53 protein-coding genes (2 of these 53 running past the window's edge) are annotated in these 55,451 nt (G+C 71.6%); 22 read left to right on the top strand and 31 right to left on the bottom strand.

Annotated elements, in window-relative coordinates:
• On the top strand, positions 1 to 374 hold the 3' portion of the coding sequence (locus tag AC07FK_RS03745; RefSeq protein ID WP_479102189.1) for a GNAT family N-acetyltransferase. Its footprint begins 184 nt before the window's first position; only the last 374 of its 558 coding nucleotides appear in the window; its start codon lies beyond the left edge, outside the window; the stop codon is at positions 372 to 374.
• On the opposite strand, the gene AC07FK_RS03740 is transcribed toward AC07FK_RS03745, so the two are convergent.
• From AC07FK_RS03740 to zapE, 4 genes are all read right to left on the bottom strand, one after another.
• Complete coding sequence (locus AC07FK_RS03740; RefSeq protein WP_479102188.1) at positions 335 to 1,198, bottom strand: polysaccharide deacetylase family protein; 864 nt, start codon at positions 1,196 to 1,198, stop codon at positions 335 to 337. The genes AC07FK_RS03745 and AC07FK_RS03740 overlap by 40 nt on opposite strands.
• Before the next feature lie 116 nt (positions 1,199 to 1,314).
• The gene (locus AC07FK_RS03735; protein WP_479102186.1) at positions 1,315 to 2,700 is read right to left on the bottom strand and encodes an alkaline phosphatase PhoX; all 1,386 of its coding nucleotides are present in this window, start codon (positions 2,698 to 2,700) and stop codon (positions 1,315 to 1,317) included.
• A gap of 128 nt (positions 2,701 to 2,828) precedes the next feature.
• Entirely contained in the window at positions 2,829 to 3,254 is a 426-nt protein-coding gene (locus AC07FK_RS03730; RefSeq protein WP_479102185.1) for an OsmC family protein, read from the bottom strand.
• Positions 3,255 to 3,293: 39 nt separating this feature from the next.
• Positions 3,294 to 4,391 carry a cell division protein ZapE gene (gene zapE / locus AC07FK_RS03725; RefSeq protein ID WP_479102183.1) on the bottom strand — a complete coding sequence of 366 codons (1,098 nt, stop codon included), beginning with the start codon at positions 4,389 to 4,391 and terminating at the stop codon, positions 3,294 to 3,296.
• Positions 4,392 to 4,428: 37 nt separating this feature from the next.
• Here zapE and AC07FK_RS03720 point away from each other — a divergent pair, with 37 nt between their 5' ends.
• The 4 genes from AC07FK_RS03720 (at position 4,429) to msrB (ending at position 7,676) form a co-directional block, all read left to right on the top strand.
• The gene (locus AC07FK_RS03720; RefSeq protein WP_479102182.1) at positions 4,429 to 5,202 is read left to right on the top strand and encodes a pyrimidine reductase family protein; all 774 of its coding nucleotides are present in this window, start codon (positions 4,429 to 4,431) and stop codon (positions 5,200 to 5,202) included.
• A 152-nt stretch (positions 5,203 to 5,354) separates the two neighbouring features.
• Complete coding sequence (locus tag AC07FK_RS03715) at positions 5,355 to 5,825, top strand: indole-3-glycerol phosphate synthase (RefSeq protein ID WP_479102577.1); 471 nt, start codon at positions 5,355 to 5,357, stop codon at positions 5,823 to 5,825.
• Between the two features lie 41 nt (positions 5,826 to 5,866).
• On the top strand, positions 5,867 to 7,261 hold the full coding sequence (gene murC / locus AC07FK_RS03710) for a UDP-N-acetylmuramate--L-alanine ligase (RefSeq protein WP_479102180.1): 1,395 nt from the start codon (positions 5,867 to 5,869) through the stop codon (positions 7,259 to 7,261).
• A 10-nt stretch (positions 7,262 to 7,271) separates the two neighbouring features.
• Complete coding sequence (gene msrB / locus AC07FK_RS03705; RefSeq protein ID WP_479102178.1) at positions 7,272 to 7,676, top strand: peptide-methionine (R)-S-oxide reductase MsrB; 405 nt, start codon at positions 7,272 to 7,274, stop codon at positions 7,674 to 7,676.
• A gap of 104 nt (positions 7,677 to 7,780) precedes the next feature.
• Here the strand turns inward: msrB and AC07FK_RS03700 are convergent, their stop codons facing one another.
• Entirely contained in the window at positions 7,781 to 8,191 is a 411-nt protein-coding gene (locus tag AC07FK_RS03700; protein ID WP_479102177.1) for an organic hydroperoxide resistance protein, read from the bottom strand.
• A gap of 89 nt (positions 8,192 to 8,280) precedes the next feature.
• Between AC07FK_RS03700 and AC07FK_RS03695 the strand changes: the two genes are divergently transcribed.
• Complete coding sequence (locus AC07FK_RS03695) at positions 8,281 to 8,763, top strand: MarR family winged helix-turn-helix transcriptional regulator (protein WP_479102176.1); 483 nt, start codon at positions 8,281 to 8,283, stop codon at positions 8,761 to 8,763.
• 104 nt (positions 8,764 to 8,867) lie between these two features.
• On the opposite strand, the gene AC07FK_RS03690 is transcribed toward AC07FK_RS03695, so the two are convergent.
• Positions 8,868 to 9,293 carry a VOC family protein gene (locus AC07FK_RS03690; protein WP_479102174.1) on the bottom strand — a complete coding sequence of 142 codons (426 nt, stop codon included), beginning with the start codon at positions 9,291 to 9,293 and terminating at the stop codon, positions 8,868 to 8,870.
• Positions 9,294 to 9,341: 48 nt separating this feature from the next.
• Between AC07FK_RS03690 and AC07FK_RS03685 the strand changes: the two genes are divergently transcribed.
• Together AC07FK_RS03685 and AC07FK_RS03680 are read left to right on the top strand one after the other, a co-directional pair.
• Positions 9,342 to 10,043 (top strand): nucleoside/nucleotide kinase family protein, encoded by a 702-nt coding sequence (locus AC07FK_RS03685; protein WP_479102172.1) that lies wholly within the window; start codon positions 9,342 to 9,344, stop codon positions 10,041 to 10,043.
• 118 nt (positions 10,044 to 10,161) lie between these two features.
• On the top strand, positions 10,162 to 11,238 hold the full coding sequence (locus AC07FK_RS03680) for a M24 family metallopeptidase (RefSeq protein WP_479102575.1): 1,077 nt from the start codon (positions 10,162 to 10,164) through the stop codon (positions 11,236 to 11,238).
• A 62-nt stretch (positions 11,239 to 11,300) separates the two neighbouring features.
• Here AC07FK_RS03680 and treZ read toward each other — a convergent pair whose 3' ends face one another.
• On the bottom strand, positions 11,301 to 13,055 hold the full coding sequence (gene treZ / locus AC07FK_RS03675) for a malto-oligosyltrehalose trehalohydrolase (RefSeq protein WP_479102171.1): 1,755 nt from the start codon (positions 13,053 to 13,055) through the stop codon (positions 11,301 to 11,303).
• 70 nt (positions 13,056 to 13,125) lie between these two features.
• Positions 13,126 to 14,088 carry a GNAT family N-acetyltransferase gene (locus AC07FK_RS03670; protein ID WP_479102169.1) on the bottom strand — a complete coding sequence of 321 codons (963 nt, stop codon included), beginning with the start codon at positions 14,086 to 14,088 and terminating at the stop codon, positions 13,126 to 13,128.
• A 143-nt stretch (positions 14,089 to 14,231) separates the two neighbouring features.
• On the opposite strand from AC07FK_RS03670, the gene AC07FK_RS03665 reads away from it, so the two are divergent.
• A complete protein-coding gene (locus AC07FK_RS03665; protein ID WP_479102167.1) occupies positions 14,232 to 14,780 on the top strand; it encodes an FHA domain-containing protein in 549 nt (182 codons plus the stop codon).
• A 200-nt stretch (positions 14,781 to 14,980) separates the two neighbouring features.
• Here the strand turns inward: AC07FK_RS03665 and AC07FK_RS03660 are convergent, their stop codons facing one another.
• The 5 genes from AC07FK_RS03660 to treY all read right to left on the bottom strand — a co-directional run bounded on the left by AC07FK_RS03660 (position 14,981) and on the right by treY (position 22,057).
• Positions 14,981 to 17,191 (bottom strand): tetratricopeptide repeat protein, encoded by a 2,211-nt coding sequence (locus AC07FK_RS03660; protein WP_479102165.1) that lies wholly within the window; start codon positions 17,189 to 17,191, stop codon positions 14,981 to 14,983.
• A gap of 9 nt (positions 17,192 to 17,200) precedes the next feature.
• The gene (locus tag AC07FK_RS03655; protein ID WP_479102163.1) at positions 17,201 to 17,878 is read right to left on the bottom strand and encodes a DapH/DapD/GlmU-related protein; all 678 of its coding nucleotides are present in this window, start codon (positions 17,876 to 17,878) and stop codon (positions 17,201 to 17,203) included.
• Entirely contained in the window at positions 17,875 to 18,663 is a 789-nt protein-coding gene (locus tag AC07FK_RS03650) for an alpha/beta hydrolase (RefSeq protein WP_479102162.1), read from the bottom strand. Before AC07FK_RS03650 ends, AC07FK_RS03655 begins: the two co-directional genes overlap by 4 nt.
• Positions 18,645 to 19,556, bottom strand: a complete 912-nt coding sequence (locus AC07FK_RS03645) for a glycosyltransferase (RefSeq protein ID WP_479102161.1) — start codon at positions 19,554 to 19,556, stop codon at positions 18,645 to 18,647. The genes AC07FK_RS03650 and AC07FK_RS03645 overlap by 19 nt, the downstream gene beginning before the upstream one ends.
• A gap of 137 nt (positions 19,557 to 19,693) precedes the next feature.
• Positions 19,694 to 22,057: a malto-oligosyltrehalose synthase gene (gene treY, locus AC07FK_RS03640; protein WP_479102159.1), complete on the bottom strand. Its 2,364-nt coding sequence runs from the start codon at positions 22,055 to 22,057 to the stop codon at positions 19,694 to 19,696.
• 81 nt (positions 22,058 to 22,138) lie between these two features.
• Between treY and AC07FK_RS03635 the strand changes: the two genes are divergently transcribed.
• Entirely contained in the window at positions 22,139 to 23,383 is a 1,245-nt protein-coding gene (locus AC07FK_RS03635; RefSeq protein ID WP_479102157.1) for an MFS transporter, read from the top strand.
• Here the strand turns inward: AC07FK_RS03635 and glgX are convergent.
• Positions 23,337 to 25,454 (bottom strand): glycogen debranching protein GlgX, encoded by a 2,118-nt coding sequence (glgX, locus tag AC07FK_RS03630; RefSeq protein WP_479102155.1) that lies wholly within the window; start codon positions 25,452 to 25,454, stop codon positions 23,337 to 23,339. The genes AC07FK_RS03635 and glgX overlap by 47 nt on opposite strands.
• Before the next feature lie 187 nt (positions 25,455 to 25,641).
• On the opposite strand from glgX, the gene AC07FK_RS03625 reads away from it, so the two are divergent.
• The 4 genes from AC07FK_RS03625 to AC07FK_RS03610 all read left to right on the top strand — a co-directional run bounded on the left by AC07FK_RS03625 (position 25,642) and on the right by AC07FK_RS03610 (position 30,075).
• Positions 25,642 to 26,499, top strand: coding sequence for a Tat pathway signal sequence domain protein (locus AC07FK_RS03625; RefSeq protein WP_479102154.1), 858 nt, complete (start codon positions 25,642 to 25,644; stop codon positions 26,497 to 26,499).
• A 73-nt stretch (positions 26,500 to 26,572) separates the two neighbouring features.
• Positions 26,573 to 27,886, top strand: a complete 1,314-nt coding sequence (locus tag AC07FK_RS03620) for a copper amine oxidase (protein WP_479102152.1) — start codon at positions 26,573 to 26,575, stop codon at positions 27,884 to 27,886.
• A 109-nt stretch (positions 27,887 to 27,995) separates the two neighbouring features.
• Positions 27,996 to 29,240: an SAV2148 family HEPN domain-containing protein gene (locus AC07FK_RS03615; protein ID WP_479102150.1), complete on the top strand. Its 1,245-nt coding sequence runs from the start codon at positions 27,996 to 27,998 to the stop codon at positions 29,238 to 29,240.
• Between the two features lie 112 nt (positions 29,241 to 29,352).
• Complete coding sequence (locus AC07FK_RS03610) at positions 29,353 to 30,075, top strand: exonuclease domain-containing protein (RefSeq protein ID WP_479102148.1); 723 nt, start codon at positions 29,353 to 29,355, stop codon at positions 30,073 to 30,075.
• A gap of 40 nt (positions 30,076 to 30,115) precedes the next feature.
• Here the strand turns inward: AC07FK_RS03610 and AC07FK_RS03605 are convergent, their stop codons facing one another.
• On the bottom strand, positions 30,116 to 30,979 hold the full coding sequence (locus AC07FK_RS03605; protein WP_479102146.1) for a phosphotransferase enzyme family protein: 864 nt from the start codon (positions 30,977 to 30,979) through the stop codon (positions 30,116 to 30,118).
• Positions 30,980 to 31,102: 123 nt separating this feature from the next.
• Here AC07FK_RS03605 and AC07FK_RS03600 point away from each other — a divergent pair, with 123 nt between their 5' ends.
• From AC07FK_RS03600 to mgt, 4 genes are all read left to right on the top strand, one after another.
• Complete coding sequence (locus tag AC07FK_RS03600; protein WP_479102144.1) at positions 31,103 to 32,020, top strand: carbohydrate ABC transporter permease; 918 nt, start codon at positions 31,103 to 31,105, stop codon at positions 32,018 to 32,020.
• A complete protein-coding gene (locus tag AC07FK_RS03595; RefSeq protein ID WP_479102143.1) occupies positions 32,017 to 32,856 on the top strand; it encodes a carbohydrate ABC transporter permease in 840 nt (279 codons plus the stop codon). Before AC07FK_RS03600 ends, AC07FK_RS03595 begins: the two co-directional genes overlap by 4 nt.
• Positions 32,856 to 34,247: an ABC transporter substrate-binding protein gene (locus AC07FK_RS03590; RefSeq protein ID WP_479102141.1), complete on the top strand. Its 1,392-nt coding sequence runs from the start codon at positions 32,856 to 32,858 to the stop codon at positions 34,245 to 34,247. Before AC07FK_RS03595 ends, AC07FK_RS03590 begins: the two co-directional genes overlap by 1 nt.
• Before the next feature lie 65 nt (positions 34,248 to 34,312).
• The gene (mgt, locus tag AC07FK_RS03585) at positions 34,313 to 35,515 is read left to right on the top strand and encodes a macrolide-inactivating glycosyltransferase (protein WP_479102139.1); all 1,203 of its coding nucleotides are present in this window, start codon (positions 34,313 to 34,315) and stop codon (positions 35,513 to 35,515) included.
• A 230-nt stretch (positions 35,516 to 35,745) separates the two neighbouring features.
• Here the strand turns inward: mgt and AC07FK_RS03580 are convergent, their stop codons facing one another.
• On the bottom strand, positions 35,746 to 38,016 hold the full coding sequence (locus AC07FK_RS03580) for an MMPL family transporter (protein ID WP_479102137.1): 2,271 nt from the start codon (positions 38,014 to 38,016) through the stop codon (positions 35,746 to 35,748).
• Between the two features lie 381 nt (positions 38,017 to 38,397).
• Here AC07FK_RS03580 and AC07FK_RS03575 point away from each other — a divergent pair, with 381 nt between their 5' ends.
• Positions 38,398 to 39,597, top strand: coding sequence for a S8 family peptidase (locus tag AC07FK_RS03575; protein ID WP_479102136.1), 1,200 nt, complete (start codon positions 38,398 to 38,400; stop codon positions 39,595 to 39,597).
• 76 nt (positions 39,598 to 39,673) lie between these two features.
• The gene (locus tag AC07FK_RS03570; protein WP_479102134.1) at positions 39,674 to 40,225 is read left to right on the top strand and encodes a DUF1697 domain-containing protein; all 552 of its coding nucleotides are present in this window, start codon (positions 39,674 to 39,676) and stop codon (positions 40,223 to 40,225) included.
• Positions 40,226 to 40,263: 38 nt separating this feature from the next.
• Here the strand turns inward: AC07FK_RS03570 and AC07FK_RS03565 are convergent, their stop codons facing one another.
• Positions 40,264 to 41,049: an aldo/keto reductase gene (locus AC07FK_RS03565; RefSeq protein ID WP_479102132.1), complete on the bottom strand. Its 786-nt coding sequence runs from the start codon at positions 41,047 to 41,049 to the stop codon at positions 40,264 to 40,266.
• 60 nt (positions 41,050 to 41,109) lie between these two features.
• Here AC07FK_RS03565 and AC07FK_RS03560 point away from each other — a divergent pair, with 60 nt between their 5' ends.
• Positions 41,110 to 42,114, top strand: a complete 1,005-nt coding sequence (locus tag AC07FK_RS03560) for a ketopantoate reductase family protein (protein ID WP_479102130.1) — start codon at positions 41,110 to 41,112, stop codon at positions 42,112 to 42,114.
• 68 nt (positions 42,115 to 42,182) lie between these two features.
• On the opposite strand, the gene AC07FK_RS03555 is transcribed toward AC07FK_RS03560, so the two are convergent.
• The 12 genes from AC07FK_RS03555 to AC07FK_RS03500 all read right to left on the bottom strand — a co-directional run bounded on the left by AC07FK_RS03555 (position 42,183) and on the right by AC07FK_RS03500 (position 52,422).
• Complete coding sequence (locus tag AC07FK_RS03555; RefSeq protein ID WP_479102128.1) at positions 42,183 to 42,944, bottom strand: sirohydrochlorin chelatase; 762 nt, start codon at positions 42,942 to 42,944, stop codon at positions 42,183 to 42,185.
• Between the two features lie 5 nt (positions 42,945 to 42,949).
• Positions 42,950 to 43,852 (bottom strand): ABC transporter permease, encoded by a 903-nt coding sequence (locus AC07FK_RS03550; RefSeq protein WP_479102126.1) that lies wholly within the window; start codon positions 43,850 to 43,852, stop codon positions 42,950 to 42,952.
• Positions 43,839 to 44,633: an ABC transporter ATP-binding protein gene (locus AC07FK_RS03545; protein ID WP_479102125.1), complete on the bottom strand. Its 795-nt coding sequence runs from the start codon at positions 44,631 to 44,633 to the stop codon at positions 43,839 to 43,841. The genes AC07FK_RS03550 and AC07FK_RS03545 overlap by 14 nt, the downstream gene beginning before the upstream one ends.
• Positions 44,634 to 44,675: 42 nt before the next feature.
• On the bottom strand, positions 44,676 to 45,788 hold the full coding sequence (locus tag AC07FK_RS03540; protein WP_479102123.1) for an aliphatic sulfonate ABC transporter substrate-binding protein: 1,113 nt from the start codon (positions 45,786 to 45,788) through the stop codon (positions 44,676 to 44,678).
• A 233-nt stretch (positions 45,789 to 46,021) separates the two neighbouring features.
• Complete coding sequence (locus AC07FK_RS03535; RefSeq protein WP_479102121.1) at positions 46,022 to 47,359, bottom strand: sulfate adenylyltransferase subunit 1; 1,338 nt, start codon at positions 47,357 to 47,359, stop codon at positions 46,022 to 46,024.
• A 2-nt stretch (positions 47,360 to 47,361) separates the two neighbouring features.
• Positions 47,362 to 48,300 (bottom strand): sulfate adenylyltransferase subunit CysD, encoded by a 939-nt coding sequence (cysD, locus tag AC07FK_RS03530; RefSeq protein WP_479102119.1) that lies wholly within the window; start codon positions 48,298 to 48,300, stop codon positions 47,362 to 47,364.
• Positions 48,297 to 48,872 (bottom strand): adenylyl-sulfate kinase, encoded by a 576-nt coding sequence (cysC, locus tag AC07FK_RS03525; protein ID WP_479102118.1) that lies wholly within the window; start codon positions 48,870 to 48,872, stop codon positions 48,297 to 48,299. The genes cysD and cysC overlap by 4 nt, the downstream gene beginning before the upstream one ends.
• On the bottom strand, positions 48,854 to 49,549 hold the full coding sequence (locus AC07FK_RS03520; protein ID WP_479102116.1) for a phosphoadenylyl-sulfate reductase: 696 nt from the start codon (positions 49,547 to 49,549) through the stop codon (positions 48,854 to 48,856). The genes cysC and AC07FK_RS03520 overlap by 19 nt, the downstream gene beginning before the upstream one ends.
• Complete coding sequence (locus tag AC07FK_RS03515; protein ID WP_479102114.1) at positions 49,546 to 49,725, bottom strand: hypothetical protein; 180 nt, start codon at positions 49,723 to 49,725, stop codon at positions 49,546 to 49,548. The genes AC07FK_RS03520 and AC07FK_RS03515 overlap by 4 nt, the downstream gene beginning before the upstream one ends.
• Positions 49,722 to 51,419, bottom strand: coding sequence for a nitrite/sulfite reductase (locus tag AC07FK_RS03510; protein WP_479102112.1), 1,698 nt, complete (start codon positions 51,417 to 51,419; stop codon positions 49,722 to 49,724). Before AC07FK_RS03510 ends, AC07FK_RS03515 begins: the two co-directional genes overlap by 4 nt.
• A 193-nt stretch (positions 51,420 to 51,612) precedes the next feature.
• A complete protein-coding gene (locus AC07FK_RS03505; protein ID WP_355250053.1) occupies positions 51,613 to 51,696 on the bottom strand; it encodes a putative leader peptide in 84 nt (27 codons plus the stop codon).
• A 156-nt stretch (positions 51,697 to 51,852) separates the two neighbouring features.
• Positions 51,853 to 52,422, bottom strand: a complete 570-nt coding sequence (locus AC07FK_RS03500; protein WP_479102111.1) for a GNAT family N-acetyltransferase — start codon at positions 52,420 to 52,422, stop codon at positions 51,853 to 51,855.
• Between the two features lie 106 nt (positions 52,423 to 52,528).
• On the opposite strand from AC07FK_RS03500, the gene AC07FK_RS03495 reads away from it, so the two are divergent.
• Positions 52,529 to 53,566: a M4 family metallopeptidase gene (locus AC07FK_RS03495; RefSeq protein WP_479102109.1), complete on the top strand. Its 1,038-nt coding sequence runs from the start codon at positions 52,529 to 52,531 to the stop codon at positions 53,564 to 53,566.
• A gap of 98 nt (positions 53,567 to 53,664) precedes the next feature.
• Here the strand turns inward: AC07FK_RS03495 and AC07FK_RS03490 are convergent, their stop codons facing one another.
• Positions 53,665 to 54,957 (bottom strand): GAF domain-containing protein, encoded by a 1,293-nt coding sequence (locus AC07FK_RS03490; protein WP_479102107.1) that lies wholly within the window; start codon positions 54,955 to 54,957, stop codon positions 53,665 to 53,667.
• A 264-nt stretch (positions 54,958 to 55,221) separates the two neighbouring features.
• On the bottom strand, positions 55,222 to 55,451 hold the final stretch of the coding sequence (locus AC07FK_RS03485; RefSeq protein WP_479102106.1) for an acyl-CoA dehydrogenase family protein. Its footprint extends 1,405 nt past the window's final position; 230 of the gene's 1,635 nt are visible here — the last part of the coding sequence; the start codon falls outside the window, past its right edge; it ends in the stop codon at positions 55,222 to 55,224.

The following is a 55,451-nucleotide window of genomic DNA, read 5'->3' as shown; positions in this document are numbered from 1 at the left end:
ACGACCCGGCGCGAGCCCGCTGGTGCCACCGGATCGCGGTGTGCGCGCCGGACGGCGCGGTCGTCGGGCACGGCGGGTTCCACGGTCCGCCTGACGACCGGGGCACGGTCGAGCTGGGTTACGCCGTCGACCCGGCCTTCCGCCGCCGGGGCTACGCCAGGGCCACACTGACCGAGCTGCTGCGCCGGGCCGCGGCCGAGCCGGCCGTGACGACGGTGCGGGCGTCGATCCGGCCCGACAACGTGGCGTCCCTGGCCACCATCGCCGGCTTCGGCTTCACCGCGGTGGGCGAACTGTATGACGAGATCGACGGCATGGAGACGCTGTACGAGACTCAGCTCTTCAGGAGCTCCGAGACCTTCACGAAGCGGTAGCCGCGCGCACGCAGTTCGGGCACGATCCGCCGGACCGCCTGCTCGGTCACCGGCGCCGCGCTGCGGGTGCAGTGCATGACCACCAGCGACCCCGGGCGCACCCCCGCCAGGACCTGCTCGGCCACCGCGTCGCCGTCGCGCGCGAAGGCGTCGCCGCTCACCACGTCCCACTGGACCGCCGTCACCTTGGCCGGGGCCAGTGCGCGCAGGGCCTCGTCGTCGTAACAGCCGCCGGGAAAGCGGAAGTACGGGACGACGTTGCGCGCTCCGGCCTTGCGGAACGCGGCGAAGGCCCGCTCCACGTCGGCGCGCATGGCCTGCCGCTCGACCGTCGGCAGGCCGTAGCAGGGTGAGGTGAAGGCGTGATGGCTGTACGAGTGGTTGGCGATCTCGAACAGCGGGTCGCGCCCGATGGACCGCGCCTGGTCCGGGTACTCCTCGGCCCAGCGGCCCGTCATGAACACCGTCGCCGGGACGTTCAACCTGCGCAGGGACGCGATCAGGGCAGGATTGTCGAAGCGCTCGCCGCGGGCGGCGCGCGGGCCCTGGTCCGCCGTCATGTCGGCGTCGAAAGTGAGGGCGACGGTCTTGGCGCGGGCGCCGGCGGCGCGCTCGAACACCGGGGTGAGCCCGCCGGGACCCGCCGCGAGGGTCGGCGGGGCGGGGGCGGGCTGCCGGGAAGCGGAAGCGGAGGCAGCGGGGGAGGCGGACGCCGAGGCCGGCGGGGCGGCGAGCGAGCCCCGGGACTCGCCGCCGCTGCCGCAGCCGGAGATAGCCGCGCCGAGGACCGCCACTGTCGCCACATTGCGCGCAAAAGTGATCACATGGGGAACTTATATGATCATTCGCGAAGCTTCCGTCTCCTACACGGGCGCTGCTGCCGAACGGGTGTCACGGCGAAGGGGGCCGACCGGCGCGGCGGGCCCCCATGGCGCCGGACTCAGCCGTGGAACGGGCCCGTCACGGCGAAGGTCGTGCCCGGCGTGTAGCAGTTCACGTACATCGTCGCGCAGTCGGGGGAGAAGGTGACGCCGGCGAACTCGCCCCACTCCGGCTCCTGCGGCGTGCCGATGTTCTGCCGCCCGCGCGCCATCGCGTACACCTCGCCGCGCTTGGTCAGCCCGTACACGTGCTGCGCGCCGTTGCCGTCCTCGCACACCATCAGGCCGCCGCGCGGGGCGAGGCAGATGTTGTCGGGGGACTCACCCGGCAGCTGGATGTCCGTGCTCGGTCCGAAGACGACGACCAGGGTCAGACGCCGCTTCTCCGGCTCGTACTTCCACACCTGCCCGAAGTGGTCGGCCGCCGACCCCTCCGCGCTGCGGGCGAAGCTGGAGACGAAGTACACGGCCCGGTCGCCCCAGTAGCAGCCCTCCAGCTTCTGGGCGTGCGTGATGCCCTTGGGGCCGAAGTCCTGGAGCCGGATCGGCGTCTCCCCGGCCAGCGGGTCCGGTACGGGCACCCACTCGACGCCTCTGAAGCTCGCGCCGGTCTCCTGGACCGCCGAGAGGTCGGGCACGCCCGGCACCCGCATGGCCTCCAGCGCGCCGCCCGCGCGCAGGGAGCCGGGGCCGCCCAGCGGCTTCTCGGGCAGGAAGCGGTAGAAGAGACCGAAGGGCTTCTGGAACGCGTCCTCCGTCTCGTACACGATGCCGCTGCGCGGGTCCACGGCGATCGCCTCGTGCTGGAAGCGGCCCATCGCGGTGAGCGGGACCGCTCCGGAGCGGTGCGGGTCGACCGGGTCGACCTCGAAGATGAAGCCGTGGTCCTTGGTGTAGCCGTTCGTGCCGGCCTTGTCCTCGTTCTCCTCGCAGGTGAGCCACGTGTTCCACGGGGTGGGCCCGCCCGCGCAGTTGACGGCCGTACCGGCGATGGCGACGCGTTCGCCGAGGACGTTGTTGCGGCCGTCCAGAGCGAGGGCCGTACAGCCGCCCTTGGCGGCCGGATCGTACGTCAGGCCCTCGACCGTGGGGACTCCGAGCTTCGCGCTGTGGCGGTTCTCGTGGTTGCGGACGAGGTGGACACGGCCGTGACGGCCCCGGAACGCGCCCATGCCGTCGTGGTTGCCCGGGACGGCGCCCTCGCCCGAACGCAGCGGCCTGCCCTCCCGGGAGAGGACCTTGTAGCGGAAGCCCTCGGGCAGATCGAGGAGTCCGTCCGGGTCGGGCACGAGCGGTCCGTACCCGCGGCGGCCCAGTCCCTGGGCGGCGGCCGTGCCGGCGAAGATCTCCGACACCGAGCCGGCGAACGCGACACCGACGCCGACGGCGCCCGCGCGGGCCAGAACCTGACGGCGGGACGCGGACGATGAGGCTGTTTCAGACATGAGGTCTCTCCCTGCTGGCGGACAGGAAACGTGTGACCCGCACGTGTGTAGCACGCAAGTGATCTCACGTGAACCATGCGGGCCACACCGCCTCGTGCGGCGCGTCTGCCCGACGCGTACGCCCCAGGTCAGGCGAGGGACGCGCTCAGCGTGATCGTCGTGCCCGCCAGCGCCTGACTGACCGGGCAGTTCGCCTTGCCCTCCTCGGCCGCCTTGACGAACGCCGCCTCGTCCATGCCCGGCACCTCGCCCTGCACGGTGAGGTGGATCCGGGTGATGCCCTCGCCCGGCACGAAGGTGACCTCGGCCTTGGTGTTCAGACGGGTGGGCGGGGTACCCGCCTTGGCGAGGACGTTGGAGAACGCCATGTTGTAGCAGCTGGACTGGGCGGCGGCGATCAGCTCCTCGGGGCTGGTCATGCCGTTCGGCTCCTCGGTACGGGCCGGCCAGGAGACCGGGTGCTCCCCGATGCCGGACGAATCGAGGGTCACGGTGCCCTTGCCCTTGAACAGGTCGCCTTCCCAGACGCTGTGTGCCTGACGCGTTGCAGCCATTTCGAAAGCCCTTCTCGCGGACGGTGATCCAGGGCCAACCTACTGCGCGATCAAGCCCTTCGCGTCGCGCGCCAGCGCCGTCAGCCGGGAGATCGCCCGGAAATACTTCTTCCGGTAGCCGCCGTTCAGCATGTCGTCACTGAACAGCCGGTCGAACGGCAGCCCGGAGGCCAGTACCGGCACCTCCCGGTCGTACAGCCGGTCGGCGAGCACGACGAGCCGCAGCGCCGTCGACTGGTCCGGTACCGGGCGCACGTCGGTGAGGCAGACGGCCCGGACGTCGTCGGTGAGCGCCCCGTAGCGGCTGGGGTGGACCTTGGCGAGGTGGTCGAGCAGGTGCGGGAAGTCGTCGAGGCTGGCGCCCCCGGTCGCGTACGCCGCCTTGGTGACCTGCTCCTCGGAGTACGGCGCGGGGGCCTCGGGCAGCCCGCGGTGGCGGTAGTCCTCGCCGTCGATGCGCAGCGGCCGGAAGTGGGCCGACAGGCCCTGGATCTCGCGGAGGAAGTCGACCGCGGCGAAGCGGCCCTCGCCGAGCTTGCCGGGCAGGGTGTTGGAGGTGGCGGCGAGCGCGACGCCCGCCTCGACGAGCCTGCGCAGCAGCGACGACACCAGCACCGTGTCGCCCGGGTCGTCGAGTTCGAACTCGTCGATGCACAGCAGCCGGTGCCCGCTCAGCGTCCGCACGGTCTCCTGGAAGCCCAGCGCGCCGACCAGGTTCGTCAGCTCAACGAAGGTGCCGAACGCCTTGAGCTCGCGGGGCGCGGGGGTGGCGTGCCAGAGGGAGGCGAGCAGGTGCGTCTTGCCGACGCCGTACCCGCCGTCGAGGTACACGCCGAGCGGCGCGGCGGGGGCCGCCTGCTTCTTCCCGAAGTCGAACCAGCGCCGCTTGCCCCCGCCGACCGCCGACGCCCCGCCGAGACCGGCCGCGAAGGCGCTCAGCACCCGGACCGCCTCGCTCTGGCTGGGCTGGTTCGGGTCCGGTACGTACGTATCGAAGCGCACCGAGTCGAAGCGCGGCGGCGGCACCATCTCGGCGACCAGGCGGTCGGCGGGGACGTGCGGCTCGCGTGCGCACAGGGACAGGGGAGCCGCTTCGGTTATGGGCGCGGACCCATGAGCGGCGGTGGAGGACGACACGGGGCTCAAGTCTAGGCGTCGTGCCACACTGCTCGACATGCGACGCCTGTTCCCTGTGACCGACGAAACACTCTCCGCCGCCGATGGCGAGTGGGGACTCGACGCGCTGGCCGACGCCTACGCCTATCCGAAGGAGCGCGGGGCGTCGGGGGCCTGGCTGCGGGCCAACATGGTCTCCTCCCTCGACGGGGCCGCCCAGCACGAGGGCCGTTCGCAGCCGATCTCCTCCGACACCGACATGCGGATCTTCGGCACGCTGCGGGCGCTGGCCGACGTGGTGATCGTCGGTGCGGAGACGGTACGTCTCGAGGGGTACCGGCCGGCCCGCGCGCGCGACGCCTTCGCGGAGCGCAGAGCGGCTGCCGGCCAGGGCCCCGCGCCCGCCATCGCGGTCGTCAGCGCGTCCCTGAACCTGGACTTCTCCCTTCCGCTCTTCGTGTCCCCGCTCGTCCCGACGCTGGTGCTGACCGGCGCCACGGCTCCGCCCGACCGCGTCCGCGCCGCCCGGGAGGCCGGGGCCGAGGTGCTGGTCGCCGGGGACGGGGCGGTGGCGGAACCCGGGAGAGCGGTGGCGGCGCTGGCTGAGCGCGGGCTCACCCGGTTGCTGACCGAGGGCGGACCGCGCCTGCTGGCGCAGTTCATCGCCGCCGGGGCACTGGACGAGCTGTGCCTCACGGTGTCGCCCGTGCTCACCGCGGGGCGCGCCCAGCGGATCGCCGACGGACCCGGTGTCACGGTCCCCGAAAGATTCGGACTGGCGTCCGTACTGGAGGAGGCCGGGTTCCTTTTCACCCAGTACCGTCGGATCTGACCGGCAGCGGAATTGACCGTTCCGCTTAGCTTTCGCGGGGCATACCTACTCCGACAGTGAGCCCGCAGGGGCACGGGGAAGGATGGTTTCCGCAGGGGGCCGGCGGCGCTACCCAGAAGCGCCGGCCCATGAAGAAGAGAAGGGCGCCCGTCGTGTTCACGAGCGTATTGATGATCGAGAAGCCCCTGACTTCCGTCGACGTGGATTTCGTCACCACCCTTCACGGCGACGAGAGCGTCTCCTTCGTCGTTCTGATGCAGCCCCGCGGCGACCAGGCCGACGTCCTCCTGCGCGCCATCGACGACGTAGCGCTCGGGCAGGTCGACGAGGCTGTACGGGAGGCCGACGAGCCCCGCGGCGAGGAGGCGAAGCCCCTCGCGCAGCGAGGTCTGGAGGCGACCCTGGAGGCGCTGCGGGCCCGCGGTGACGAGGCCGTGGGCCAGGTCGTCGAGGACCACCCCCTGGACCTCCTCAAGTCGGTCGTCTCCGAGACCGGGGCCGACGAGGTGATCGTCCTGACCGCGCCGCACTACGTCGAGGAGTTCTTCCACCGGGACTGGGCCTCGCGCGCCCGTCACAAGGTCGGCGTACCGGTGCTCAAGCTCTTCTCCCACAACGAATAGGCTGGGGCACCGCTCACACGTCACACCTTGGGAGACAACGCATGGCACCCGGCCTTCCCACCGCCATGGACCGACCGCACTTCATCGGCATCGGCGGCGCCGGAATGTCGGGGATCGCGAAGATCCTCGCCCAGCGCGGCGCACGGGTCGCGGGCAGCGACGCCCGTGAGTCGGCCACCGCCGCATCCCTGCGCGCGCTGGGCGCCCAGGTCCACATCGGCCACGCGGCCGGGCACCTGGCGGACGACTCGACCTGCGTCGTCGTCTCCAGCGCCATCCGCGCCGACAACCCCGAGCTGGTCCGCGCCGCCGAACTCGGCATCCCCGTCGTGCACCGCTCCGACGCGCTGGCCTCACTCATGGGCGGCCTGCGGGCCATCGCCGTCGCGGGCACGCACGGCAAGACGACCACGACGTCGATGCTGGCCGTGGCCCTGACCGAGCTCGGTCTGGACCCGTCGTACGCCATCGGCGGCGACCTCGAAGGCCCCGGCACGAACGCCACGCACGGCGAGGGCGACATCTTCGTCGCCGAGGCGGACGAGAGCGACCGCAGCTTCCAGAAGTACGACCCCGAGGTCGCCATCGTCCTCAACGTGGAGCTGGACCACCACGCGAACTACGCCTCGATGGACGAGATCTACGACTCCTTCGAGACCTTCGTCGGCAAGGTCGTCCCGGGCGGCACGCTCGTGGTCTCGGCCGACCAGGCCGGCGCCGTGGAGCTGACGTCCCGCCTGCGCGACCTCTCCGGCCTCCGGATCGTCACGTACGGCGAGTCCCCGACGGCCGACGTACGCGTCCACAAGATCACCCCGCGCGGCCTGACCAGCGAGGTCACCGTCCTCCTCGACGACCGCTTCCTCACCTTCACGGTCTCCGTCCCCGGCAGCCACTACGCCCACAACGCGGTCGCCGCCCTGGCCGCGGGCGTGGCCCTCGGCATCCCGGCCCACAACCTCGCCTCGGCCCTCGGCAGGTACACCGGCGTCAAGCGCCGCCTCCAGCTGAAGGGCGAGGTGAACGGCGTACAGGTCATCGACTCGTACGCCCACCACCCGACCGAGATGACCGCCGACCTCGCGGCCATGCGCGGCGCGGCGACGGACGCGCGGCTGCTCGTCGTCTTCCAGCCCCACCTCTTCTCGCGCACCCAGGAACTGGGCGCCGAGATGGGCCAGGCCCTGGCCCTCGCGGACGCCTCGGTGGTGCTCGACATCTACCCGGCCCGCGAGGACCCGATCCCGGGCATCACCAGCGCCCTGATCATCGACGCGGCCCGCGCGGCCGGTGCGGACGTGACGCCGGTGGCCGACGGGGCGAGCGTCCCCGAGGTGATCGCGGGAATGGCCAAGCAGGGTGATCTGGTTCTGACGATGGGCGCGGGCGACGTGACGGACCTCGGTCCGCAGATCCTGGCCCGCCTGTCGAAGTAAGGGAGCCCCCATGTCGTACGACGTCGAGAAGCCCGACGAGCAGTGGCGCGCGGAACTGACCCCCGCCGAGTACGCCGTCCTGCGCCAGGCCGGCACGGAGCCCGCCTTCGTCGGTGAGTACACGGACACCAAGGCGACCGGCGTCTACTCCTGCCGCGCCTGCGGAGCGGAGCTCTTCCGCTCGGACACGAAGTTCGAGTCGCACTGCGGCTGGCCGTCGTTCTACGACCCGAAGGACACGGACGCGGTCGAGCTGATCGCGGACTCCTCCCACGGCATGGTCCGCACCGAGGTCCGCTGCGCCAGGTGCGGCTCGCACCTGGGCCACGTCTTCGAGGGCGAGGGCTACCCGACCCCGACGGACCAGCGCTACTGCATCAACTCGATCTCCCTGCGTCTGACCCCGGACGCCTGACGAACGCCTGACCCCGCGGCCCCACGAGAGCCGACGCACGACGCGCCCCGCCCCCGGATCCGGTCCGGGGGCGGGGCGCGTCGCGTACGGGGTCCGGCGGCGTGTCACTCGATGACGAGGTCGACCTGGATGTTGCCGCTGGTGGCCTTGGAGTACGGGCAGTAGGCGTGGGTCGCCTCGACGAGCTCGCGGCCCGTCTCGCCCGCCAGGTGGTCCGGAAGCTCCACGCGCATCACGACCGCCAGTCCGAAGCCCGTGTCGTCCTTGCCGATGGAGACCTCGGCGGTCACCGACACGTCCTTGGTGTCCACCTTCATCCGGCGGGCGACGGCCCCCATGGCGCTGGCGAAGCAGGCGGCGTACCCGGCGGCGAAGAGCTGCTCGGGGTTGGTGCCCTGCCCGCTGCCGCCGAGAGCCGGGGGCATGGCGAGGGCGAGGTCGATCTGGCCGTCGGAGCTGACGGTGCGGCCCTCGCGGCCGTTGGCGGTGGCGACAGCGGTGTACAGCGCGTTCATGGGATGCCTCTCTCGTCTGGAGAGCTAAATAGTTGCACACCATTAAGTTGTGCACAACCTAATGGTGGACGAGAGGTTACTCTGGACCCATGACGCTCCCGCCCCCGACCGGTCCCGGCCTCCCCGAGGTGTCCGACGCCGACCTGCTCCGCCTCGACCACCAGGTCTGCTTCTCACTGCACGCGGCCTCGCGCGCCTTCGGCGGCGTCTATCGCGACGCGCTCAGGGACCTCGGGCTCACCTACCCCCAGTACCTCGCCATGCTGGTGCTCTGGGAGCACGGCCCCCAGCCCGTCAAGGCGATCGGCGAGCAGCTGCGCCTCGACTCGGGGACGCTCTCTCCGCTGCTCAAGCGACTGGAGACGGCCGGCCTGGTGCGACGCGAACGCAGCGCCGCCGACGAGCGCTCGGTGACCGTCCACCTGACCGGGGAGGGCGTGGAGCTGCGCGAGCGGGCGCTGTCCGTACCGCGCAGGATTCTCGCGGCGACGGGCCTGTCGGTCGAGGAGGTCCTCGGTCTGCAAGGGCTTCTGGGGCGCCTGACCGGCGCCCTCGACAAGGCCCAGGGCTAGCCCGGGGCGGCCGCCGGGCCGCGACTGCCGCCGACGCCGCCCAACCCCCGGCGCGCCCCGCACCGCGAACCGGTCCCGCGCGCAACGCTACGGGCATCCCGCCGTCAGGGGCCGTCGGCGCGGGGTCGGCCCGTGTCGGCCTGGACCGGCTGCAGGAGGTCCCAGCGGTTGCCGTACAGGTCCTCGAAGACCGCCACCGTGCCGTACGGCTCGTGGCGCGGCTCCTCCAGGAAGCGGACGTCCGCGGCCGCCATCCGGGCGTGGTCGCGGGCGAAGTCCTCGGTGTGCAGGAAGAAACCGACCCGCCCGCCCGTCTGGCCGCCCACCCGCGCGAGCTGCTCGTCGTCCTTCGCGCGGGCCAGGAGCAGCCCCGTACCGCCGGCCGCACCGGGCGGGCGGACGACGACCCAGCGGGAGCCGTCGCCCCGGTCCGAATCCTCGACCAGTTCGAAGCCGAGAGCCCCGGTGTAGAAGGCGACGGCTTCGTCGTAGTCGCGGACGACGAGGGTGACGAGAGCGATGTGCGGCATGGGCTTCTTCCTACCCCACGCCGACCCCTCGCGACGCACAATGCCCCCATGGAACCGCACCGCCTCGTCGACCGCGCCCGCCGCCTCGCCGTCCCCGGCCGCCGCCGCGTCCTCGGGATCGCGGGTCCGCCCGGGGCGGGCAAGTCCACCCTCGCCGCGCACCTCGTCGACCGGCTCGGCGGACTGGCCGTACTCGTCCCGATGGACGGGTTCCACCTCGCCGGGGCCGAGCTGGAACGCCTGGGGCGTACGGAAAGGAAGGGCGCCCCGGACACGTTCGACGCCGCCGGATACGCCGCCCTGCTCGCCCGGCTGCGCGCCCCCGGGACGCCGGACGCCGTCGTCTACGCGCCCGCCTTCGACCGGGCGGTCGAGGAGCCCGTGGCCGGGAGCATCGCCGTGCCGGGCCCGGCCGACGTACCCCTCGTCGTCACCGAGGGCAACTACCTGCTGCTGGACGAGGAGCCCTGGGCGGGCGTACGGGACCTGCTCGACGAGGTGTGGTTCCTGGACCTCGACCGGGACGAGCGGGTACGCCGCCTCGTCGACCGGCACGAGCGGTTCGGCAAGCCCCGCCCGGCCGCCGAGCGCTTCGTGCACACGTCGGACGAGGCCAACGCGCGCCTCGTCGCCGCCGGCCGCCACCGGGCCGACCTCGTCGTCACGCTCGCCCCGGATTCCACCCCGGATCCGACTCCGGATCCCACGGGGAAACCGGCTCGCGGGGTCACCGGCCGCCGGGCAGGATGAGGCCATGTCCTCCGCCCCGCAGCCCGCCGCGCCCGCCCCGCCGCCGCCCGCCGGTCCGTCGGCGGCCGCCTCCGCCTCCCCGCCCGCGCCCTTCACCGCCGACGACTACGGCGCCCGCATGGACCGCGCGGCCCGGGCGGCCGCCGACGCCGGCCTGGACGGCGTACTCGTCGCCCCGGGGCCCGACCTGGTCCACCTCACGGGCTACCGGCCCCCGGCGGTCACCGAGCGGCTGACGCTGCTCGTCCTGTCCGTCGAGCAGGAACCCGTGCTCGTCGTGCCGACACTGGAGGCGGCCGACGCCGAACACGCCCCGGGAGCCGCCGCGCTGACACTGCGCGACTGGACGGACGGCAGGGACCCGTACGCCGCCGCCGCGCCGCTCCTCGACGTCGCCGGCCGCTTCGCGGTCAGCGACAACACCTGGGCGATGCATCTGCTCGGCCTCCAGAAGGCCCTGCCGAGCACCTCGTACGTCTCGCTGTCCTCGGCCCTGCCCATGCTGCGGGCCGTGAAGGACGCGGCCGAGCTGGCGCGCCTGGAGGCCGCGGGCGCGGCGGCGGACGCGACGTACGAGGAGGTTCTCAGGATCCGCTTCTCCGGGCGGCGCGAGACCGAGGTGGCCGCCGAACTCTCCCACCTGCTCACCCAGTTCGGTCACGAGCAGGTGGACTTCACCGTCGTCGGCAGCGGTCCGAACGGCGCCGATCCGCACCACGAGGCGGGCGAGCGCGTCATCGAGCGGGGCGACATGGTCGTCCTCGACTTCGGCGGCCTCAAGCACGGCTACGGCTCCGACACCTCCCGTACGGTCCACGTCGGCGAGCCGACCGCCGAGGAACAGCGCGTCCACGACGCCGTGCGGGAGGCGCAGCAGGCGGCGTTCGAAGCGGTGCGGCCCGGGATCGCCTGCCAGGAGGTGGACCGGGTGGCCCGCGCGGTGATCACCGAGGCCGGGTACGGCGAGCGGTTCATCCACCGCACCGGGCACGGCATCGGCGTCACCACACACGAGCCGCCGTACGTGGTCGAGGGCGAGCGGCAGCCGCTCGTGCCCGGGATGTGCTTCTCCATCGAGCCCGGCATCTACCTGCCCGGCCGCTTCGGCGTGCGCATCGAAGACATCGTGACCGTCACGGCGGACGGCGGCCGCCGCCTCAACACGACGGCCCGCGAGATGGCCGTCGTCGACTGACCGCCGCGCCGCCGGCGCGGTCAGCCGATGGGCGGGCGCGGTCAGCCGGCGGATGCGCGCGGTCAGCCGGCGGGCCCCAGCACGACGCCGGACTCCGGCGGCAGGCGCAGGAGCCCGTCGGCTCCCGGCGCGTCGACCGGCTCCCAGGCGGCGAGCACCCGGCTGAGGCCGTTGCGGCCGAGACCGATCGTGACGGGTTCCTTCGACAGGTTCACCGCGACGCGGATGTCGCCGCGCCGGTACGCCACCCAGCGCGCGTCCTCGTCGTACGCGACCTTGACCGCCGCGAGGTCCGGGTCGGCGAGGTCGGGCCGCTCCCGGCGCAGGGCGATCAGCTCGCGGTACCAGGCCAGCACGCGCGCGTGCGGCTCGTTCCCGGGCTCGGACCAGTCCAGGCAGGAGCGCTCCCTGGTACGCGGATCCTGCGGGTCCGGGATGTCCTCCGCCGCCCATCCGTGCGCCGCGAACTCCCGCCGCCTGCCCTCGCGTACGGCCTGGGCGAGCTCCGGATCGGTGTGGTCGGTGAAGAACTGCCAGGGGGTGCGGGCCGCCCACTCCTCGCCCATGAAGAGCATGGGGACGTACGGACCGGTGAGGACCAGCGTGGCGGCGCAGGCGAGCAGGCCGGGGGAGAGGGTGGCGGAAAGCCGGTCTCCGAGCGCCCTGTTGCCGACCTGGTCGTGCGTCTGGGAGTAACCGAGGAAGCGGTGCGCGGCCGTTTTCGTGCGGTCCACGCAGCGGCCGTGCACGCGTCCCCGGAACGTCGAGTACGTACCGTCGTGGAAGAACACCTGGGTCAGCGTCTTGGCGAGCGCGCCGAGGGGGGCGCGGGCGAAGTCGGCGTAGTAGCCCTGGGACTCGCCGGTGAGGGCGGTGTGCAGGGCGTGGTGGAAATCGTCGTTCCACTGCGCGTGCAGACCGAGTCCCCACGACTCGCGCGGGGCCGTCGTGCGGGGGTCCCCCTGGTCGGACTCGGCGATCAGGAAGAGCGTCCTGCCCACCTCTGCGGAGAGGGTGTCGACGGCCGCGGACAGTTCCTCCAGGAAGGTCAGCGCGCGCGTGTCGGCGAGGGCGTGGACGGCGTCGAGCCGCAGACCGTCGAGACGGAAGTCGCGCAGCCAGGCGAGCGCACTGTCCAGCAGGTACGCACGCACCTCGTCGGACCCCGGGGCGTCGAGGTTGACGGCCGACCCCCAGGGCGTGTGGTGCGTGTCCGTGAAGTACGGGCCGAAGAGGGGCAGGTAGTTTCCGGAGGGACCGAGGTGGTTGTGGACGACGTCGAGCACGACGCCCAGGCCCAGGGCGTGCGCCGCGTCGACGAAGCGCTTGAACCCCGCCGGGCCGCCGTACGGTTCGTGCACCGCCCACAGCGACACGCCCTCGTAGCCCCACCCGTGCGTTCCCGGGAAGGGGCAGACGGGCATCACCTCGACATGGGTGACGCCCAGCTCGGCCAGATGGCGGAGCCGTTCGGCGGCGGCGTCGAAGGTGCCCTCGGGGGTGTACGTACCGACGTGCAGCTCGTAGAGCACCGCGTTCGACAGCGGAGCGCCGCCCCGCCAAGCCGTCTGCCATACATGGGCGTTGTGGTCCACCACGGCGCTCAGGCCGTCCGGACCGTCCGGCTGGCGGCGCGAGCGCGGGTCGGGCAGGACGGGCCCGCCGTCCAGGGAGAAGCCGTACCGGGCGCCCTCACCCGCGTCGGCGTCGGCCGTCCACCACCCGTCCCGCGCCGGATCACGCTCCATGGCGTACGCTGCGCCCGCCAGCCGGAGCTCTGCCCGCCCGGCCTTCGGTGCCCACACCTCGAACAGCACTGGCGGCCCCTCTCGTCGACGATGCCGCCACCCATGGTGCGTCAGACGGGCATGATCCGCCGGTAAATCGTCAGCTCCACACCATATTGACCGCGCGCTCGAAATTGACGTACCCGGCGCGCTCGAACGACCTGGCCATCGGAACGTTGGCGAGGTCCGTCGCCGCGCGGATGCGGGGCACGTCCTGCGCGGCGAGCACACGGGTGCCCTCGGCGAGGATGTCGTCGATGTAGCCGTGGCCGCGGTGGGCGGGCGCCACGCCGATGTACGCGATGGTGTGGTGGTAGTTGTTGCGCGCGGGAATGACGAAACCGACCGGATCCCCGCCGTCCGGCAGTTCCGCGACACGCCACCAGTCACGCGGCGAGGAGTAGGCCGCGAACTCCTCCTCGAACTGCAGCTCGGCGGCCTCGCGCGGGCTCAGGCCCGTCGCCAGATCGGCCTGGCTGTGCGCGTCGAGCGTGCCCTCCAGGACCAGCGTCATCAGCGCGATGAGCTCCTCCTCGCCGTTCGGCTGCCGGAACGTCAGCCGCCCCGTGGGCTCCGGCACCGGCGTGCCGGGGCGCCATTCGAGACGCAGGCGCTCGACGAGCAGCCGCGCGCCGGTCCGCTCGAGAACCCGCATCCGGGCCTCGACCACGTCACGGGCCACCGCGTCGTCGCGCCAGTCGGCCGGGACGAACCGGCCGTACCCGGGGCGGGGCGCGCCGGTCGCGAGGACGGCGGCCGAAGCCGTTTCCAGCAGGCGCAGACCGATCTCACCGCGCTCCGGTTCCGTCAGCGTGTCGTCGAGGTCGAAGAAGTCGAGAGCCTGCGGCGGTTCGCCGGCCCTGGAGGTCCACCAGGAGAGGCGGGCCAGCACGCGGTCCCCGCGCAGCGCCACCCACATCCACTCCGGACGGCGGCGGCCGGTGGCGAGGTCGTCCGCGAGCTCGTGGTCGAGCACGTACGAGAGCCGGCAGAAGAGGTCGAGCTCCTCCGGCCCCGCGAGCGGTCGTACGGCCGGTTCGTGGTCCTGCGGTATGGCGGTCAAGCCGTCCCCCTGTGACGTATGTGTCCGCAGACAGTAACAATGATGATCCGGAGTGAGCAGGCGATCAGTCTGCGCAGGTCAGGTCGTACGGGATGAACCGTTCTTCTGGACACCCGCGCCCGGTCGGGCCGACAATCGGCTCTGTGACGTCGTCCTTCGAGTTCCACACGTATCCCGCGCGGCTGTCCGACGCCGAGCGCGACCGTGTTCTCGGGATGCTCCGGGAGGGCGCGGCCCAGGGGAAGCTGTCGCACGACACCTTCGTACGCCGCATGGAACTCGCTCTCGTCGCCCGCCGGTCCGACGAACTGGCCGTGCTCACCTCCGACCTGGAGACCGAGGGCCGCTGGACGCGGGGGCTGTTCGGCGCGGTGCGGCGGGCGTCGGCGTTCTCCGTACGGCTGCGCGGGGCGTGGCAGGCGGAGCGGCTGCCGAAGCTGCTGTTCCCCGAGCCGGGGCCGTACCCGCTGAGGATCGGGCGCGATCCCGCGAACGGACTGCGGCTCAGCCACGAGACGGTCTCGCGCGTGCACGCCGAGCTGACCGCGCGGGGCGGCGGGTGGATGCTGCGCGACCTCGGCTCGACCAACGGCACGTCCGTGAACGGGCGCAGGGTCACGGGGGCCGTCATGGTGCGGGACGGTGACCAGGTGAGCTTCGGCCGGATGAGCTTCCGGCTCTCCGCACGCTGACCCTCCGGGCACCGGGCTGCCGGGCGCCGACGACCTGGGCTGAAGCTGGCCGCCGGTTGAGGGTGGGGTTACCCGCAGGAGAGTCCGGCCGCTGGTACCAGTGACCACGAGAGGCCCTGACCGGGACGCTGATCAAGAAGCGAAAGCGTCCTCGGAGGGAAGAAACCATGCGGGGGCACGGCACTGTCGTACGGATCCGTTCACCGTACGGCCGGCCCTGCCGTACGGAGGGCCGCGCGTTCGAGGTCCGCGATCAGTGATGGGGGCAGCACGCCGTGTGCGGCGGAGCCGCACTGCAGAGCGCGGACGTAGTGCTCGTGCGCGGTGGCGGCGTCACCGTTCGCCTCCGCGCACCGGCCCGCGCCGGCCAGACTGTGGCACAGCCGCGGGTGCGCCGGCCCCAGAGCGGCCCGCTCCACCGCGACGGCCTGCTCGTAGAGCGCGCCGGCGCGTCGTCTGTCCCCCAGCTGTTCCAGGACCGTCGCCAGTCCCGTCCAGCTGCGAGCGGTGTGCGGGTGCACCGCCCCGAGCGTGCCGGTCCTGATGTGGACCGCCTTCGCGTAGCTGTCCCTGGCCTCCGGGAGCCTGCCCAGCAGCGCGTGGAGGCGGCCGAGGGAGTGGTAGGAGCGGGCGACTTCCGGGTGCGTCTCGCCGAACCGCCCCAGCCGCGACTCCAGAGCGCTCAGGTGCAGTTGCTCGGCCTCGTGCAGGCGCCCCAGGTCCGCCAGGGCGTTCGCGTACCCGGACTGCGTCCACACGATGTCGTGATGGGCGGGCACCAGGCCCTCGTAGATCCTGAGGGCTTCCTGGAAGTACCGCTCGGCGCCGGCGCTCCTGCCGAGGTCGCACATCACGTCGCCGATGCCGGTGAGGGCCCACGCGGCACAGCGGTCCTCGGGACCCGACGCGTCGCGCGACAGGCGGTACGCCTGGGCGTGCAGCCGCAGTGCCGTGCGGGGCGAGCCGAGTTCGGTCCAGGCGATCGCCAGGTCGTTGAGAGCCGCGGGCAGGAGCGCCGGATCGGCCCGATCGCCGAGCGCCCGGTAGATCTCACAGGCGGCTTCGAACAGCGGCAGGCAGACCTGCATCTCTCCGATGCTCCAGACGAACCGGCCGCAGGCGTGGGCCGAGTCAGCCAGCAGGACGTCGGCGAAGCCCAGCCGCCTGCCCTGCCGCACGACGGAGAGCACGTGCGAGAACAGCGGGGCCGCCTCGGCCCTGGCCGAGATGTCCCAGGGCCTCTCGGGGAACGTGCCGTTGATGACCCGCAGCAGGGCGCGCAGCGTCTGCTCCGCACGGTCGCCACCCACGCTCTCCCGTACCAGCGCCTGCACCAGGTAGTGCACGGACAGCGTGTCGCCCGGGCCGTCGGTCGACGCGAGCGAGTACCGGCGCAGACCCGCGATGCCCTCGTTGAACTCCAGGCCGCTCAGGCCCGTCGCCTCCCGAAGGAGTCGTACGGGGATGGCGGCGTGGTCCAGGAAGGAGGCGGACTCCAGGATGACGGACGAGGCGCCGCTGATCGACGCCGCGCCCTCGATCGCCGCGTCGACGGCCCGCAGCACACCGAACCGGTTGGTGCGCAGCAGACCCGAGCGCTCCAGGATGATCCTCGGGGACTCCTGGAGGTGCGCCAGGTACTCGGAGAATTCGAGCCGGGTGGCCTGGATGTAACTGGCCGCCTGTTCGAGCGCGAGAGGAAGACATCCCAGCTCGGAGGCGACCAGCCGCGCACTGTCCAGTTCGTTGCGTCTGCCGGTGCGGTCGACCAGATACGCCGAACTGGCCTGGATGGACGGGACGTCCACTTCGAGGACGCTGTCCTGGTACTCCTCCCAGATCGGATCGTTGGAGCTGAGGAGTACGTGGTTCTTGCGTGAGGTCTGGGGCAGCAGCGAGAACAACAGGTCGGAGTGGTTGGCGTTGTCGAAGATGAGGAGCCAGCGCCCCCTGTTCTCCAGCCACTGCTTGAGATCGTTGGCGATCGCCAACTGCGTGCGCTCGCGCTCCGGTTCGACCAGCCGCAGCGCATGGGCCAGTTCGATGAAGCTGGCCACCAGATCCTCCGGTGTGGTCGCGGTGACCCACCAGACGATGCGGTACTTCCTGCGGTAGCGGTGCGCGTACTGCGCCGACGCCTGGGACTTGCCGACTCCCGGCATGCCGACGAGGACGCAGACCCCCCGATGCTCCCGCCGCCTGGCCAGGACGGCCTTCCTTATGGCGGCGATCTGCTGGTCCTCCGCGATGAGGTTGTTGCGCACGGCCAGCGGCACGTAGTACGCCTCGTCCGATCTCCGGAACAGCCCGGACAGGGCGCGGACCAGTCTGTCCTGCAGGAGGGTGACGGCTCCGCCGACGACCAGCGTCCCCGCCGTGGTGATCAGCCAGAAGAGTGCGGAGTGCCACATGCGGGGCTCCTACAGGACGAACGAGGGGCCGAGACCGTCCTCCAGGACACCCCTGCCGTTCTTCGACCGCTTCCTGTACGCCTCGAAGGCGCTCACGGGCATGACCTGGTTGAAGCCCAGCACCATGGAGTCCGGCGGTACCGATTTCGTCAGGGTCGCCCCCGCTGCCACGTAACTGCCCCTGCCCAGGGTGATGCCGCCGACGAGGGTGGCGCCGATGCCGACCACGACGTCGTCCTCCAGGACCGGGGAGGGCTCGTCGCGAGACCAGTCGAGCGGGCGGTTGTACTTGTGGGCGATCTTCCCCATCATCGTCACGTTGTCGCCCATGACCACGCGCACCGGCACGAATCCCGCGACGCGGCAGTCGCGGCCGATGGAGACGTCGTCGTAGATCTTCGCGCCGTACAGCAGCATCGTGGCGTCACCCACCCGGCTGCGGGCTCCCAGGCGGACGTAGTCGTCGATGAAGACATCGGCACCCACCGTCGCTCCCTCGTACACCAGCACATGGCTGCCGATGACGGTACGGTCCCCGATCCGGGCCGGGGCGACCTCGTCGGTACGGGCGGCGGGCCGGTCCGTGTACCGGACGTTCAGCCGCTTGTGCTCCGCTCCCAGCACGCTGAAGTACCCGACGCTCACGTCGGCTCCCAGCTCCACCTTCCCGCGGACGAAGTCGCTCATGCCGCCTGCCCCCGCTCCGTGACCGAGAGCAGCCACCGCACGGTGGCGTCGACGACATCCGCCTGGCGCTCCAGGAAGCCGTGTCCGGCGCCGGGAAGCGGCATGAAGGTTCCCTGACCGGCCGACGCCATCGCGTCGGCCGTGTAGGGGAACGGCACGAGCTGGTCCGCCGTGCCGTGCGCGGCGAACACCGGAACGCGCAGACCGGTGAGTGCGTCCGTCAGGTCCGTGCGTTCCATCTCCGCCACGAGATCGCGGCCGAGCCTGAAGCCGTCGAGGACCACGTGATCGGTCTCGCCGGCGGCGAGCTGCCGCTGGGTCTGCTCATTGATCGCCGTCCTGGACCACTCCGTTCCCGGCCGGACGAACGTTCCACACGGATTGACGACCGGATTCCAGAGGGCCAGGGCGTGCACACCGGACACGTCGTCCGCGGCCAGAATAATGGCCGAAAGGGCACCGAAGCTCGTGGCGACGAGCAGAACAGGTACATCGCCTTTCGATTGGGCGAAAGCGTGTGCGGCCCTGAGGTCGTCGACTTCGCCCTGGATCGTCATACGGTCGGAGGTAATGGAACTGGCGCCGTGCCCGCGGTAGTCGAACCTCAGTACGTTGAATCCTTCTTGAGTGAGGCGCTGTGCCGTGCGCCGGTGCAGACCTTCGTATTCGTCCTTGTCCGCCATCAGGCCGTGACACATGATCACATGTGCGACGGGTGAATTCTTCGCCTCTTCCCAGATGTAGGAAAGTGAGTGGCCGTCGTCGGTCAGGATCTTCTCGGGCATGGCATCCCTGATTGTCTGAGCGTTCCGCTGGGATAGTCGATGTAGGGGAGTACGATGCGTATTCCCCGGCCGTAGACCTGGTAGTGGTAGTGCTGGTAAGGGGCGATACGCCCGAGGGCTTCCACGCTCGTGGTGTCCGCGTGCACGTCGTGCAGCAGGTTGAGCTGGTGCGTGATCGCGGAGATCCGGCGCGGGTGCAGTTCGGGGTGCTTGGACAGGCCGTTCGGGCTCTCACGGTACCGGTAGAGGTACTCCGGTATATGGCGTATCTCCTGACCGGTCGCGTGTGCCCGGACCACGAAGTCCGTCAGTTCGGCGCACGGCAGGCTCTCGTCGAACGCCCCGCCGTCCAGCAGGTAGCCGCGGGTGGCCGCCACCGGATGCCCGACGAAGATCGAGTGGAAGATGGGGTTGTACGGGCTGGCCCGGTAGTCCAGGTAGAGCTCGTAGTACGCCGTGGAGCAGATCCGCCGTAATCGACTGCGCATGTCCGGCGAGTACTTGACGGAGTTCGCGAACAGCACGGTGGCTGACGAATACCGCTCGGCCGCCCGTACGAATGCGTGCAGGCACGACGCGAAGAGCGAATCGTCGCCGTCCAGGAACAGCACCAGTTCCGCCGAAGCCGCCGCGGCCCCGGCATTGCGTGCGGCTCCGACCGTCGCCTCACCCGGAAGTCCCAGACGTCTGACGGAAAACCCGGCGGATCCCTGCGCCTCACTCCGCGGCGACGGCGCGAATTCGTCCGTTCTTCCTGCCTCGAGGACGAGGACGACTTCGAATTCGTCGGCTGGCAGCGTCTGAAGGGCGAGACTCCCGAGGGCGTGGCAGACCAGTCGTTCACTGATTCCGTGGGCCGTGACCACTACGGAGATCTTCGGGCGTCTCTTCATCGACCAGCCCTACAGGCGGGGAATCCGGGAACGAATAGGCGCCAACTATAGGGTCCTGTCCGACCGCCCGACAAGGCGTCGTACGAGCCATGCGCCGGGGCGGTGGCCGGTTGTCCGGCCGGCCACCGCCCGTGCTCCTACTCCTCTTCCGGCGCGCGCGTGAGCAGGGACACCGGGCGCTGTGCGAACAGGTCGGCGGCGCGGACCGTTCCCGTGAACGTGCGGGCCGGGGACAGGGCGTCCGTCCAGCGGCCGGCCGGGAGCGGCAGCTCCGTGTCGCGCCAGCCCCCCGCCTCCGCGAGGCGCAGGGACAGGCGCGTGACGGCCGTGACGGTCCGGCCGGAGCGGCAGAAGGCCACGCAGTGGTCCGCCGCCGGGCCCACCGGGGTGAGCGGCGTGTACGTCCCCGACTCGCCGAACACCTCGGGGAGCGCCCGCCGCAGCCCCAGCGCCGCCACCGTGACGGCGTACTTCTCCGTCGACAGGCTCTCGTCGTCGGCGGCGGGCGGCGTGAAGTCCACGGGGCGCCGGTTGTCCGGGTCGACCAGGGCGCGGAACTCCCGCTCCGTGCCCTGGTAGAGGTCCGGGACCCCCGGCATCGTCAGGTGCAGCAGCGCCGCCCCGAGCACGTTGGCCCGTACGTACGGAGCGAGATCCCGCGCGAACTTCGCCACCGTCTCGAACGGCGGCCCGGCCGGTCCCGCCGCCACGAAGTCGGCCACCGCCTGTTCGTACACCTCGTCCTGCTCGGTCCAGCTGGTGTGCAGCCCGGCCTCCCGCACGGACTTCAGCAGTGCGGCCGTCAGCCGCTCCCCGTCGGGCTCACCGAAGCCGAGGGCCGTCTGCCAGGCCGTCCAGGCGAGGTGGGCGTCGGGCCCGGGCACGGAGGTGAGCCCCGCGAGCAGCCGGGCCCAGCGCCCTGGGCACTCGGACAGCACCGCGATCCGCGCCCGCACGTCCGCGCTGCGCTTCGTGTCGTGCGTGGACAGTACGGTCCCGGTGGCCGGCCAGTCGCGCGCCAGCCGCGTGCAATAGGCGTGGAAGTCCGCCGCACTCACCCCGGGCGCCCCGGGGTCGCCGCCCACCTCGTTCGCGGACACCAGCGGCGTGTACCGGTAGAAGGCCGTGTCCTCCACCGACTTGGCCCGCAGCGCCGACGCCGTCTGCGCGAACCGGGCGCAGAACGCCGCCCGGTCCGGGCCGTCGCCCAGCCTCCCCAGCGCCAGATCCCGCACCAGGTCGACGACCGCGGCCTCCTCCCGCACCGCGAACCCCGCCTTCACCTGGCGTGCCGCCTCCATGGGGAGAGCCGCCTCGGCGCTCTCGGGACAGGGCCCGCCGGCCTTCACGTACGGGCGGTACACGGGAACGCGCACCAGCAGTTCCTGTACGGCTTCGCCCAGCGCCCACGGCGCGTAGTCGCGCAGGGCGGGATCCTCCGCACAGATCCGTTCGGCCGTACGGACGAGGTAGCGGGTCTCCGCCGCCAGCTCGTGCGTGAGCACCTTGTACGCCGATCGTCGTACCGTCGCTTCCCAGTAACCGCCGCGGTCGCCGGCCGGTCCCGCGAAGTCGCGGTAGTGGGAGGTCAGTTCCGCGGCGCCCACCGGGTCGGTGAACAATCCGTCGACGCGGTACAGGGCGTCGTACCCCGTCGTTCCCGAGACCGGCCATTCGGCGGGCAGCCGTTCAGGACCGGTCAGGATCTTCTCCACGACGGTCCAGCGGCCCTCGACCGCCTCGCCCAGGCGCCGCAGATACGCCTCCGGGTCGGCGAGACCGTCCGGATGGTCGATCCGCAGCCCGTCCACGACCCCGTCCCGCACGAGCTCCAGGATCTTCGCGTGCGAGGCGGCGAAGACCTCCGGGTCCTCCACCCGGACTCCGATGAGCTCCGAGATGGTGAAGAAGCGCCGGTAGTTCAGCTCGGTGCGGGCCAGCCGCCACCAGGTGAGCCGGTACCACTGGGCGTCCAGCAGCTCCCGGATCGGCAGGTGCGCCGTTCCCTCGCGCAGCGGGAAGGTGTGGTCGTAGTAGCGCAGGGTCTCGCCGTCGACCGTCAGGTCGTCCAGCTCGTCACCGATCCGGTGGGCCAGGACGGGCAGCAGCACCTTGCCGTCGCCGCCCTCCCAGTCGATGTCGAACCACCGGGCGTACGGCGAACCGGGCCCCTCTCTCAGCACCTCCCACAGGGGGCGGTTCAGGCTCTCGGGCGTCGGTACGGCCATGTGGTTGGGGACGATGTCCAGGATCAGGCCGAGGCCGTGCGCGCGGGCCGTACGGGACAGCGCGCGCAGTCCCTCCTCGCCGCCGAGTTCGTCCCGCACGCGCGCGTGGTCGACGACGTCGTACCCGTGCTGGGAGCCCGGCACGGCTTCGAGCACGGGCGACAGGTGCAGATGCGAGACCCCGAGTGCGGCCAGATGGGGCACCGCCTCCTCGGCGGCCGAGAAGGGGAAGTCGGAACGGAGCTGCAGACGATAGGTGGCGGTGGGCGTCATGCGAACGTACGTACCCGCATTGGGGGCTTTCGTGTCATCGGCCCATGCGTCCGTGTGATGACCCGCCCTTACGTTCACCTGATGCCCGGCACCCTGCACACCTATCGCAAGGTCATCGCCCTCACCGGACCCGTGCTGCCCGTCGTGTCGTTCCTGGGCAGGCTGCCCACGGCGATGTGCCAGCTCGGCAGCCTCCTGCTGGTCGCGGAGACCAGCGGCAGCCTCGCCACCGCGGGGCTCGTGGGCGGCGCCCTCGCGGCGGGTCAGACGGCCGGCGGGCCGCTGCTCGGCCGGGTGGCGGACCGTCACGGACAGCGCGAAGTCGTCCTGGTCGCCGCCCTCGTCAACGCGGTCGCCGTCGCCGCTCTGGTGCTCGCCTCCCTTGCCCATGCCGGCACGCTCCCGCTCGCGCTCGTCGGCGCGCTCGCCGGAGCGAGCGTCCCCCAGGTCGGCCCGCTGGCGCGCACGCGATCGGTCGCGATCGCCCGCAGGAACGGCGCCGACGAACGGCTCGTCGGCGCCGTCCTGTCATTCGAGGGAACGCTCGACGAGGTGTCGTTCGTCCTCGGCCCCGCCCTCGTCGGCCTCGCCGCGGCCGTCGCGCACCCCGCCGCCGCGCTGCTCGCGGCAGCGGGCCTGCTGGCCGTCTGCGGCACCTGGTTCGCCCTGCATCCGACGGCGTCCCGGGTACGCCCCGCGTCCCGCACGGCATCACCCGTACGGACGAGCCTGCCCGGAGCGGTGTACGCGCTGCGCGCCGCGATGGTGCTCCAGGGAGCCATGTTCGGCGCGTCGCAGGCGGGCATCACGGCGCTCACCGAGCGGCTCGGGCAGCCGGAACAGGCAGGGCTCGTCTACGCGGCCATGGGCGTCATGAGCGCCGCCGCCGGGCTCGCCATGGCTGCCGTACCGGAGAGGATCACCCTGACGGCCCGCTGGCGTGTCGCGACGGCCGCACTGATCGTGCTCTCCGTGCCGCTGCTCTTCGTGCGTTCCCTGGGGGCGCTGTACGCCGTCGTGGTCGTGCTCGGCGTCGCCTACGCCCCGCACCTGATCACGATCTCCGGCCTGACGACACGGAGTGTTCCGGGGAACCGGCTCGCCGAGTCGATGGCCTTCCTGACGAGCGGCGTCGTCGGAGGCCAGGCGCTCGCCCTGGCTCTCTCGGGCCGCCTCGCGGAGGGCGGCGGGGCGCCCGCGGCGTTCGGCGTCGCGGTGGCGGCGGCCACGCTGTGCGCCGTGCTCGCGTGGACCGTCCGCCCCGCCGCCTCCCCGGCTCCTAGGCCGGCCGCTGCAACACCACCAGACTGCGCCCGATCAGCGTGACGTGCTCACCCGCTCCCACCTTGGGACCGCTCCCGGGCGGCACCCCTTCGGGCTTCGCCGTGTCGACCACGACCTGCCACTGCTTCCCGTGGTTGACCGGAATGGTGAAATCGAGCTCCTGCGCGCTCGCGTTGAACATCAGCAGGAAGGAGTCGTCCGAGATCCGCTCGCCGCGCGGCCCCGGCTCCGAGATGGCGTGTCCGTTCAGGAAGACCGTCAGCGCCTTCGCGTGCGCGGCCTGCCAGTCCCGCTGGGCCATCTCCTTGCCGTCCGGCGTGAACCACGCGATGTCCGACAGATCGTCGTGCGTGCCCTCCACCGGACGCCCGTGGAAGAAGCGCCTGCGCCGGAAGACCGGATGGTCCCGCCGCAGCCACACCATCGCGCGCGTGAACGCGTGGAGCGAGCCCTCCTCGTCCTCCTTGTCCGGCCAGTGCACCCACGACAGCTCGTTGTCCTGGCAGTACGCGTTGTTGTTGCCGTGCTGCGTACGGGCGAACTCGTCGCCGTGCGACAGCATCGGCACGCCCTGCGACAGCATCAGCGTCGCGATGAAGTTGCGCATCTGACGCGTGCGCAGCTCCTGGATCGCGGGATCGTCCGTATCGCCTTCCGCGCCGCAGTTCCACGACCGGTTGTGGCTCTCGCCGTCCCGGTTGCCCTCGCCGTTGGCCTCGTTGTGCTTGTCGTTGTACGAGACGAGGTCGGCCAGCGTGAAGCCGTCGTGGCAGGTGGTGAAATTGATCGACGCGAGCGGCCTGCGGCCGTCGTCCTGGTACAGGTCGGACGACCCCGTCAGCCGCCCCGCGAACTCCGCGAGCGTCCGGGGCTCGCCCCGCCACAGGTCGCGCACGGTGTCCCGGTACTTGCCGTTCCACTCCGTCCACAGCGGTGGGAAGTTCCCCACCTGGTAGCCGCCCTCGCCCACGTCCCACGGCTCGGCGATCAGCTTCACCTGGCTGACCACCGGATCCTGCTGGACCAGGTCGAAGAAGGACGAGAGCCGGTCCACCTCGTGGAACTGCCTGGCCAGCGTCGCCGCCAGGTCGAAGCGGAAGCCGTCGACGTGCATCTCCGTCACCCAGTACCGCAGCGAGTCCATGATCAGCTGGAGCACGTGCGGCGAGCGCATGAGCAGGGAGTTCCCGGTCCCCGTGGTGTCCATGTAGTACCGGGGATCGTCGGCGAGACGGTAGTACGAGGCGTTGTCCAGGCCGCGGAAGGAGAGCGTGGGGCCCAGATGGTTGCCCTCCGCCGTGTGGTTGTACACGACGTCGAGGATGACCTCGATGCCCGCCCGGTGGAGCGCCCGTACGGCCGACTTGAACTCCAGGACCTGCTGGCCCCGGTCGCCCCAGGAGGCGTACGCGTTGTGCGGGGCGAAGAAGCCGATGGTGTTGTAGCCCCAGTAGTTGCTCAGACCGGAGTCGGCCAGCCGGTGGTCGTTGACGAACTGGTGCACCGGCATCAACTCGAGCGCCGTCACCCCCAGTTCCGTCAGGTGCGAGATGATCGCGGGATGCGCCAGCGCCGCGTACGTGCCCCGGAGCTCGTCGGGGAGGTCCGGGTGCATCATCGTGAGGCCCTTCACGTGGGCCTCGTAGAGGATCGTGCGGTGATAGTCCGTGCGCGGCGGACGGTCGTCACCCCAGTCGAAGTACGGGTTGACCACCACCGACGCCATGGTGTGCGGAGCGGAGTCCAGGTCGTTGCGCGAGTCCGGCTTGCCGAAGTGGTAGCCGTACACCGACTCGCCCCAGTCGATCTTGCCGCTGATCGCCCGTGCGTACGGGTCGAGCAGCAGTTTCGCGGAATTGCACCGCTTGCCCTCCTGCGGGGCGTACGGGCCGTGCACCCGGTAGCCGTAGCGCTGGCCCGGCATGATGCCGGGCAGGAAGGCGTGACGTACGAACGCGTCGGACTCGCGCAGTTCCACCGCCGTCTCCGAACCGTCGTCGTGCAACAGGCACAACTCGATCCGGTCGGCGGCCTCCGAATAGACAGCGAAATTGGTTCCGGCGCCGTCGTACGTGGCGCCGAGTGGGTAAGCCTCTCCCGGCCAGACCTGCATGCGATCGACTCTTCCACTTCTGATCCGGGTGCTGCGGGGCACTTCGCACAGATCTTCCCCGAAAGTGGGGCAACCTCCTAGGACTTCGGACCGTCCTACCGGGTGACCACGCATACCCGGTATGCCAGTTGCTGTCGCGCGTGACGCGCGGGGCGACGGTGGGCTCCGGGAGGAGTAGGGGGGCATCGTGCACAGGACAGTGCGCCGGCATCTGGGGAAGATGCTGGCGGGGACCGCGATAGCGGTGACCGGGACAGCGGTGATGATCGGGGTGACGCTGCCGGAGCCGGCGGGCGCCGCCGACGACACGCGCGGCGGGCGGACGGGGGCCGCCGCCGTCACCGGGACGGCCCAGGGCGAGCGCGGGGCCCCGGGCGAGCGGGACGGTGGGAGCGCGGCGGCGGGGCAGCCGCCCGCACCGGGCGTCGTGGAGGGCGCCCCGGCCGAGGGCGAGCAGGGCATCGGGCGGGACCCCCTGACGGACGCCGAGCTGAAGCGGGTGGAGAAGCTGGCGCTGACGCCGGCGCAGTTCGCCGCCGGCCGGGACGTCGACGGGGACCGGGGGCCGCAGCACCTGGCCACGAACCTCGGCGAGATCCAGCCGTCCGAGGTGGACGACGCGTCGCCGCCGCGCCGCGCCGAGGTCTCGTTCTACGACTACGGGCGCGACGAGCTCGTGACGAAGACGGTCGACCTCGCCACCGGCACGGTGGAGCGGACCGGCGTGCTCAAGGGCGTACAGCCGTCGCCGACCCGTGCGGAGAACCGCGAGGCCACGGAGCTGATCCTGGCGAGCCCGCTCGGCGCGGGCCTGAAGCAGGACTACCAGGACGCCATGGGCAAGCCGCTGACCTCGGCGGACCAGCTGTGGGTGAACGGCGGAATCTACCGGGCGGACCGGGAGGAGAACGTGCCGGCGGCGCTCGCGAAGTGCGGAGCCCACCGCTGCGTCCGCGTGACGTCCAAGGTCGTGAACGGACCCTGGATCGACACGCGCGATCTCGTCGTCGACCTGAGCGCGAGGACGGTCGGCCGTATCGGCTGACCCTCTCGACCCGCTCGACCGGCTCATCCTCTTCAGTCCCTTCCCGCACTTCCGTACGAGGGAGTTCATCCTCATGCACGTCAACAGAGCTTCTGGTGCCCGCAAGCGGGCCGCGGCAACCCTCGCGGCCACCGCTCTGCTCGGCACCCTCGCCGCCGCGGGCGGTTCCGCGGCCTCCGCGACGCCCCAGGCGGCGCCCCGGACGGCCCCCGCGCCGGCCCCGGCCGACTGCAGCGCGGCGTACCGCATCGAGCAGAAGCTCGACGGCGGCACGACCTGGCGCATGTGCTGGAACTACGACAGCGACGCCGGCCTGGTCCTGGAGAAAGTGACGTACCAGCCCAAGGGCGAACCCAAACCGATCCGCGTCCTGACGAGCGGCAAGCTCGCGCAGGTGCACGTGCCGTACGACAACGGCCAGGAGGAGTACGACGACCTCACGAGCTACGGCTTCGGGACGGGCCTGCAGGACCTGAAGCCCGCCGAGTGCCCGGGCGGCACGATCCGTACGGTCCGGGTCGCCGACATGGGCGACGTCAAGGGCATCTGCACGACCACGCGGGCGCGCGGGCACGCGTACCGCCTCGCCAGCGACGAGGGCACCAAGGTCTGGCAGGCCCAGGGCAAGGACCTGCTGGTCTACACGGTCAACAAGGTCTCCTGGTACGAGTACATCACCGAGTGGCGCTTCTCCTCCGACGGCACCGTCTCGGCCAACGTCGGCGCCACCGGCAGCCTCGCGCCCGACGACTACGACGCCACCGACGGCCGGGGCTGGCCGATCGGCAAGGGCGCGCGCGACTACGCCACCAGCCACAGCCACAACGTCTTCTGGCGGCTGAACTTCGGTCTCGACGGCAGCTCCAAGAACCGGGTCGAGCAGTTCGACTCGAAGGTCACCCCGCCGCGCGGCAACGGCAAGCCCACCACCAAGACCACCCGCACCCCCGTCACCAAGGAGCTCGCGGGCGACGCCAAGAGCATGCGGTGGTGGCGGATCGTCAGCGCGACCGGCAAGAACAAGGACGGCCACGCGCGCTCGTACGAGATCGTGCCCGGCAGCTCCAACAAGCACCCGGGGCGCAGCTTCACGCAGCACGACGTGTACTTCACGAACTACCGCAAGTGCGAGCAGTTCGCCAGCAACAACATCCGCGACTGCGGCAGCGCGAACGCGCCGGACAGCGTGGACAAGTGGGTGAACGGCGAGGCCCTGAAGAACCCGATCACCTGGGTCAACATCGGGTTCCACCACATCGCCCGGGACGAGGACCAGCAGCCGATGCCGGTCCACTGGCAGGGATTCCAGCTCGCGCCCAGGGACGTAACCGCTATGAATCCGCTCACTCCCGCCGATCTCGCAGGACAGAACGGGCATTACGAATAAGGGAGTTGGGAAAGGAGCCTGTCGATCCGGCTGCACCGCCTCCCGCTCCCGGAGTACCCTTCCTTGATCGTTGGAGACGGGGCTTCCAGGAGCTGAAGGCGGTGCGTGGGTGAGCTCGGGAGGGCTGGAACTGCCCCCCGGTGACGCGGGTCACGAGGGGGGTTCCGCAGGCGTCCCGCCCGGAGCGGTGTCGGTCGCGCGCCCGATGGAGATCGGGGCGGAACTGGACTGGGGCGCGGACGCCTGGAGCGAGGTGCGCACCCGCGCGCAGCGGGCCGGCCGGGCCTACATCTGGCTGAACCTCGTGGAGCAGCGGCTGCGCGCCGTCGTGTCCGCCGTGCTCCGGCCCGTCTACGAGCCGGTGCACGGTGAGGACGAGTGGGTGGTGGCGGCCGCCGGACCCGCGGGTCAGGAGTGGGTGCAGCGCGCGGTCGCGGTGCGGGAGGTGTCGCGCCGCAAGGGCTATCTGCTCGACCCGGCCGACGACAACGTCATCAGCTTCCTGACGCTGCCGCAGCTGCGCGAGCTCATGGTCCAGCACTGGCCGTGCTTCGAGCCGTACTTCGACGACCGGCGCGACGTCGAACTCGCCCTGGACGAGCTGGAGGTCACCCGTAACGTCGTCTCGCGCAACCGGGCGCTGTCCGAGGCCGTGCTCGCCCAGGCCGAACGGGCCTCCGCGCGGCTCCTGGAGATCCTGGGCAGCGGCGCCGGCGTGCAGTCCTCCGGCCGGCTCCGGGTGGACGCCGTCGAAGAGCTCGTGGGGGACCGGTACGCCGATGTGGTGAGCGTCCACCCGGACCGGGTGCGCCTCCAGCGCCAGCTGCCCGCCGAAGACCTGTTCGGCGGCGCGCGGCGGCTCGACGCGATCGGCATAGGACTGAACCTCCTCGTCCAGAACTTCTCCGGCAGGCGCCTGGTCCGGCTGGCCGAGTCGGGCTGCCGCATACGCCTGCTGTTCCTCAACCCGGCGAGCAGCGCGGTCAAACGGCGTGAGCGGGAACTCGGTATCAAAAAGGGCGAGTTGAGCCGCTCGGTGGAGATGAACATCCTGCACATGCGGCGGGTGCGCTCGAAGCTCCGGGACCCGGGCGCGTTCGAGATCCAGGTCTTCGACGAGACGCCGCGCTTCACGGCGTACCTCGTGGACGGGGACGGCTCGGACGGACTGGCCGTCGTCCAGACGTACCTGCGCAAGGCGCGCGGCATGGAGGCGCCGGTGCTGGTGCTGCGCGGTGGCGGGCGCGGGGTGGTCCGGCACGGGCAGGACGGCCGGGACGCCGAACACGGGCTTTTCGAGACGTACCGGGAGGAATTCGAAGCCGTGTGGGTGGACTCCCGGCCCGTGTCCTGAAGTCGGCGCGGACCGCCTCGCCACCGGGCTCCGAGGGCGTTGTCAGTGGTGCGTGCGAGGGTGGTTCTCCACCGGGGAGCTTCCGGGGGAGCATCACGAAGGAGGTCCCACGATGGGATGGCACGGGGAACCGCTGGTCGGGTTCGACCTGGAGACGACCGGCACGGAGCCGCTGGAGGCGCGCATCGTCACGGCCGCGATCGTCGGCGTGCAGGGCGGCGAGGTGACCCGGCGGCGCGACTGGCTCGCCGACCCGGGCATCCGCATCCCCGCGCAGGCGTCGGCGATCCACGGCATCAGCAGCGAGCGGGCCGGTGCGGAGGGCAGGCCGGCCCGTGAGGTGGCCGACCAGATCGCGGAGACCCTGACCGGGTACTGGGCGCGAGGGGTGCCGGTCGTCGCCTACAACGCGGCGTTCGATCTGACGCTGCTCGCCGCCGAACTGCGCCGATACGGGCTGCCGTCCCTGAGCGAGCGGCGCGGGGGCGCCGGCCTCGGACCGGTCATCGATCCGTACACGATCGACCGCGCCGTCGACCGCTACCGCCGGGGCAAGCGGACGCTGGAGGCGGTCTGCGCCGAGTACGGCGTGGTGCTGGACGGCGCCCACGAAGCCTCGGCCGACGCCCTGGCGGCCGTCGGGGTGGCCCGTGCGATAGCCGAGCGCCACCCCTCGATCGCGGCGCTGAGCCCGGAGGAGCTGCACGACCGGCAGATCGGGTGGTACGCCGACTGGGCCGCCGGCTTCCAGGAGTTCCTCCGCAAGAAGGGCACCCCGGACGCGGTCATCGACCCCCGGTGGCCGCTGCGGGAGCCGGCCCCCGTCGCGCTCTGACGCTCAGTACCCGCGCTCCGCCGCGCGCAAGGCCCTGCTCTCAGAACGGGTACCAGCGGACCTCGGGGTCCCCGTCGCGCAGGGACGCCACCCGCCTGCGGAACTCGGCCGCCGCCGCCGGGCTGGACGGGGCGTGCTGGGCCACCCAGGCGCAGCTGGCCGTCTCGCGGGCGCCGCGCAGCACCGCGCAGCCGGACCATTCGCGTACGTCCCAGCCGTACGCCGCGGTGAACGCGTCGTACGCGTCGGGCGCCAGGCCGTACCGGTCGCGCGACAGCGCCATGACCACCAGGTCGTGCTCGCGGAAGTCGGCGGCGAAGGTCTCCAGGTCCACCAGGACCGGCCCCTCCGGGCCGACATGGACGTTGCGGGGCAGCGCGTCGCCGTGGATCGGGCCCTGCGGCAGGTGAGGTATGAGCGCGGCCGACGCCGCCGCGAAGCCGTCCCGCCGCTCCCGCAGGTACGCCGCGTCGGCCGGGTCGATCGCGTCCCCCGCGAGCCGCAGCCACCGCTCGACGCCGCCCAGCAGCTCCCGCCGGGGGAGAGGAAAGGACGGCGCGGGCAGGGCGTGGACGACCCGCAGCAGCTCGGCCAGGTCCCGGGCACCCGCCGGCCGTACGGACTCGGGCAGCCGGTGCCACAGCGTCACCGGGTGGCCGTCCACCACGCGGGGTTTCGGCTCGGCGGCCCGTACGGCGGGGACGCCGGAGGAGGCGAGCCAGGCCGCCACGGCCAGTTCGCGCTCGGCCCGCGCCGCCAGCTCGGGGTCGCGGCGGCCGACCTTGACGACCAGGGCGCCGGCCGCGAACACCGCGTTCTCGCCCAGCGCCAGCAGCGGTGCGTCGTCGGGGGAGGCGGGGAGCCCGGCGCCGGCCAGGACCTCGCGTGCTCGTGTCTCGTCCATGACCACGGATTCTCGCATTCCCGCAGGTGGGGTTGACGAACCGACGACCCGTCAGCACGATGACGGGGGCCGCCGGGGCGGCCGGAGACCCGAACGGCCGAGCCGCCCGAAGGAGTCGAATCCGTGACAGCACAGACCGCGAAGGCGCGGTCCGGCACAGGTTCCGGCAACCGCGCGGACCACGGCGCCTGGTTCCTGGTGCTGCCCGCCCTCATCCCGATCCTCGTCCTCAGCGTGGGCCCGCTTCTCTACGGCATCGCCCTCGCCTTCACCGACTCCCAGTCGGGCCGCACCACCGCCACTCAGTGGACCGGCCTGCTGAACTTCCAGGACCTGCTGCACGACACGCTGTTCTGGGACTCGTTCCGGATCGGACTGCTGTGGGCGGTCGGCGTCACCGTGCCCCAGTTCCTGCTGGCGCTCGGCCTCGCCCTCCTGCTCAGCCAGAAACTCCGCTTCCGCTGGCTGGCGAGGGCGCTCGCGATCATCCCCTGGGCCATGCCCGAAGTGGTCGTCGGCATCATGTGGCGCCTGGTCTACCACCCCGACGCCGGAATCCTGAACGAGACCGTCCGCGACCTGGGCCTGGGCGACGGGCGGGACTGGCTGACCGGCCTCGCCACCGCCCTGCCCGCCGTGATCCTCGTCGGCGTCTGGGCCGGCATGCCGCAGACGACGGTCGCCCTGCTCGCCGGCCTCCAGAACACCCCGCACGAGCTGCACGAGGCCGCCGCCCTCGACGGCGCGGGGGCATGGCGCCGCTTCCGCACCGTCACCTGGCCCGCGATCAAGCCGGTCGCCCTCGCCATCACCGCGCTCAACTTCATCTGGAATTTCAACTCGTTCGCGCTGGTCTACGTCCTGACCAACGGCGGCCCCGGCGGGCGCACCCGCCTGCCCATGCTCTTCGCGTACGAACAGGCCTTCCGCTACGGGCAGTTCGGCTACGCCGCCGCCATGGGCTGCGTCATGGTAGCGGTGATCTCGGTGATGCTCGCCCTCTACCTCGTGGGCCGTCTGAAGGGAGGGGACGACCAGTGACGCTCCGCACCCGCAGGTCCGCACGCGCCGGCCAGTACCTCGCGCTGCTCGCCTATCTGGTCTTTCTCGCCTTTCCCTTTCTCTGGCTCGTCTCGACGGCCTTCAAGCCGCCGCGCGAGCTCGGCTCCCTGCACCCCACCTGGGTTCCGGAGATCCCGACCCTCGCCAACTTCCGGCAGGCGTTCGGCGAACAGCCCCTGCTCGAAGCGGCGCTCAACAGCCTTGTCGCCGCGTTCTCGGCAGCCCTGATCGCGGTCGTCGTGGCGACCCCGATGGCGTACGTCATGGCCCGTCACCGCAGCAAGCTCTCCGCCGCCGCCACCGGCTGGGTCGTGGTCAGCCAGGCGTTCCCCTTCGTGCTGGTGATCATTCCGCTCTTCCTGATCCTCAAGAACCTGCACCTCATCAACTCCCTGGTGGGCCTCGTCATGGTGTACGTCGTGTGGTCGCTGCCCTTCGCGCTCTGGATGCTGGTCGGCTACGTCAGGGCCGTGCCGCGCGAGCTGGAGGAGGCCGCAGCCGTCGACGGCGCGAGCAGGTTCCGCACGCTCGTCTCCGTCACCGCCCCGTTGCTGGCCCCCGGCATCGTCGCCACCGCGCTGTTCGCGTTCATCACGGCGTGGAACGAGTTCTTCTTCGCGCTGGTCCTGCTCAAGACCCCTTCGCAGCAGACGCTGCCAGTCGTTCTCACCCACTTCCTCGGCGCCGAGGGTGTGGCGGACCTCGGGCCGCTCGCCGCGGCGGCCTTCCTGGCGACACTGCCCTCCCTGGTCGTGTTCGCTCTCATCCAGAGGCGGATCACGGGCGGCATGACGGCCGGGGCGGTGAAGGCGTGATGCGACGTATCGCCCACCTGACGAAGCACACGAAGCGCACGAAGCCCACCGTGCCCGCGCGGTGCACGGAGCCCCCGAAGCGCACGAAGTCCGGCAGGCCCGCGCGGTTCGCCGTCGCGGCCGTCGCGCTCGCGCTGCTGCTCGCCGGCTGCTCGGGCGGCGGTGGCGGCGACCGCGACGCCGACGGAAAGGTCACCCTCCGCTTCCAGTCCCTCGCCTGGCAGAAGGAGTCCGTCGACGCCAACAGGGAACTCGTCGACGAGTGGAACGCCGCGCACCCCGACGTCCGCGTCGAGTACGTCCAGGGCAGCTGGGACAGCGTCCACGACCAGCTCCTGACGTCCTTCGAGGGCGGCGAGGCGCCGGACATCATCCACGACGCCTCCGACGACCTCGCGGACTTCGCGTACGGCGGCTACCTCGCCGATCTGCGCGACCTGCTGCCCGACCGGCTGCGGAACGACATCCCGCGGCGCAGCTGGCAGACGGCGACGTTCGGCGAGGGCGTGTACGGCGTGCCGTTCCTCCAGGAGCCGAGGGTCCTCATCGCGAACGAGAAGATCCTCAAGGCGTCCGGGGTGCGTGTCCCGACCGCCGGGAACCCATGGACCTGGCCGGAGTTCCGGCAGGTCGCGAAGAAGCTGAGCGACGCCGACGGCGACAAGTACGGCGTTGCCTGGCCGCTGAAGGACCCCGTCTCGGCCACCCTGAACCTCGGGCTCTCGGCGGGCGGGCAGCTCTTCCACCGGGGCGCCGACGGCAAGGTGGAGGTGCGCTTCACCGAGGGCGACGGCGTCGTCCCCGGCACGATCCGCGACCAGGTCAACGCCGACCGGAGCGCGTCGGCCGCCACCCTCGGCATGGGCGGCTCCGACACCCTGCCCGGCTTCTTCGGCGGCAAGTACGCCATGGTGCCGCTCGGGTTCTCCTACCGGCAGCAGATCGTCCAGCAGGCGCCCGAGGGCTTCGCGTGGAAGGTGCTGCCCGCCCCGGCGGGCGCCGGCGGCCCGGCGCAGGGGGTGAGCCCCCAGACCCTCTCGATCGCGCAGGACAGCCCGTACAAGGAGGAGGCCATGGAGTTCATCGACTTCTTCCTCCGTCCCGCCAACATGGCGCGTCTCGCCAAGGGTGACTGGATGCTGCCGACCGGCGCCGCCGCGCTCAAGGACCCCGCCCTGCGCGCCGAGAAGGACGGCTGGGCGACCGGCGCCGCACTCGCCGAGCACCTCGTACCGGCCCCCGCGCAGTCCGTGCGCGGCTATCCCGAGTGGAAGGACAAGGTGGCGACGCCCGCCTACCAGGAGTACTACAGCGGTGCGATCGACGCCGAGGAACTGGAGAAACGCCTGGTCGAGGACGGAAACCTGGTGCTCGCCCGGTATCAGCGCTGACCGCAGGCCGGCCGGTTCGGCGCAATAGGTTGCACGAGACGTATCGTCTCGTTTAATCTCGGCGCATGACCTCACGCCCGCGTGCCCACATCGCCATGTTCTCCATCGCCGCCCCCGGGCACGTGAACCCGAGCATCGAAGTGATCCGGGAACTCGTCGCCCGGGGCCACCGCGTCTCGTACGCGATCCCCCCGTCCTTCGCCGGCAAGGTCGCCGTCACCGGTGCCGACCCGGTGATCTACACCTCGACCCTGCCCACGGAGGACGAACCGGAGGGCTGGGGCACCGAGTTGATCGACAACATCGAGCCGTTCCTGAACGACGCCGTCCAGGCGCTGCCACGGCTGGCCGAGGCGTTCGCGGGCGACGAGCCGGACCTCGTCCTCCACGACATCACCTCCTATCCGGCGCGCGTCCTCGCCCACCGCTGGGGCGTGCCCGCCGTCTCGCTCTCCCCGAACCTCGTGGCCTGGGAGGGCTACGAGGAGGAGGTCGCGGGGCCGGTGTTCGCCGAACTGAAGCGGTCCGAGCGCGGCCGGGCGTACTACCGGCGCTTCCGCGCCTGGCTCGACGAGAACGGCCTGGAGGACCTGGACCCCGACCGCTTCGTGGGCCGCCCGTCCCGCAGCCTCGTCCTGATCCCCAAGGTCCTCCAGCCGCACGCCGACCGGGTCGACGAGTCCGTCCACACCTTCGTGGGCGCCTGCCAGGGCGACCGCGCAGACCAGGGCGACTGGAAGCGCCCGCCCGGCGCGGAGAAGGTCCTGCTGGTGTCGCTCGGTTCGGCGTTCACCAAGGTGCCCGCCTTCTACCGGGAGTGCGTCAAGGCGTTCGGCGACCTGCCCGGCTGGCACGTGGTGCTCCAGATCGGGAAGTTCGTGGACGCGTCGGAGCTCGGTGAGGTGCCCGCCAACATCGAGGTGCGCGACTGGGTGCCTCAGCTGGCCGTCCTCGGGCAGGCCGACGCCTTCATCACCCACGCGGGAGCCGGCGGCAGCCAGGAGGGGCTCGCCACCGGTACGCCGATGGTCGCCGTCCCGCAGGCCGTCGACCAGTTCGGCAACGCCGACATGCTTGTCTCACTGGGCGTCGCCCGCCGGATCGACACCGAGGAGGCGACCGCCGAGACCCTGCGGGCCGCCGTCCTCGGCCTCCTCGACGACCCGGAGGTGGCCCGCAGGGCGCGGGAGATCCGCGCGGGCATCGCAGCCGAGGGAGGCGCCGCGCGCGCCGCCGACCTCATCGAGGCCGAACTGCCCACCGTCTGACCTCCCCACGCCCGACCGGATACCGTCCCCCTTGATCGTCCGAGCCGTACCTGGGGGGGCAACAGCAGTGAGACGAGAAGACGGGGAAGCGCCAGGAGTTGCTGCTCGTCAAGGACGACGGGCACTGGTGGATCGCCCTCGGGGACGGGGACCCGGCGGCCGGCATGTGAACGGGCGGCGGCCCGCGCAGCACGTGTGGTGCGCGGGCCGCCGCCGTGCGTCGTCCCTCCTCAGACGCGTACGGGCTCCGACTCGTCCCGCGCCGGTTCGGGCGGCGGCGGGGGCGCCACCGCCGACTCGTCGTGGGTCAGGTCCGGCAGCCACCGCAGCCACGCGGGCAGGTACCAGTTGCGCTCGCCGAGCAGGGCCATGACCGCCGGCAGAAGGACGCCCCTGATGACCGTGGCGTCGATGAGGACGGCCGTCGCGAGGCCGACGCCCATCTGTTTCATCGACTGCATCGAGAGCGTGCCGAAGATGGCGAACACCGCGACCATGATGACCGCCGCGCTCGTCACCACACCCGCCGTCGTCACCACGCCGTGCGCGATGGCGTCCCGGGTGGTCCTGCCCCGCATCCGCGCCTCACGGATCCGGGAGACGACGAAGACGTGGTAGTCCATCGAGAGCCCGAAGAGGATCACGAAGAGGAACAGCGGCAGCCACGAGATGATCGCGCCCACGCCCTCCGCGCCCACCAGTGACGCGCCCCAGCCGTGCTGGAAGACGGCGGTCAGGATTCCGTACGCCGCCCCGACCGACAGCAGGTTGAGCACGATCGACGTGGCGGCGATCGTCAGCGACCGGAAGCAGAGCAGCATCAGCAGGAACGCGAAGACCACGACGAACACGAACACCGGCACCACCGCGCCGACGATCTGGTCGTTGAAGTCCTTCGAACCGGCCACCTGCCCGCTGATCGGCGCCTCCACGCCCGCGACTTCGCCCAGGGTCCGGGGCCGCACCTCGTCACGCAGCAGCTCCAGGCTCTTCTCCGCCCGGTCCTGATCCGATCCGCCGACCAGCGGCACGTCGATGATCGCGATGTTCTCCTCCGCGTGCGTGACGACCTCCACCGGCCCCTGCGAGGCGCCCGACGACACCGCCCGCTCCCGGAACTCCGCGATGGCGCGGCGCACCGGAGGGGCGTCGATGTCGTCCGCCTTCACCACGACCTCGGCCGGGTCCGCGCCGCCCGGGAAGGCCGCGTTGAGCCTCTCGTACGTACGGACGATCGGCACCGAGTCGCCGAACTCCTGGTCCAGGGTGAGGTTCTGCGTCTTCATGCCGACCGCCGGCGCCGCGATCGCGACGAGCAGGCCGACCGCCAGCACGAGCGACAGCTTCGGCCTGCGCAGGACGCGCGTCAGCACCGCACGCCAGAAGCGGCTCTCGCCGTTGACGCCGCCGCGCTTGAGCCGCCCGATCAGCGGCACCCGGCCCTTCTCGACGCGCTCGCCCAGCAGGGAGAGCAGCGCGGGCAGCACGGTGACCGAGCCGACCATCGCCACCGCGACGACCATCAGCGAGGCGAGCCCCATCGCCTCGAACTCCGCGAGCCCGGTGAAGAGCATCCCCGCCATCGCCACGCACACCGTCACGCCGGAGACGATGACGGCCCGTCCGCTGGTGGCCGCCGCGATCCGCAGGGCGGTCTGCGGATCGTGTCCGGCCTCCCGCTCCTCGCGTTCGCGCCGCAGATAGAACAGGCAGTAGTCGACGCCGACCGCCAGACCGACCAGCAGCATCACGGAGTTCGCCGTCTCGCTCATCGGCTGGACGTGGCTCACCACGCCCATCAGACCCATCGTCGCCACGATCGCGGTGATGGCGAGGGCGACCGGCAGCAGTGCGGCGACGAGCGCGCCGAAAGCGATCAGCAGGATGCCCAGGGCGACCGGCACGGCGGAGAGTTCGGCCCGCTTGAAGTCCTCACCGAAGGCGTCGTCGAAGGTCTTGTTCATGCTGGCGCTGCCGATCTCCTCGATCACCAGCCCCCGGTGCTCGGCCTGGACGCCCGCCACGGCCTTCAGGACCGGCTCGACCCGTTCGCCGGCCGTACCGGCGTCGCCGCGCAGGGTGAACTGCACGAGCGCGCTGCGGCCGTCCTTGGAGATCGTCCCCGTGTCGTACGGCGATGTGACCCCGGCCGCTTCACCGGTGCCCTCGACGGCGGTCATCACCGCTTCCACGGCGCGGCGGAACTCCGGGTCGTCGCTGGTCGTTCTCCCGGTGTCCGACTGGATCAGCACGCTCTCGCCCGCAGGTTCGTCGAGTCCCGCCTCCTCGACGATGCGCATCGCCGTGCCGACCTCGCCGGACAGCTGCTGGCTGTCCTTGACGTCGACCCGGCCCATCGCCGTGCCGAGCCCCATGGCCAGGACGACGAAGAGCACCCAGATGCCCACGGCCGCCCACCGGTGCCTGGCGCTCCATGCTCCGGCCCGGGCGGCGATCCCCCCGGCGGCGGAGCCTCCCGCCGTACTTCTTGCCTTCCCCATGACCGGCCGCCCCCTTGTGTGTCAGCGGTCGCGGCACCGCGCCGCCACCTCCACCTCCGACGCTAGGGCGACGGGCGTCCGGTCTCTTCCTGCGCGGTGCCGACCCGCCTTCCGGGCGTCTCCACCCTCCGACAGGGTCCGTCTCCTCACTGAGGTGGAAGAGGGAGACACAAGCCCCCTACATGTAACGGCAGTTGCGGCCGGCTGCCCGACTTGGGGCGCGCTGACCTTTTTCTTATTACGAAACCTTGTTGAGTAAGTAACAGGCGCATGTAGGTCTTGATCTGAGCGCGTCAATCCGTCAGGGTTTCGAGCCAGCCCCCGGAGATCTTCCGGTCCGGAGGTCAATCCCCCCACATTTTGACGAGGAGACCCCTCTACATGGCAGTTCACAAGCGCGCCGGCCGTCTGAAGCTCACCGCGGCGATAACCGCCGTAGCGGCGGCGGCCGGAGTGACCGTACTCAACTCGTCCTTCGCGGGAGCGGCGCCCGCCGCCCAGGGCCACGTCTACGGAACCGACGCCAAGGGCGCCGTCGCCGGCAGCTACATCGTGATGCTGGACGAGAAGGCCGACAAGCGGGACCTGGCCAAGGAGTACGGCGGCAAGCTCCGGCGGAACTACAGCTCGGCCATCAACGGCTTCTCCGCAAGCGGGCTTTCGGAGACCGAGGCCAAGCGCCTCGCCGCCGACCCGTCCGTCGCCAAGGTCGTCCAGAACAAGAAGTTCACGATCAACGCGACGCAGGAGAACCCGCCCTCCTGGGGCATCGACCGCATCGACCAGGCCGACACCGCGGGCGACAGCAAGTACAGCTACCCGGACAGCGCGGGCGAGGGCGTCACGGCGTACGTCATCGACACCGGTGTCCGCGTCTCGCACAAGGACTTCGAGGGCCGCGCGAGCCACGGCTTCGACGCCGTGGACAACGACGACTCCGCCGACGACGGCAACGGCCACGGCACGCACGTCGCCGGAACCATCGCCGGCGCCGCGCACGGCGTCGCCAAGAAGGCGAAGATCGTCGCGGTCCGCGTCCTGGACGACCAGGGCTCGGGCACAACCGAGGGCGTCGTCGCCGGCATCGACTGGGTCACCAAGAACCACCAGGGCCCGTCCGTCGCCAACATGAGCCTCGGCGGCGGCGCCGACGAGGCCCTCGACGAGGCGGTACGCAAGTCCATCGCCTCCGGCGTCACCTACGGCGTCGCGGCGGGCAACGAGTCGAGCGACGCCGGCCAGGGCTCGCCGTCCCGCGTGAAGGAGGCCATCACGGTCGCCTCCAGCACCAAGGACGACGCCCAGTCCGACTTCTCCAACTTCGGCGCGGTGGTCGACATCTACGCGCCGGGCTCGGACATCACGTCCTCGTGGAACGACAGCGACGAGGGCACGAAGACCATCTCCGGCACGTCCATGGCGACCCCCCATGTCGTCGGCGCCGCCGCGGTCTACCTCGCCGGCCACAAGGACGCCACCCCGGACGCCGTCGCCAAGGCGCTCACCGACGGCGCCACCGCCGAAAAGATCGGCAACCCGAGCGAGGGCACCCCGAACAAGCTGCTGAAGGTCGTCGAGTAAGGACAGGGCTCCAGCACCGGACGGGCGGTCGTCGTACTCTCCCCCACGGGGTGCGGCGGCCGCCTATCGTGTGCCCATGACCACGACGTACGCCGCCCTGCTGCGCGGAATCAATGTGAGCGGGCACAAGAAGGTGCCCATGGCCGAGCTCCGGGAGCTGCTCACGGGGCTCGGCCACCGGGACGTCGTCACCTACCTCCAGAGCGGCAACGCCGTCTTCACCACCGACGGGGAGGACTCCGAGGACGAACTGGCCGCCGCGCTCGAACGGGCCGTCCAGGACCACTTCGGGTTCACCGTCGACTGCCTGGTCCGCAGCGGCGCGTACCTGGCGGCCGTCGCCGACGCCTGCCCCTTCCCGGCCGCCGGGCTGGAGGGCAGACAGCTGCACGTCACGTACTTCTCGCACCCCGTCACCCCCGACCGGTTCACGTCCGTCGACCCGGCGGCGTATCTCCCCGAGGAGTACCGCCTCGGGGACCGCGCCCTCTACCTGTACGCGCCGAACGGGCTCGGCCGCTCCAAGCTCGGCGAGGCACTCGCGCGACCGGCCCTCCTCAAGGGCCTCAGCGCGACCACCCGCAACTGGAACACGGTGGCGAAACTCGTGGAGCTGACCAAGGCATGACCGCACGGCCGGTCGGGCGCGGGTGCCTCCGGCCGTTTTCACAGTGCGGCCATCTCCTCCGCGCTCAGGAGCAGGGCGGCCGCGTCCAGGTTGTCCTCCAGGTGGGCGAGGGAGGCCGTGCCCGGTGTCGGGCACAGCACCGGTGAGCGGTGCAGCAGCCAGGCCAGGGCGAGCCGGCCGCGTCCCCCCAACTCGCCGTTGGCCAGCGGGAACCAGGGCAGGAACGCGATGCCGCGCGCCTCGCAGAGGGCGAGGACGTCCTCGGACGACCGGTCCACGAGGTTGAAGCGGTTCTGCACCGACGCGATCTCCGTCAGCGCGAGCGCCTCCTCCAACTGTCCCACGGTGACGGAGTCGAGACCGATGTGCCGGATCTTGCCCGCCGCGCGCAGCTCGTCCAGCGCGCCGAGCTGCTCGGCCATCGGCACGGCCGGATCGAGCCGGTGCAGCTGGTACAGGTCGATGGTTTCGGCCCGCAGCCGCCGCAGACTCGCGTCGCACATCGCCCGCAGGTCCTCGGGCCGCCCCGCGATGTGCCAGGCGTCGGCGCTCGTACGGACCACCCCGCCCTTCGTCGCGACGACCAGCCCGTCCGGGTAGGGGTGCAGCGCCTCGGCGACCAGCTCCTCCGCCAGGCCGGGCCCGTAGTTGTCCGCCGTGTCGATGAGGGTGACGCCGCGCTCGACCGCCCGCCGCAGGACCGCGAGAGCGTCCGCGCGGTCGCCCCGCGGACCCCAGTAACCGCGCCCGGTCAACTGGGCCGTGCCGAACCCGAGACGGCGTACCGGCAGGTCGCCGCCGATCGTGAAGGTGTCCGAGATCATGTACGGGACGCTACTCCGTGCCCCCTGCACCCAGCAGCGGGGTGTGGCAGGCTCCGACGCATGCGCTACGTCATCATCGGGGCAGGGGCGGTCGGGGGCACCATCGGCGGGCGGCTGGCCGAAGCGGGGCACGACGTCGCACTCGTCGCGCGCGGCGCGCACTACGAGGCACTGCGCGCCGGAGGACTTCGCCTGACGACGCCGGAGGGCACGCGAACACTACGACTGCCCGTCGTGCGGGCCCCGGACGGGCTGGGCCCGGAACTCCACCCCGACGACGTACTGGTCCTGGCGGTCAAGACCCAGGACAGCACGGCCGCCCTCGACGCGTGGAGCGCACGGCCCGTGGCCGGCGGCGGTACGGCGGGGGAGCGGCTGCCCCTGGTATGCGCGCAGAACGGCGTGGAGAGCGAACGCCTCGCGCTGCGCCGCTTCCGGCACGTCCACGCCATGTGCGTCTGGCTGCCCGCGACCCACACCGAGCCGGGATCCGTCTCCGCCAGCGGTACGCCGCTGTCCGGCATCCTGCACCTCGGCCGCTACCCGTCCGGCACGGACGAGACCGCTCGGCGGATCGCCGCCGACCTGGAGGAGTCGCGGTTCCTGGCACCGGTGGTGCCGGATGTGATGCGGTGGAAGTACGCCAAGCTGCTGAGCAATCTGGCCAACGCGATCGAGGCCGTCTCGGGGCCTCTCGAGAGCGCGGAGGCGAAGGCGATCCTGCGGCGCGCGCTCGCGGAGGGACAGTCGGTCCTGACGGCGGCGGGCATCGAGGCCGCGTCCCCGGCGGAACAGGCCGCAGCGCGCGACGGCCGGATCACGCTCGTACCGCTCGACGGGACCGAGCGGGGCGGCGGGTCGTCGTGGCAGAGCCTCAGCCGGGGGACGGGCACGATCGAGGCGGACTACCTGAACGGGGAGATCGTCCTGCTGGGCCGGCTCCACGGCGTCCCGACCCCGGTGAACGAGGCGCTGCGGCGCATCGCGAACACCTGGGCCCGCGAGCGGCGCGCACCGGGATCGCTGACGGCGGCGCGACTGACGGCCCTGGTGGACGCGGGCTGACGGTCCCCGGCCCGCAGGGCCCGTGCCTCGCAGCCCGTCGGTCGGCCGTACGAGCGGGGCAGGCGGGGTTACGCGCTGACCGCCGCCAGGCGGACCGGTACCCGGGCCTCGTCGTAACGGCCCAGCAGCAGGCGGGCCACTTCCGGGCACGCGCCCAGGACCTCGCCCAGGATCTCCGCGCCCGACTCCCGTGCCCCGCGCGCGATCCGGTCCGGGAGGAAGCCGGGGGCGACGACGTACGGGGCGACGGCCACCCGCCGCACCCCGAGGGCCGCCCGTACGTCCAGTACCGCGTCCTGCGTACGGGGAAGAGATGCGGAGGCGAACGCAGGCCGCACGGCGCACCAACCGGTGTACCGCAGCTCCCGCGCGATTTCAGCGATCACTGCGATCGCCTCCGGGTCCGAGGAGCCCGCCGAGGCCAGAACGACCCCGGTCGAGCTCTTGTCACCGGGCGTGAGCCCGGCTTCGTACAGCCGCCGCTCCAGCGCGGTGAGCAGCAGCGGCGACGGGCCGAGCACCTCCGCCTGGTGGATCCGCAGCCGGGGCAGCCGCGCCGACGCCTCGTGCAGCACGGCGGGGATGTCGGCCTTGGCGTGGAAGGCGCGGGTCAGCAGCAGCGGGAGGGCCACCACGTCCCGTACGCCCTCGGCCGCGAGGCCCTCCAGGACCTGGGGCACCGCCGGCGCGTTGAAGTCCAGGAAGCCGGTCTCCACGCGCAGCCCGGGCCGCAGCGACCGCACGCGCGCCACGAGGGCGTGCACGGTCGCGGCGTGCCGCGGATCGCGGCTGCCGTGGGCTATGACGAGGAGGACCGGACGACGGAACATGGTGATCAGCCCTTGGTCAGCAGGCCACGGCTGCGCAGCACGCGGCGCTCCAGCGGGGAGAAGAAGAGCAGGTCGATGCCGATGCCGACGATCAGGATCAGGATGATGGTCGCCAGCACACCCGACATGTCGCTGTACGTACGGAAGTTCTCCATCAGCTGCCCGAGGCCCGTGCCCAGGTCCGGCGAGTTGGCGATCAGCTCGGCGGCCATCAGCGAGCGCCACGAGAACGCCCACCCCTGCTTGAGACCGGCCAGGTACCCCGGCAGCGCGGCGGGCAGCAGGACGTGCCGGATGCCGTTGACGCCGGTGGCGCCGATGGTGCGGCCGGCCCGCAGGTACAGCGGCGGGATCTGGTCGACGCCGGCGACCAGACCGTTGGCGATCGACGGTACGGCGCCCAGCAGGACCACCGCGTAGATCGTCGCGTCGGTCAGACCGAACCAGATGATCGCCGCGGGCACCCAGGCCACCGAGGGCAGCGACTGGAGGCCCGACAGGATCGGCCCGATCGCCGCCCGGACCACCTTCACCCGCGCCACCAGCAGGCCGAGCGGCGTGCCGATGGCGACGGAGACGGCGAAGCCGAGGGCGCCGCGCGAGATGCTGGTCCAGATGTACCCGAGCAGCGTTCCGTCGAGCCACATCTGCTCGACCGAGTGCCACACGTCCACCGGGCCGGGCAGCACATAGTCCGGCTTGAGGTCGGACGCCGCGGCGAGCTGCCACAGGGTGACGACCAGGGTGATGGCCACCAGCGGCGGCACCACCTTGGACAGCAGTATCCGCCCGAGGCCGACGCGCTCGGCGGACTGCTTGGTCTCCAGCGCGTCCAGGCCCGCCTCCAGGCCGGCGAGGTCGTTCTTGGGAGCCGTCTCCCGCGTGTCGGTCGTTTCAGTGCTGGCCATGTCGACGGATCTCCCCCCGCAGCTGTTCGGTGATCTCTACGGACAGGTCGGCGACCGCGGAATCCTCGATCCGGCGCGGCTGCGGGATGCCGACCTGCCACTCGCGCGCGATGCGTCCCGGCCGGGACGACAGCAGCACCACGCGCTCGGCGAGGCGGACGGCCTCGCGGACGTTGTGGGTGACGAAGAGGACCGAGACGCTGGTCTCGGACCAGATGCGGGTGAGTTCCTCGTGCAGTACGTCGCGGGTGATGGCGTCCAGCGCCGCGAACGGCTCGTCCATCAGCAGGAGGTTGCTGTCCTGCGCGAGCGCACGCGCCAGGGCGACGCGCTGGCGCATACCGCCGGACAGCTCGTGCACCCGCTTCCCGTACGCCCCGTTCAGCCGTACGAGCTGCAGCAGCCGCTCCGCCTCGCCGCGGCGCTCGGACTTCGCCATGCCCCGCATCTTCAGGGCCAGTTCGATGTTCTTGCCCGCGGTCAGCCACGGGAAGAGCGCGTGCTCCTGGAACATCAGGGCGGGCCGGCCGCCGGGCACGTCGATGGTGCCGGCGGACGGGCGGTCGAGCCCCGCGACCAGGTTGAGCAGGGTGGACTTGCCGCAGCCGGAAGCCCCCAGCAGGGTCACGAACTCGCCCGGCGCGACGTCGATGCTGATGTCGTCCAGTACGAGCTGCTGTGCGCCGGGCCGGCCGAACGACTTCGACACGTGGTCGATCCGTGCGGCGTACTGCGCCGTGTCTACGGGCGCGGCGGCCTGCTTGACGAGTGTGGTGGCCATGAGCCTCACCTCCTGAGGGCGTTCCGGTTGCGGGAAGGGCGGTTACTTCGTACCGAGTCCGGCGTCCGCGACGGCGGGCTGCTTCTGCGCCTTCAGCACCTTGTTGAGGAGCGTCAGGTCGTAGATGCCGTCGAGCACCGGGTCCTTGAGGAGCCCGGCCTTCACCGCGTGGCCGGCCTCGTCCCGCAGCGTCGTGGCGAGCGGGTCGTTGGTCGTCTCGACGTTCTTGAACGCGGGGTCGAGCACCTCGGCCGGCAGCTCCTTGCCGGAGTCGGCCTTGAGCTTCGCGTTGACGGCGGCCTTCGCCTCGTCCGGGTTGGCCTTGATCCAGTCGTTGGCCTTCACCGAGCCGCGCAGCACGGCCTCGACGACGTCCGGGTGCTCCTTGAGGAACTTCTGGGAGACGATCACGTTCGTGATGACGAACTTCCCGTCCTTCCAGAGCTTCTTCTCGTCCAGCAGCACCTTGCCGCCGCTCGCGACCAGCTTGGACGCGGTGGGCTCGGGCACCCACGCGCCGTCCAGCGAGCCGGACTCGAAGGAGGCCGGGATCTCCTTGTTGTCCTGGCGGATGACGCTGACGTCGCCCTTGCCCGTGTTCGGGTCGACCTTCAGACCCTTCTCCGAGAGGTAGTTCAGCAGCGCCACGTCCTGGGTGTTGCCGAGCTGCGGCGTCGCGATGCGCTTGCCCCTGAGGTCGTCAAGGGACTTGATCTTCTCGGGGTTCACGACGAACGAGACGCCGCCGGAGGCCGACCCGGAGACGATCCGCAGGTTCTGCCCCTTGGACTTGGTGAATCCGTTGATCGCGGGGGAGGGGCCGATCCAGCCGATGTCGATGGCGCCCGCGTTGAGCGCCTCGATCTCCGAGGGGCCCGCGTTGAACACCTGCGGCTTGACCTGCGTGCCGCCCAGTTCCTTCTGGAAGAGGCCCTTCTGCAGGCCCACCAGGGCGGTGGCGTGGGTGACGTTGGCGAAGTAGCCGATCCGCACCTCGTCGACGCCGCCGATCTTCCGGCCCTTGGCGACGGGGGCGGTCTTGTCGTCCTTCTCGGCCTTCGAGCCGTAACCGCAGGCGCCCAGCGCGCCGATCAGCAGCGGCAGGGCGGCGGCAGCGGCGAGGCTGCGGCGAAGGGTGGTACGCGGGGCATGCACGGGAGGTGGTCCTCTCGGTGGCCCGGGGGCACGTCCCTCACCTGTGGCGGGGCGTGTCCGGGAAGTCGGCAGGTCTTCGTCGGTACAGCGGAAAGTGGAGCTGCAGGGCGCGCGGGCAGTGCGCGTACGTCATCGGGCACATCGCGCCACGCCGCCCGTTCCCGCACCGAGGGAACCGCTGCCGACGCGGCCGCCCTCCTTGGCGAACAGCCCGTACATGTCGAGAGTCATGATCAGAAGTCCCAGCCCTCGTCGTCCGCCGCGGGCTTCACGGCCTCGGCGGCGAACGAGTCGCCGGCCATGCCGGCCGCCAGCGTCGTGCCGTCCGCCGGGTCGATCAGCAGGAACGACCCGGTGCGGCGCGAGTCGCGGTACGCGTCGAGCGCGAGCGGCTCGGCGGTACGGACCTTCACCCGGCCGATGTCGTTGGCGACCAGGCGGCCCGGGTCCGGATGCTGAGACAGGTCGTCCAGCGTCAGCCGCGACGGGATGTCCTTGACGATCGCCTTGACCGTGCGGGTGGTGTGCTTGAGCAGCACCCGCTGGCCCACGGTGAGCGGCTGGTCCGCCACGTGGCAGACGGTCGCCTCGACGTCCTGGGTGGTGCGCGGCGCGGAACCGCTCGGCGCGATCAGGTCGCCCCGCGAGATGTCCAGGTCGTCGGTGAGCGTGACCGTCACCGACTGCGGCGCCCAGGCGATGTCGACCGCCTCGCCCAGCGCGTCGATGCCGCTGATCGTCGACGTACGGCCCGACGGGAGCACCGTCACGGCCTCGCCCACGCGCAGCGCGCCGGACGCGATCTGACCGGCGTAGCCCCGGTAGTCGGGGTGTTCGGCGGTCTGCGGGCGGATCACGTACTGGACCGGGAAGCGGGCCTTGCAGCTCGCCAGGTCGTGGCTGACCGGCACGGTCTCCAGGTGCTCGAGCACCGTGGGGCCGCCGTACCAGTCCATGTTCGCGGAGGGCTCCACGACGTTGTCGCCGGCCAGCGCCGAGATCGGGATCGCGGTGATCTCCGGGACGCCCAGCGAGGCGGCGTACGCCGTGAACTCCTCGGCGATGGCCGCGAAGACGGGCTCGGCGTACTCGACGAGGTCCATCTTGTTGACCGCGAGCACCACGTGCGGGACGCGCAACAGGGCCGCGACCGCCGCGTGGCGGCGGGTCTGCTCGACGACGCCGTTGCGGGCGTCGACCAGCACGACCGCCAGCTCGGCGGTGGACGCGCCCGTCACCATGTTCCGGGTGTACTGCACGTGCCCGGGGGTGTCGGCCAGGATGAACCGGCGGCGCGCGGTCGCGAAGTAGCGGTACGCCACGTCGATGGTGATGCCCTGCTCGCGCTCGGCCCGCAGGCCGTCGGTCAGCAGCGCCAGGTCCGGCGCCTCCTGGCCGCGCTTGAGGGAAGCCGCCTCGACGGCCTCCAGCTGGTCGGTGAGGATCGACTTGGAGTCGTGCAGCAGCCGCCCCACGAGGGTGGACTTGCCGTCGTCGACGGAACCGGCCGTCGCGAAGCGCAGCAGGGTGGTGGCCGACAACTGCTCGGTCAGGCCAGTGGTGGTGGTCATGGTTAGAAGTACCCCTCGCGCTTGCGGTCTTCCATCGCGGCCTCGGACATCTTGTCGTCGGCGCGGGTCGCGCCCCGCTCGGTGAGCCGGGAGGCGGCGATCTCGGCGATCACGGCGTCGAGCGTCGTGGCGTCGGAGTCCACGGCGCCCGTGCAGGACATGTCGCCGACCGTGCGGTAGCGGATCAGCCGCGTCTCGACCTGCTCGTGCTCCTTGGGGCCGCCCCACTCGCCCGCCGTCAGCCACATGCCGTTGCGCGCGAAGACCTCGCGCTCGTGGGCGTAGTAGATGGCCGGGAGTTCGATCTTCTCGCGGGCGATGTACTGCCACACGTCCAGCTCGGTCCAGTTGGACAGCGGGAACACGCGCACGTGCTCGCCCGGCGCGTGGCGGCCGTTGTAGAGCTGCCACAGCTCGGGGCGCTGGCGGCGCGGGTCCCACGCGGAGAACTCGTCGCGGAGCGAGAAGACCCGCTCCTTGGCGCGCGCCTTCTCCTCGTCGCGCCGCCCGCCGCCGAACACCGCGTCGAAGCGGTGCTGCTGGATGGCCTCGGTCAGCGGCACGGTCTGCAGCGGGTTGCGCGTGCCGTCGGGCCGCTCGCGCAGCTTTCCGGCGGCGATGTACTCCTGCACGGACGCGACGTGCAGCCGCAGCCCGTGCTCGGCGACGGTGCGGTCGCGGTACTCCAGCACCTCCGGGAAGTTGTGCCCGGTGTCGACGTGCAGCAGCGAGAAGGGGACCGGCGCCGGCGCGAACGCCTTGAGCGCCAGGTGCAGCATGACGATCGAGTCCTTGCCGCCGGAGAACAGGATCACCGGCCGCTCGAACTCGCCCGCCACCTCGCGGAAGATGTGGACGGCCTCGGACTCCAGGGCGTCCAGGTGGCTGAGCGCGTAGGGGCTGTCGGTGCCCTCGTTGACGCTGGTGGCGGTCGTCGTCATGCCAGACCCCTTTCGGTGAGCAGCGCGTGCAGCGCGGCGGCGGACTCCTGCACCGTCTGCTGGTGCGACTCGATCCGCAGGTCGGGCGACTCGGGAGCCTCGTAGGGGTCGTCGACCCCGGTGAGCCCGGAAATCTCGCCGGCCGCCTGCTTGGCGTACAGACCCTTCACATCGCGTACGGAGCACACGTCCACCGGCGTGGCGACGTGCACCTCCAGGTACGCGGTGCCCTCGCTCTGGTGGCGCTTGCGGACGGCCTCGCGGCTGTCGGCGTACGGCGCGATGACGGGTGCCAGGGCCAGCACGCCGTTGCGGGCGAGCAGTTCGGCGACGTAACCGATCCGCTGGACGTTGGTGTGCCGGTCCTCGCGGCTGAAGCCGAGGCCCGCCGAGAGGAACTCGCGGATCTCGTCGCCGTCCAGCACCTGGACACGGCGGCCTTCGGCCTTCAGCCGTCCGGCCAGCTCGTAGGCGATGGTGGTCTTGCCGGCGCTCGGCAGACCCGTGAGCCAGACAGTGGCCCCAGTCACGTGGTTCTCCTGATCGTTCGTCATCAGCCGTGCAGCCCGCATTCCGTCTTGTTGCGCCCCGCCCAGCGGCCGGCGCGGGCGTCCTCGCCCTCCTCGACCCTCCGGGTGCAGGGGGCGCAGCCCACGGACGCGTAACCGTCCATCAGCAGCGGGTTGGTGAGGACCCCGTGCTCGGCGACGTACGCCTCCACGTCGTCCTGCGTCCAGCGGGCGATCGGCGAGATCTTGACCTTCTGCCGCTTCTCGTCCCAGCCGACGACCGGGGTTTTCGCCCGGGTCGGGGACTCGTCGCGGCGCAGGCCGGTCGCCCAGGCGCTGTAGCCCTTCAGACCGTCCTCGAGGGGCTTGACCTTGCGCAGGGCGCAGCACAGGTCGGGGTCGCGGTCGTGCAGCTTCGGCCCGTACTCGGCGTCCTGCTCCTCGACGGACTGCCAGGGCAGCAGCGTGATGACGTTGACGTCCATGACGGCCTCGACGGCGTCCCGCGTCCCGATGGTCTCCGGGAAGTGGTAGCCGGTGTCGAGGAAGACGACGTCCACGCCGGGCTTGGCGCGGGAGGCCAGGTGGGCGACGACGGCGTCCTCCATGGAGGAGGTCACGCAGAAGCGGTCGCCGAAGGTGTCGGCGGCCCACGTGAGGATGTCCAGGGCGGAGGCCTCTTCGAGGTCCCGCCCGGCCTGTTCCGCCAGTGACTTGAGATCTTCCTGAACCGTGGTCATATATCGTCCCCTCCGCCGTCGTTGCGCCGAACCCCACGGGCGAGCAGCCCGAGGAACTTCAACTGGAAGGCGCGGTTGCACGCCGCGCATTCCCACGCGCCGTGACCGGTCTCGTTGGGCCGCAGGTCCTCGTCGCCGCAGTACGGGCAGTGGAACGGCGCCGCGCGCTCGCTCACGACAGGTCACCGTCGCTCGCCCGCGCCGCCCAGGTGGCGAAGCGCTCGCCGTCCTCGCGCTGCTCCTGGAAGCGGAGCAGGACGCGCTCGACGTAGTCGGGCAGCTCGGCCGAAGTGACCTTCAGGCCGCGCACCTTGCGGCCGAAGCCGGCCTCCAGACCGAGCGCGCCGCCCAGGTGCACCTGGAAGCCCTCGACCTGGTTGCCGTCGGCGTCCAGGACCAGCTGCCCCTTGAGACCGATGTCCGCCACCTGGATACGGGCGCAGGCGTTCGGGCAGCCGTTGATGTTGATGGTGATGGGCTCGTCGAACTCCGGGATGCGCCGCTCCAGCTCGTCGATGAGCGAGGCGCCGCGCGCCTTCGTCTCGACGATCGCGAGCTTGCAGAACTCGATGCCGGTGCAGGCCATCGTGCCGCGCCGGAACGGCGAGGGCGTGACCCGCAGGTCCAGCGCCTCGAGCCCGGCCACCAGCGACTCGACCTGCGCCTCTTCGACGTCGAGCACGATCATCTTCTGCTCGGCGGTGGTGCGCAGCCGGCCCGAGCCGTGCGCGCCGGCCAGGTCGGCGATCTTCGTCAGCGTGGCGCCGTCCACGCGGCCGACGCGCGGGGCGAAGCCGACGTAGAAACGGCCGTCCTTCTGCTTGTGCACGCCGAGGTGGTCGCGCCAGGTGCCGGTGGGCTGCTCGGGCGCGGGGCCGTCGACGAGCTTGCGCTCGAGGTACTCGTCCTCCAGGATCCGGCGGAACTTCTCCGGGCCCCAGTCGGCGACGAGGAACTTCAGGCGGGCGCGGGTGCGCAGGCGCCGGTAGCCGTAGTCGCGGAAGATACCGATGACGCCGCCGTAGACGTCCGGCACCTCGTCCAGCGGCACCCAGGCGCCGAGGCGGACACCGAGCTTGGGGTTGGTGGAGAGCCCGCCGCCGACCCACAGGTCGAAGCCGGGCCCGTGCTCGGGGTGGTCCACGCCCACGAAGGCGATGTCGTTGATCTCGTGCGCCACGTCGAGCTGCGGCGAGCCGGACACCGCGGACTTGAACTTGCGGGGCAGGTTCGAGAAGTCCGGGTTGCCGATGAAGCGGCGCTGGATCTCGTCGATGGCGGGGGAGCCGTCGATGATCTCGTTCTCGGCGATGCCCGCGACGGGCGAGCCGAGGATCACGCGGGGCGTGTCACCGCACGCCTCGGTCGTCGACAGCCCGACCTCTTCCAGCCGCCGCCAGATCTCCGGCACGTCCTCGATCCGGATCCAGTGGTACTGGACGTTCTGCCGGTCCGTGAGGTCGGCGGTCCCGCGCGCGAACTCCTGCGAGATCTCGCCGATGACGCGCAGCTGCTCGGTGGTCAGCCGGCCGCCGTCGATGCGCACGCGGAGCATGAAGAACTCGTCGTCCAGCTCCTCCGGCTCCAGGATCGCGGTCTTGCCGCCGTCGATCCCGGGCTTGCGCTGGGTGTAGAGACCCCACCAGCGCATGCGTCCCCGGAGGTCGTTGGGGTCGATGGAGTCGAATCCCCGCTTGGAGTAGATCGTCTCAATGCGTGTCCGCACATTGAGACCGTCGTCGTCCTTCTTGAACTGCTCGTTGCCATTGAGGGGGGTGAAGTGACCTACGGCCCACTGACCCTCGCCACGGTGGCGTCCGGCCTTGCGGCGGGGCGTGACGGTAGCGGGCTTGTCCGGCGTGGCGGCCATGGTTGTTCGTCCTTCTCTGGCGGCTCAAGGGGGTGGCGGATCGCGCCGGCCGTCCCCTATGACCTGCGAAAAGCCGGTCGGACACGACAGATCGGAGCGCTTCGCCCAAGGGGCGGAGCACCCGTGCGCATCGGGGTGGCCGGCTCGTCCGCGACGGCGGGGACGGCTGAGTGGGTCCGGTGGTGCTGTGCTGTCAGCCCACCGGACAGATGGCGCTGGACATGCGGCCGAGGTCGACGTGCCGCCGACTCACCAAGGCAACTCCAGCTGAAGACATGACGGAAGCGTGTCACGCGGATCTCCGGCCAGTCCACCACCGCCCACAATGTGGACAAGACTGTCTCGCATCGCGAGAAGGTGTGTCACCGGTCACTTCTGCGGGCCGCTCGCCCGGGCCGCTTCCGAGGGCCGCTGCCCGGCCGCCCCCGGTCGTTCAGGCGCGCGCTCCGGGCCACGGCCCCGGCGTCCGTACGTCCGCTTCCTCGGCGGTCTTCGTCTCGAAGAGCCGGAATCCGCGGCGCAGGTAATTGTCCATGGCGTGCGGCCCGTCCTTGCTGCACGTGTGCAGCCACACCCGCTTCGTCGCGGGGCGTCCCGGCCACCGCTCGGCGAGGTCCCACGCGCGCGCCACGCCGTAGGACAGCAGATGGCCGCCGATCCGCCGCCCCCGGAAGGCGGGGATCAGACCGAAGTACATGATCTCCACGACGCCCTCGTCCTGCGGGTCCAGCTCCACGTACCCGGCCGGAGTGCCGTTCTCGTACGCGACCCAGGTCTCGACGCCGGACCGCTCCAGCGCCTCCTGCCACTGCGCGTACGTGAGCCCGAGCCGGTCCGTCCACCGGATGTCGCCGCCCACCGCCGTGTAGAGGAAGCGGCTGAACTCGGGGGAGGGGATCTCCGCCCGGACGATCCGGACGTCACCCCGCGGCTCGGCGGCCGGCCGCAGATCGTCGGGTGAGGTCTGTTCCAGGGACCAGGTGGTCACGGTGACGGTGCTCATGCGGCAAGCGAACCACGGGCCCGGGCCCTGGCCAAAGCGGGACGCGTGCGGGATGATCTCGCCCGCGCCACGCCACCCCCCGCATCCCTTGGCAGAAGGATGTTCCATGTCCCGTCGCTCACACCGCGGCATGCTCGCCGCGGCCACCCTCACCGCGGCCCTCGCCTCCCTCGCGGTGCTGACCGCCCCCGCCGGGGCCTCGGGCGGGCCCCAGGCCCGCCTGTTCATGGTCAACCCCGTCCAGTCCTCGAACGACCAGTCGCTCACCGACGGCAAGGACTCCGCGGACGCCGTCCCCTCCTCCGCCTACGCCACGGCCCCGCTGCGCAACCTCGACGCGAGCGGCGGCCTGTCCGGCAGGTGGGCATACGTGAGATCGGACACCGGCGCCTCCGCGAAGATCGCCGAGGCCGGCACGTACGACCGCGCCGACGACCAGTTCGAGCAGGTCATGGCCTACTTCTGGGTCAACGAGTCGCAGGAGTACCTCCAGGGCCTCGGCTTCGGCAGCGAGCTGCCCGGGGCGAACGACCGCGCCCAGCCGGTCCGCATCAACCAGTGGGGCTCCGACAACTCCTTCTTCACGGACAAGAAGGCGGAGATCCGCTTCGGCAAGGGCGGGGTCGACGACGCCGAGGACGCCGAGGTGGTGATGCACGAGTACGGCCACGCCGTGCACCACGCGCAGGTGCCCGGCTTCGGCACGTCCGTGGAGGCGGGCGCCATCGGTGAGGCGTTCGGCGACTACCTCGCCGTGACCGTGGGCGCGCACGCGGCGGCGAAGTACGGCTGGCCGCTGAAGGCGGACCTCGCGTGCGTCGCCGACTGGGACGCCGTCTCCTACACCTCGACCGCCCCCCACTGCCTGCGCCGCATCGACGGCGACAAGGTGTACGACGACCGGGTCGGCCAGGTGCACGCCGACGGCCAGATCTGGTCCCGGGCCCTCCTCGACATCCGGTCGAAGCTCGGCGTGCGCACGGCGGACCGCGTCATCGTGAACGCCCAGTTCGGCTTCGCCCCGGACACCAGCTTCACCGACGCGGCCCGGACGACGATCGCGACGGCCCGGAAGATGTACGGCGCGGCGGCGGAGACGGCGGTGCGCGACGCGTTCCGGGCCCGCGAGATACCCGGGATCTGATCAGACCGCCGTACCGGGCCCCGCACAGCCCGCTCCCCCCGCCGGCGCACCGCCGGCGGGGGGAGCCACGCGTGAGCCGGACCCCGTACGCCCCGGGCCTACGCCGGCAGCCGGCGCGCCGCCGTGATCATGGGGGCCGTGGAGTGGGGGAGGAGATCCGTCCGGTGGGCCGGCGGGAGCACCTCCACTTCCACCTCGTCGACGAAGCGGTACGGGCGGTGCGCCAGCACCTGGGCCAGGTGCCGCCGCAGCCGGGACATCTCCGCTCGTACCGTGACCGTGCGCGTCCGGTCCCCGAACAGATCGGCCGCCAGCTCCGCCGCGCTGCGCCCCTCCCGGTGCACGCTCAGCACGTACAGCAGCTCCGCGTGCCGGGGGGTGAGCTCGTGCGTCCACTGCCCGGCCGCCCCCGAGACGGTCACCGACGACCGGCGCCGGCCGCTCAGGTCGAGAACGACCCGGCCCACCGCGCCCTCCGCCGCCTCCTCCTCCACCCGCACCAGCCACCCGCCCGGCAGCGGCTCCACCGCGCACATCCCCAGTGAAGGCAGCCATCTGCGCCCGGCCCGGAACGACTTGGGCAGCGGCAGCCGGTCGACCGGCGGCATCCCCGTCACCGCCGCGAGCCAGCCGTGCGAGTCGACCGCGAGCGCGCGGCCGCCCACCCGGCACAGGATCGGCGAGGCCACCGACCGCAGGCGCTCGACGGATGTGAGGTGCCGGTCGCGCAGTTCGGCCTCGGCGAGCCGGGCCACGGATTCGACGAGGGCGAGCGTGGCCGGGTGGAACGTGGACTCGGCCCCGCTCACGTCTATGACGCCGAGGAGCCGCCCGTCGCGTGGGTCGTGCACGGGCGCCGCCGCGCACGTCCAGTCGTGCAGCGTACGGACGTAATGCTCGGCGGAGTGCACCTGGACCGGCCTGCGCAGCTCCAGGGCGGTGCCGATGCCGTTGGTGCCGGTCGTCTCCTCGCTCCACGCCGCGCCCGCCTCCAGGCAGATGCCGTCGGCCTTGCGCATGACCCCGCGGTCGCCGTCGCGCCACAGGACGCGGCCCTCCTCGTCGGTCACGACCATGATCTGCTGCGAAGCCTGCACGGCCGTGAGCAGCCCCTGGCTGAGCGACGGCAGCAGCTCACCGAGCGCGGTCGCCCGGCGCCGGTGCTCCAGCTCGCCGGCCGGCAGCAGCTCGCTGCTGGTGCTCCGGTCGGGGTCGATCCCGATGCGCATCACACGCTGCCAGGACGCGTCGATGACGGGACGCGGGGCGGCGTGCGGTGTCCCGCCGGAGAGGGCGGCGTCCCGGACCCGGGCCAGCAGCCGGGCGGCGTCGGCGCTGTGCTGCGCGCTCAGCCGAGACAGGCCGCGGGGATCGAGAGGTTCGGTCTTCACTGGGCGTACCCCGTAACTCACGAGAAAGTCACTTGCTGTGAGGTCTTCATCGCTCATCGTGCCCCGCCCCGGGCGCGCGCGCCCAGGAGTCAGCACAAACTTTGCAACGGTCTGCAACTCTCGTGCGCCGGGTCGCGCTTGTACGAGAGTGGAGACGTTCAGCCGGGGTGGTGCCGTGTCGGCGCAGCATCACCCCGGCGGCTCCAGTCTCCCGGCGGGTCGTTCCCCCGGCGGCCCGCCGGGTCGGGCGCTGGTCGAGGCCGTTCAGACCTCCGCCCGCGCCCGCTCCACCACCGACGCCAGGTCGAGACTGTGCGGCAGCGTGCCGAACGCCGTCCCCCAGTCGCCCCCGAGCCGCGACGCGCAGAACGCGTCCGCGACCTCCGGCGGCGCCCACCGCACCAGCAGCGAGCCCTGCAGCACGAGCGCCATCCGCTCGACGACGCGGCGCGCCCGCCCCTCCATGCCGCCCAGGTCGGCGAGGTCGGTCAGCA

This window comes from Streptomyces sp. NPDC046122 (assembly GCF_056429965.1).
The sequence above is the reverse complement of the archived record's forward strand: the minus strand, read 5'-3'. Positions and strand labels throughout refer to the sequence as shown.

Excerpts from the sequence above, each read along its gene's own strand:
- AC07FK_RS03735 (WP_479102186.1), bottom strand. The coding sequence starts at position 2,700 with ATGTCTGAAACAGCCTCATCGTCCGCGTCCCGCCGTCAGGTTCTGGCC.
- AC07FK_RS03730 (WP_479102185.1), bottom strand. The coding sequence starts at position 3,254 with ATGGCTGCAACGCGTCAGGCACACAGCGTCTGGGAAGGCGACCTGTTC.
- AC07FK_RS03720 (WP_479102182.1), top strand. The coding sequence starts at position 4,429 with ATGCGACGCCTGTTCCCTGTGACCGACGAAACACTCTCCGCCGCCGAT.
- murC (WP_479102180.1), top strand. The coding sequence starts at position 5,867 with ATGGCACCCGGCCTTCCCACCGCCATGGACCGACCGCACTTCATCGGC.
- msrB (WP_479102178.1), top strand. The coding sequence starts at position 7,272 with ATGTCGTACGACGTCGAGAAGCCCGACGAGCAGTGGCGCGCGGAACTG.
- AC07FK_RS03700 (WP_479102177.1), bottom strand. The coding sequence starts at position 8,191 with ATGAACGCGCTGTACACCGCTGTCGCCACCGCCAACGGCCGCGAGGGC.
- AC07FK_RS03695 (WP_479102176.1), top strand. The coding sequence starts at position 8,281 with ATGACGCTCCCGCCCCCGACCGGTCCCGGCCTCCCCGAGGTGTCCGAC.
- AC07FK_RS03690 (WP_479102174.1), bottom strand. The coding sequence starts at position 9,293 with ATGCCGCACATCGCTCTCGTCACCCTCGTCGTCCGCGACTACGACGAA.
- AC07FK_RS03685 (WP_479102172.1), top strand. The coding sequence starts at position 9,342 with ATGGAACCGCACCGCCTCGTCGACCGCGCCCGCCGCCTCGCCGTCCCC.
- AC07FK_RS03680 (WP_479102575.1), top strand. The coding sequence starts at position 10,162 with ATGGACCGCGCGGCCCGGGCGGCCGCCGACGCCGGCCTGGACGGCGTA.
- AC07FK_RS03660 (WP_479102165.1), bottom strand. The coding sequence starts at position 17,191 with ATGTGGCACTCCGCACTCTTCTGGCTGATCACCACGGCGGGGACGCTG.
- AC07FK_RS03655 (WP_479102163.1), bottom strand. The coding sequence starts at position 17,878 with ATGAGCGACTTCGTCCGCGGGAAGGTGGAGCTGGGAGCCGACGTGAGC.
- AC07FK_RS03650 (WP_479102162.1), bottom strand. The coding sequence starts at position 18,663 with ATGCCCGAGAAGATCCTGACCGACGACGGCCACTCACTTTCCTACATC.
- AC07FK_RS03645 (WP_479102161.1), bottom strand. The coding sequence starts at position 19,556 with ATGAAGAGACGCCCGAAGATCTCCGTAGTGGTCACGGCCCACGGAATC.
- treY (WP_479102159.1), bottom strand. The coding sequence starts at position 22,057 with ATGACGCCCACCGCCACCTATCGTCTGCAGCTCCGTTCCGACTTCCCC.
- AC07FK_RS03635 (WP_479102157.1), top strand. The coding sequence starts at position 22,139 with ATGCCCGGCACCCTGCACACCTATCGCAAGGTCATCGCCCTCACCGGA.
- glgX (WP_479102155.1), bottom strand. The coding sequence starts at position 25,454 with ATGCAGGTCTGGCCGGGAGAGGCTTACCCACTCGGCGCCACGTACGAC.
- AC07FK_RS03620 (WP_479102152.1), top strand. The coding sequence starts at position 26,573 with ATGCACGTCAACAGAGCTTCTGGTGCCCGCAAGCGGGCCGCGGCAACC.
- AC07FK_RS03610 (WP_479102148.1), top strand. The coding sequence starts at position 29,353 with ATGGGATGGCACGGGGAACCGCTGGTCGGGTTCGACCTGGAGACGACC.
- AC07FK_RS03605 (WP_479102146.1), bottom strand. The coding sequence starts at position 30,979 with ATGGACGAGACACGAGCACGCGAGGTCCTGGCCGGCGCCGGGCTCCCC.
- AC07FK_RS03590 (WP_479102141.1), top strand. The coding sequence starts at position 32,856 with ATGCGACGTATCGCCCACCTGACGAAGCACACGAAGCGCACGAAGCCC.
- mgt (WP_479102139.1), top strand. The coding sequence starts at position 34,313 with ATGACCTCACGCCCGCGTGCCCACATCGCCATGTTCTCCATCGCCGCC.
- AC07FK_RS03580 (WP_479102137.1), bottom strand. The coding sequence starts at position 38,016 with ATGGGGAAGGCAAGAAGTACGGCGGGAGGCTCCGCCGCCGGGGGGATC.
- AC07FK_RS03575 (WP_479102136.1), top strand. The coding sequence starts at position 38,398 with ATGGCAGTTCACAAGCGCGCCGGCCGTCTGAAGCTCACCGCGGCGATA.
- AC07FK_RS03570 (WP_479102134.1), top strand. The coding sequence starts at position 39,674 with ATGACCACGACGTACGCCGCCCTGCTGCGCGGAATCAATGTGAGCGGG.
- AC07FK_RS03565 (WP_479102132.1), bottom strand. The coding sequence starts at position 41,049 with ATGATCTCGGACACCTTCACGATCGGCGGCGACCTGCCGGTACGCCGT.
- AC07FK_RS03560 (WP_479102130.1), top strand. The coding sequence starts at position 41,110 with ATGCGCTACGTCATCATCGGGGCAGGGGCGGTCGGGGGCACCATCGGC.
- AC07FK_RS03555 (WP_479102128.1), bottom strand. The coding sequence starts at position 42,944 with ATGTTCCGTCGTCCGGTCCTCCTCGTCATAGCCCACGGCAGCCGCGAT.
- AC07FK_RS03550 (WP_479102126.1), bottom strand. The coding sequence starts at position 43,852 with ATGGCCAGCACTGAAACGACCGACACGCGGGAGACGGCTCCCAAGAAC.
- AC07FK_RS03545 (WP_479102125.1), bottom strand. The coding sequence starts at position 44,633 with ATGGCCACCACACTCGTCAAGCAGGCCGCCGCGCCCGTAGACACGGCG.
- AC07FK_RS03535 (WP_479102121.1), bottom strand. The coding sequence starts at position 47,359 with ATGACCACCACCACTGGCCTGACCGAGCAGTTGTCGGCCACCACCCTG.
- cysD (WP_479102119.1), bottom strand. The coding sequence starts at position 48,300 with ATGACGACGACCGCCACCAGCGTCAACGAGGGCACCGACAGCCCCTAC.
- cysC (WP_479102118.1), bottom strand. The coding sequence starts at position 48,872 with ATGCGGGCTGCACGGCTGATGACGAACGATCAGGAGAACCACGTGACT.
- AC07FK_RS03520 (WP_479102116.1), bottom strand. The coding sequence starts at position 49,549 with ATGACCACGGTTCAGGAAGATCTCAAGTCACTGGCGGAACAGGCCGGG.
- AC07FK_RS03510 (WP_479102112.1), bottom strand. The coding sequence starts at position 51,419 with ATGGCCGCCACGCCGGACAAGCCCGCTACCGTCACGCCCCGCCGCAAG.
- AC07FK_RS03505 (WP_355250053.1), bottom strand. The coding sequence starts at position 51,696 with ATGTCTTCAGCTGGAGTTGCCTTGGTGAGTCGGCGGCACGTCGACCTC.
- AC07FK_RS03500 (WP_479102111.1), bottom strand. The coding sequence starts at position 52,422 with ATGAGCACCGTCACCGTGACCACCTGGTCCCTGGAACAGACCTCACCC.
- AC07FK_RS03495 (WP_479102109.1), top strand. The coding sequence starts at position 52,529 with ATGTCCCGTCGCTCACACCGCGGCATGCTCGCCGCGGCCACCCTCACC.